47 protein-coding genes, 2 tRNA genes and 1 pseudogene (1 of these 50 running past the window's edge) are annotated in these 57,671 nt (G+C 62.7%); 29 read left to right on the top strand and 21 right to left on the bottom strand.

Going from position 1 to position 57,671, the window contains the following annotated elements; translation table 11 throughout:
* The 4 genes from clpX to VNT00_RS06005 form a co-directional block, all read right to left on the bottom strand.
* Window positions 1–1,028, bottom strand: partial view of an ATP-dependent Clp protease ATP-binding subunit ClpX gene (clpX, locus tag VNT00_RS06020; protein ID WP_325585495.1) — the 5' portion only. The gene continues 286 nt to the left of window position 1, outside the view; 1,028 of the gene's 1,314 nt are visible here — the first part of the coding sequence; the start codon lies at window positions 1,026–1,028; the stop codon falls past the left edge of the window.
* Between the two features lie 110 nt (window positions 1,029–1,138).
* On the bottom strand, window positions 1,139–1,801 hold the full coding sequence (clpP, locus tag VNT00_RS06015) for an ATP-dependent Clp endopeptidase proteolytic subunit ClpP (protein ID WP_325585493.1): 663 nt from the start codon (window positions 1,799–1,801) through the stop codon (window positions 1,139–1,141).
* Window positions 1,802–3,112, bottom strand: a complete 1,311-nt coding sequence (gene tig, locus VNT00_RS06010; RefSeq protein WP_325585491.1) for a trigger factor — start codon at window positions 3,110–3,112, stop codon at window positions 1,802–1,804.
* A 450-nt stretch (window positions 3,113–3,562) separates the two neighbouring features.
* Window positions 3,563–3,647: transfer RNA gene (locus tag VNT00_RS06005), tRNA-Leu, on the bottom strand.
* A 107-nt stretch (window positions 3,648–3,754) separates the two neighbouring features.
* On the opposite strand from VNT00_RS06005, the gene dapC reads away from it, so the two are divergent.
* From dapC to VNT00_RS05980, 5 genes are all read left to right on the top strand, one after another.
* Window positions 3,755–4,948 (top strand): succinyldiaminopimelate transaminase, encoded by a 1,194-nt coding sequence (gene dapC / locus VNT00_RS06000; protein WP_325585489.1) that lies wholly within the window; start codon window positions 3,755–3,757, stop codon window positions 4,946–4,948.
* Window positions 4,949–5,019: 71 nt separating this feature from the next.
* On the top strand, window positions 5,020–5,844 hold the full coding sequence (dapD, locus tag VNT00_RS05995) for a 2,3,4,5-tetrahydropyridine-2,6-dicarboxylate N-succinyltransferase (RefSeq protein ID WP_325585487.1): 825 nt from the start codon (window positions 5,020–5,022) through the stop codon (window positions 5,842–5,844).
* Window positions 5,844–6,986: a succinyl-diaminopimelate desuccinylase gene (gene dapE / locus VNT00_RS05990; RefSeq protein WP_325585485.1), complete on the top strand. Its 1,143-nt coding sequence runs from the start codon at window positions 5,844–5,846 to the stop codon at window positions 6,984–6,986. Before dapD ends, dapE begins: the two co-directional genes overlap by 1 nt.
* Before the next feature lies 1 nt (window position 6,987).
* Entirely contained in the window at window positions 6,988–7,884 is an 897-nt protein-coding gene (prmB, locus tag VNT00_RS05985) for a 50S ribosomal protein L3 N(5)-glutamine methyltransferase (protein ID WP_325585483.1), read from the top strand.
* Window positions 7,881–9,815, top strand: coding sequence for an ABC-F family ATP-binding cassette domain-containing protein (locus VNT00_RS05980; protein ID WP_325585481.1), 1,935 nt, complete (start codon window positions 7,881–7,883; stop codon window positions 9,813–9,815). The genes prmB and VNT00_RS05980 overlap by 4 nt, the downstream gene beginning before the upstream one ends.
* Window positions 9,816–9,839: 24 nt before the next feature.
* Here the strand turns inward: VNT00_RS05980 and VNT00_RS05975 are convergent, their stop codons facing one another.
* The 4 genes from VNT00_RS05975 to purN all read right to left on the bottom strand — a co-directional run bounded on the left by VNT00_RS05975 (window position 9,840) and on the right by purN (window position 15,668).
* Window positions 9,840–12,146 carry a UvrD-helicase domain-containing protein gene (locus VNT00_RS05975; RefSeq protein ID WP_325585479.1) on the bottom strand — a complete coding sequence of 769 codons (2,307 nt, stop codon included), beginning with the start codon at window positions 12,144–12,146 and terminating at the stop codon, window positions 9,840–9,842.
* Window positions 12,143–13,354, bottom strand: a complete 1,212-nt coding sequence (locus VNT00_RS05970) for a DesA family fatty acid desaturase (protein WP_325585477.1) — start codon at window positions 13,352–13,354, stop codon at window positions 12,143–12,145. Before VNT00_RS05970 ends, VNT00_RS05975 begins: the two co-directional genes overlap by 4 nt.
* Before the next feature lie 168 nt (window positions 13,355–13,522).
* A complete protein-coding gene (locus tag VNT00_RS05965) occupies window positions 13,523–14,797 on the bottom strand; it encodes an RsmB/NOP family class I SAM-dependent RNA methyltransferase (protein WP_325585523.1) in 1,275 nt (424 codons plus the stop codon).
* Window positions 14,798–14,984: 187 nt separating this feature from the next.
* On the bottom strand, window positions 14,985–15,668 hold the full coding sequence (gene purN, locus VNT00_RS05960) for a phosphoribosylglycinamide formyltransferase (RefSeq protein WP_325585475.1): 684 nt from the start codon (window positions 15,666–15,668) through the stop codon (window positions 14,985–14,987).
* A 47-nt stretch (window positions 15,669–15,715) separates the two neighbouring features.
* Here purN and VNT00_RS05955 point away from each other — a divergent pair, with 47 nt between their 5' ends.
* The 6 genes from VNT00_RS05955 (at window position 15,716) to VNT00_RS05930 (ending at window position 23,627) form a co-directional block, all read left to right on the top strand.
* Window positions 15,716–16,681, top strand: coding sequence for a bifunctional riboflavin kinase/FAD synthetase (locus VNT00_RS05955; RefSeq protein WP_325585473.1), 966 nt, complete (start codon window positions 15,716–15,718; stop codon window positions 16,679–16,681).
* The gene (gene ileS / locus VNT00_RS05950) at window positions 16,671–19,508 is read left to right on the top strand and encodes an isoleucine--tRNA ligase (RefSeq protein ID WP_325585471.1); all 2,838 of its coding nucleotides are present in this window, start codon (window positions 16,671–16,673) and stop codon (window positions 19,506–19,508) included. The genes VNT00_RS05955 and ileS overlap by 11 nt, the downstream gene beginning before the upstream one ends.
* Window positions 19,501–20,043, top strand: a complete 543-nt coding sequence (gene lspA, locus VNT00_RS05945; protein WP_325585470.1) for a signal peptidase II — start codon at window positions 19,501–19,503, stop codon at window positions 20,041–20,043. The genes ileS and lspA overlap by 8 nt, the downstream gene beginning before the upstream one ends.
* A gap of 45 nt (window positions 20,044–20,088) precedes the next feature.
* On the top strand, window positions 20,089–21,294 hold the full coding sequence (gene coaBC, locus VNT00_RS05940) for a bifunctional phosphopantothenoylcysteine decarboxylase/phosphopantothenate--cysteine ligase CoaBC (protein WP_325585469.1): 1,206 nt from the start codon (window positions 20,089–20,091) through the stop codon (window positions 21,292–21,294).
* Window positions 21,295–21,373: 79 nt separating this feature from the next.
* On the top strand, window positions 21,374–21,823 hold the full coding sequence (dut, locus tag VNT00_RS05935) for a dUTP diphosphatase (protein WP_325585467.1): 450 nt from the start codon (window positions 21,374–21,376) through the stop codon (window positions 21,821–21,823).
* 421 nt (window positions 21,824–22,244) lie between these two features.
* On the top strand, window positions 22,245–23,627 hold the full coding sequence (locus VNT00_RS05930; RefSeq protein WP_325585465.1) for an FAD-binding oxidoreductase: 1,383 nt from the start codon (window positions 22,245–22,247) through the stop codon (window positions 23,625–23,627).
* Between the two features lie 33 nt (window positions 23,628–23,660).
* Here the strand turns inward: VNT00_RS05930 and putA are convergent.
* The 6 genes and pseudogenes from putA to clpS all read right to left on the bottom strand — a co-directional run.
* Window positions 23,661–27,230: pseudogene (gene putA / locus VNT00_RS05925) on the bottom strand (bifunctional proline dehydrogenase/L-glutamate gamma-semialdehyde dehydrogenase PutA); the annotation flags it as partial.
* Between the two features lie 2 nt (window positions 27,231–27,232).
* Complete coding sequence (locus VNT00_RS05920) at window positions 27,233–27,862, bottom strand: PqiC family protein (RefSeq protein ID WP_325585463.1); 630 nt, start codon at window positions 27,860–27,862, stop codon at window positions 27,233–27,235.
* Window positions 27,859–29,553 (bottom strand): PqiB family protein, encoded by a 1,695-nt coding sequence (locus VNT00_RS05915; RefSeq protein ID WP_325585461.1) that lies wholly within the window; start codon window positions 29,551–29,553, stop codon window positions 27,859–27,861. Before VNT00_RS05915 ends, VNT00_RS05920 begins: the two co-directional genes overlap by 4 nt.
* Complete coding sequence (locus VNT00_RS05910; protein ID WP_325585459.1) at window positions 29,550–30,773, bottom strand: paraquat-inducible protein A; 1,224 nt, start codon at window positions 30,771–30,773, stop codon at window positions 29,550–29,552. Before VNT00_RS05910 ends, VNT00_RS05915 begins: the two co-directional genes overlap by 4 nt.
* 111 nt (window positions 30,774–30,884) lie before the next feature.
* Entirely contained in the window at window positions 30,885–33,206 is a 2,322-nt protein-coding gene (gene clpA, locus VNT00_RS05905) for an ATP-dependent Clp protease ATP-binding subunit ClpA (protein WP_325585457.1), read from the bottom strand.
* Window positions 33,207–33,411: 205 nt separating this feature from the next.
* Window positions 33,412–33,735 carry an ATP-dependent Clp protease adapter ClpS gene (gene clpS, locus VNT00_RS05900; protein WP_325585455.1) on the bottom strand — a complete coding sequence of 108 codons (324 nt, stop codon included), beginning with the start codon at window positions 33,733–33,735 and terminating at the stop codon, window positions 33,412–33,414.
* A 189-nt stretch (window positions 33,736–33,924) separates the two neighbouring features.
* Between clpS and VNT00_RS05895 the strand changes: the two genes are divergently transcribed.
* Window positions 33,925–34,170, top strand: a complete 246-nt coding sequence (locus VNT00_RS05895) for a cold-shock protein (RefSeq protein WP_325585453.1) — start codon at window positions 33,925–33,927, stop codon at window positions 34,168–34,170.
* A 178-nt stretch (window positions 34,171–34,348) separates the two neighbouring features.
* Window positions 34,349–34,714: a DUF192 domain-containing protein gene (locus VNT00_RS05890; RefSeq protein ID WP_325585449.1), complete on the top strand. Its 366-nt coding sequence runs from the start codon at window positions 34,349–34,351 to the stop codon at window positions 34,712–34,714.
* A gap of 136 nt (window positions 34,715–34,850) precedes the next feature.
* Here the strand turns inward: VNT00_RS05890 and pcaF are convergent, their stop codons facing one another.
* From pcaF to xseA, 3 genes are all read right to left on the bottom strand, one after another.
* Window positions 34,851–36,056 carry a 3-oxoadipyl-CoA thiolase gene (gene pcaF / locus VNT00_RS05885; RefSeq protein ID WP_325585447.1) on the bottom strand — a complete coding sequence of 402 codons (1,206 nt, stop codon included), beginning with the start codon at window positions 36,054–36,056 and terminating at the stop codon, window positions 34,851–34,853.
* Window positions 36,057–36,237: 181 nt separating this feature from the next.
* On the bottom strand, window positions 36,238–36,816 hold the full coding sequence (sodB, locus tag VNT00_RS05880; RefSeq protein WP_325585445.1) for a superoxide dismutase [Fe]: 579 nt from the start codon (window positions 36,814–36,816) through the stop codon (window positions 36,238–36,240).
* Between the two features lie 84 nt (window positions 36,817–36,900).
* Window positions 36,901–38,232: an exodeoxyribonuclease VII large subunit gene (gene xseA / locus VNT00_RS05875; RefSeq protein ID WP_325585443.1), complete on the bottom strand. Its 1,332-nt coding sequence runs from the start codon at window positions 38,230–38,232 to the stop codon at window positions 36,901–36,903.
* Window positions 38,233–38,905: 673 nt separating this feature from the next.
* On the opposite strand from xseA, the gene VNT00_RS05870 reads away from it, so the two are divergent.
* From VNT00_RS05870 to VNT00_RS05825, 10 genes are all read left to right on the top strand, one after another.
* Window positions 38,906–39,523: a MotA/TolQ/ExbB proton channel family protein gene (locus VNT00_RS05870; RefSeq protein WP_325585442.1), complete on the top strand. Its 618-nt coding sequence runs from the start codon at window positions 38,906–38,908 to the stop codon at window positions 39,521–39,523.
* Between the two features lie 42 nt (window positions 39,524–39,565).
* The gene (locus VNT00_RS05865; protein ID WP_325585440.1) at window positions 39,566–39,982 is read left to right on the top strand and encodes an ExbD/TolR family protein; all 417 of its coding nucleotides are present in this window, start codon (window positions 39,566–39,568) and stop codon (window positions 39,980–39,982) included.
* Entirely contained in the window at window positions 39,979–41,058 is a 1,080-nt protein-coding gene (gene lpxK / locus VNT00_RS05860) for a tetraacyldisaccharide 4'-kinase (protein ID WP_325585438.1), read from the top strand. Before VNT00_RS05865 ends, lpxK begins: the two co-directional genes overlap by 4 nt.
* Before the next feature lie 23 nt (window positions 41,059–41,081).
* Complete coding sequence (locus tag VNT00_RS05855; RefSeq protein ID WP_325585436.1) at window positions 41,082–41,270, top strand: Trm112 family protein; 189 nt, start codon at window positions 41,082–41,084, stop codon at window positions 41,268–41,270.
* Complete coding sequence (kdsB, locus tag VNT00_RS05850) at window positions 41,267–42,031, top strand: 3-deoxy-manno-octulosonate cytidylyltransferase (protein WP_325585434.1); 765 nt, start codon at window positions 41,267–41,269, stop codon at window positions 42,029–42,031. The genes VNT00_RS05855 and kdsB overlap by 4 nt, the downstream gene beginning before the upstream one ends.
* 197 nt (window positions 42,032–42,228) lie before the next feature.
* The gene (gene adk / locus VNT00_RS05845; protein ID WP_325585432.1) at window positions 42,229–42,885 is read left to right on the top strand and encodes an adenylate kinase; all 657 of its coding nucleotides are present in this window, start codon (window positions 42,229–42,231) and stop codon (window positions 42,883–42,885) included.
* Between the two features lie 148 nt (window positions 42,886–43,033).
* Window positions 43,034–43,792: a 3-hydroxyacyl-CoA dehydrogenase gene (locus VNT00_RS05840; protein WP_325585431.1), complete on the top strand. Its 759-nt coding sequence runs from the start codon at window positions 43,034–43,036 to the stop codon at window positions 43,790–43,792.
* Between the two features lie 24 nt (window positions 43,793–43,816).
* Window positions 43,817–45,373 (top strand): murein biosynthesis integral membrane protein MurJ, encoded by a 1,557-nt coding sequence (gene murJ, locus VNT00_RS05835; RefSeq protein WP_325585429.1) that lies wholly within the window; start codon window positions 43,817–43,819, stop codon window positions 45,371–45,373.
* An 86-nt stretch (window positions 45,374–45,459) separates the two neighbouring features.
* Window positions 45,460–45,723, top strand: coding sequence for a 30S ribosomal protein S20 (gene rpsT, locus VNT00_RS05830; protein ID WP_325585427.1), 264 nt, complete (start codon window positions 45,460–45,462; stop codon window positions 45,721–45,723).
* Between the two features lie 189 nt (window positions 45,724–45,912).
* A complete protein-coding gene (locus VNT00_RS05825) occupies window positions 45,913–46,878 on the top strand; it encodes a 2-hydroxyacid dehydrogenase (RefSeq protein ID WP_325585425.1) in 966 nt (321 codons plus the stop codon).
* A 130-nt stretch (window positions 46,879–47,008) separates the two neighbouring features.
* Here the strand turns inward: VNT00_RS05825 and VNT00_RS05820 are convergent, their stop codons facing one another.
* Window positions 47,009–47,320 carry a DUF3579 domain-containing protein gene (locus VNT00_RS05820; RefSeq protein WP_325585423.1) on the bottom strand — a complete coding sequence of 104 codons (312 nt, stop codon included), beginning with the start codon at window positions 47,318–47,320 and terminating at the stop codon, window positions 47,009–47,011.
* Window positions 47,321–47,475: 155 nt separating this feature from the next.
* On the opposite strand from VNT00_RS05820, the gene argF reads away from it, so the two are divergent.
* Window positions 47,476–48,420, top strand: coding sequence for an ornithine carbamoyltransferase (gene argF / locus VNT00_RS05815; RefSeq protein WP_325585421.1), 945 nt, complete (start codon window positions 47,476–47,478; stop codon window positions 48,418–48,420).
* 190 nt (window positions 48,421–48,610) lie between these two features.
* Here argF and argG read toward each other — a convergent pair whose 3' ends face one another.
* Window positions 48,611–49,963 (bottom strand): argininosuccinate synthase, encoded by a 1,353-nt coding sequence (argG, locus tag VNT00_RS05810; RefSeq protein WP_325585419.1) that lies wholly within the window; start codon window positions 49,961–49,963, stop codon window positions 48,611–48,613.
* 108 nt (window positions 49,964–50,071) lie between these two features.
* Window positions 50,072–50,671 (bottom strand): nucleotidyltransferase family protein, encoded by a 600-nt coding sequence (locus VNT00_RS05805; RefSeq protein WP_325585417.1) that lies wholly within the window; start codon window positions 50,669–50,671, stop codon window positions 50,072–50,074.
* Window positions 50,672–50,908: 237 nt separating this feature from the next.
* Between VNT00_RS05805 and VNT00_RS05800 the strand changes: the two genes are divergently transcribed.
* Genes VNT00_RS05800 through VNT00_RS05785 form a run of 4 tightly spaced genes read left to right on the top strand, consistent with a single transcriptional unit; the run spans window position 50,909 to window position 55,164 of the window.
* Complete coding sequence (locus VNT00_RS05800; protein WP_325585415.1) at window positions 50,909–52,294, top strand: ABC transporter substrate-binding protein; 1,386 nt, start codon at window positions 50,909–50,911, stop codon at window positions 52,292–52,294.
* A gap of 50 nt (window positions 52,295–52,344) precedes the next feature.
* A complete protein-coding gene (locus VNT00_RS05795) occupies window positions 52,345–53,379 on the top strand; it encodes an ABC transporter ATP-binding protein (protein ID WP_325585413.1) in 1,035 nt (344 codons plus the stop codon).
* On the top strand, window positions 53,376–54,308 hold the full coding sequence (locus VNT00_RS05790) for a carbohydrate ABC transporter permease (protein WP_325585411.1): 933 nt from the start codon (window positions 53,376–53,378) through the stop codon (window positions 54,306–54,308). Before VNT00_RS05795 ends, VNT00_RS05790 begins: the two co-directional genes overlap by 4 nt.
* Window position 54,309: 1 nt before the next feature.
* The gene (locus VNT00_RS05785) at window positions 54,310–55,164 is read left to right on the top strand and encodes a carbohydrate ABC transporter permease (protein ID WP_325585409.1); all 855 of its coding nucleotides are present in this window, start codon (window positions 54,310–54,312) and stop codon (window positions 55,162–55,164) included.
* Here the strand turns inward: VNT00_RS05785 and VNT00_RS05780 are convergent.
* Window positions 55,157–57,124: a methyl-accepting chemotaxis protein gene (locus VNT00_RS05780; RefSeq protein WP_325585407.1), complete on the bottom strand. Its 1,968-nt coding sequence runs from the start codon at window positions 57,122–57,124 to the stop codon at window positions 55,157–55,159. The genes VNT00_RS05785 and VNT00_RS05780 overlap by 8 nt on opposite strands.
* 257 nt (window positions 57,125–57,381) lie before the next feature.
* Between VNT00_RS05780 and VNT00_RS05775 the strand changes: the two genes are divergently transcribed.
* Window positions 57,382–57,457, top strand: a tRNA-Ala gene (locus VNT00_RS05775).
* Window positions 57,458–57,671 lie beyond the last annotated feature (214 nt).

Raw genomic sequence — 57,671 nt, 5'->3', positions numbered from 1 at the left:
TCCATTTCGAACAGCTTCTGGAACTGCTTGATCAGGGAGTTCTTGGGTTCGGTAAGGATGCGAACCAGGGTTTCTTCCTGCAGTTCTTCCAGAGTGGCAACCACCGGCAAACGCCCGACCAGTTCGGGGATGAGACCAAACTTGATGAGGTCTTCGGGTTCGACTTCGGCGAACAGCTCGCCCACGCCCCGTTCGGACTTGGCATTGACCGAGGCCGAGAAACCGATGCCGGATTTTTCGGTGCGGTCGCGGATGACCTTGTCCAGTCCGTCGAAGGCGCCGCCGACGATGAAGAGGATATTGGTGGTGTCGACCTGCACGAAGTCCTGGTTGGGGTGCTTGCGCCCGCCCTGCGGAGGCACCGAGGCCACCGTGCCTTCGATGAGCTTGAGCAGCGCCTGCTGAACGCCCTCGCCCGAAACGTCGCGGGTGATGGAGGGGTTGTCGGACTTGCGCGAGATTTTATCGATTTCGTCGATGTAGACGATGGCCCGCTGCGCTTTCTCGATGTCGTAGTTGCAGTTCTGCAGCAGCTTCTGGATGATGTTCTCGACGTCTTCCCCGACGTAGCCCGCTTCGGTCAGCGTAGTGGCGTCGGCCATGACGAAGGGAACGTCCAGCATGCGGGCCAGCGTCTGGGCGAGCAGCGTCTTGCCCGAACCGGTGGGCCCGATGAGCAGGATGTTGCTTTTGGAAAGCTCGACTTCGTCGCCCTTGACTTCGCCATAGCGGATCCGCTTGTAGTGGTTGTAGACCGCCACAGCCAGATTGCGCTTGGGAGTGTCCTGGCCTATGACGTAGCCGTCCAGGAAAGCCTTGATTTCCTGCGGCGTGGGCAGTTCGTTGCGAATTGCATCGCGAGCCGCCTCTTGTGTTTCCTCGAGAATGATATTGGTGCATAGATCAATACATTCGTCGCAGATGAACACATCGGGCCCAGCAATCAATTTACGAACTTCGTGCTGGCTTTTATTGCAAAACGAGCAGCGCAACACCTTTTCGTCTGCTGATCCTTTTTTTTCAGGCATAAAACTCTTCGATGATTCCGTAAAACAGGACGGCCCATGGGAGCCGGCCCGCCAAGTAATAAAGGAAAGGCGCACGCTAGAGGCAGGCGCTGCGCCAACCTGCCGGCGTCTTACGCCGGTGTTTCAGCGGCGCGGGAAACCAGAACCTTGTCTACCAAACCATACGATACCGCATCTTGCGCCGACATGAAATTGTCGCGCTCGGTGTCGAGAGCGATGCGCTCGATGGGTTGGCCGGTGTTGCTGGCCAGGATGCCGTTGAGGCGCTCGCGCAGGTCGAGGATTTCGCGGGCCTGGATCTGGATGTCGGAAGCCTGGCCCTGCGCACCGCCGGACGGCTGATGGATCATGATGCGCGAATTGGGCAGTGTATAGCGCTTGCCTTTGGCGCCCGCCGACAACAAGAACGCGCCCATGCTGGCGGCAATGCCCGTGCACAGCGTGGATACGTCGGGCTTGACGAATTGCATGGTGTCGTAGATGGCCAGGCCCGCATAGACCGAGCCGCCCGGCGAGTTGATGTACAGCGAAATGTCTTTGTCCGGATTTTCCGATTCGAGGAACAGCAATTGCGCCACGACCAGATTGGCCGACTGGTCGTTGACCGGTCCGACAAAGAAAATGACCCGTTCGCGCAACAGGCGCGAGTAGATGTCGTAAGAACGTTCACCGCGACCCGACTGCTCGACCACGATGGGCACATAGCCCAGGCTGGTTGGCGTTACCGAGTCGCCGCCATACATCGAAGCATAAAAATCCGTGAATCGCTGCATTTATGCAGTCCCCATAAGTTCTTCAAACGCTACTTTTTCGTCGTTGACCTTGGCCTTGGACAGAACGTGATTGACGACGTTTTCTTCCAGGACGATGGCTTCGATTTCGGAGCGGCGTTGACGATCGGAAAGATAATAGGCCACAACCTGGGCCGGCTGCTCGTAGTTTTGCGCCAGATCTTCGATGCGCGCGCGCACCTGTTCGGGCTTGGCCTTGAGGTCGGCGCTGTTGACCAGTTCGGACACCAGCAGGCCCAGGCGCACACGGCGCTCGGATTCGGCGCTGAAGGCTTCGGGCGGAATGGGCATGGTGTCGGCATTGGGCATGCCACGCTGCTTGAGCTCTTCGCGGGCGGCGGCAACGCGGTTTTGCGTGTCGCTTTCGACCAGGGCCTTGGGCACGTCGAACGTGCAGGCGGCCGCCAGAGCGTCCATGACGCTGGTCTTGGTGCGGGCCAGGGCGCGGGCCTTGGCTTCGCGCTCGATATTGGAACGGACGTCTTCGAGCAGCTTCTCGACATTGCCTTCGGCCTGGCCGAGTTCCTTGGCAAACGCTTCGTCGACCTCGGGCAGGATGGGCTCGGACACTTCCTTGACGGTGATGGCGAATTCGGCCTTCTTGCCGGCCACTTCCTTGCCGCCGTAGTTTTCGGGGAACTCAAGCGGGAAAGTCTTGCTTTCGCCGGCCTTCAGGCCGCGCACGGCGGTTTCGAACTCGGGGAGCATGCGGCCCTGGCCCAGGACGAAGGCGAAGCCTTCAGCCTTGCCGCCATCGAATTCCACGCCATCGATGGTGCCGACGAAATCGAGCGTGACACGGTCGTCGTCCTGGGCCGCACGGCCTTCGCGGGCTTCGTAGGTGGCGCGCTGCTTGCGCAGGATGTCGATGGTCTTCTGGACTTCGGCCTCGCCGACTTCGGTGTCGACCCGCTTGACTTCCAGGGCGGACAAGTCGGGAACCTGGACCTCGGGATACACCTCGAACGTGGCGGAAAAGGCCATTGCGCCTTCGTCGACGCCTTCGGTCTTGGGTTCGAGGCTGGGAGCGCCGGCAATGCGCAGTTTGTTTTCTTCGATGATCTGGTCGAGCGCACGGCCTACTTCGGAATTGATCACGTCGTAGCGGATGCCGGGGCCTTGCGTGCGTTCAATCAACGCCAGCGGAGCTTTCCCTGGGCGAAAGCCTTGGATTTTTGCCGTACGTGCGACGCGCTTGAGTTGCGACTGGACTTCCTTTTCGATGTCGGCCACCGAAACGACCAGATCAACACGGCGCTCCAGGCCGGACAGAGTTTCAACCACGGGCTGCATTAGGGACCTATATAAAAAAAGAGTAATAAAAATGACGAACAGAATATTTTACCGGAAACTGCGCCCGGAGACCGAGCCAGCGCGGCAAGATGGCCTTATTGTACGCATACGCGCGTCAGGCATGTTTTGCGTGGCGGTTCCATGGCCGCACAGACCGCAGGAATGGCCGACGCGCCGGACAACCGAAGACCATGCCGGGGTTGGCCGGCCCGACAATCGAGAGACGAAGCGGACGGACTCCCGACGGCATTTCCCTTCGCAGCCGGCCGAATACCGGCCATGTGTAAATCCCTGTGTAAAAAGTGTGCAGATGGTTGCTTATTATTGGAGTCTTACCTCTCAACAGCTTCATCACCGGGTCTATGGCTTCTTGGCTTGCAAGGGCTGTGGTTATCGAACCTTGCCCTTGCCTCGCGGCTTTTGCCTTTATAGCTTTTGCCTTGCCTTACATGGTGCGAACGGAGAGACTCGAACTCTCACACCTCTCGGCGCCAGAACCTAAATCTGGTGCGTCTACCAATTCCGCCACGTTCGCATGTTTCAAGGAAAGCCGGTTAGTTTAGCAATATTTTTTTTATCCGACAATACAGACCAACGCCATAAGCTTGTTAAAATTGGCGGTTAACTTTCAGGCTGGCCCGCATGAACCCAAGACTTGGCGCTCTACACCCCTATCCCTTCGAAAAACTCAGGCAACTGCTGTCGCAGGCCGATGCGCCGCCGGCAAATCTGGCCCCCATCAATCTTTCGATAGGCGAGCCCAAGCACGCCACGTCTCCGCTCATAGTCCGCGCCATGCAGGATGCCATGGCCGGCCTGTCGGTCTATCCGCCCACGCGCGGCGACGCCCCCCTGCGCAATACTATTGCCGACTGGCTGGCGCGCCGCTACGGCATCGCCCGGCCGGACCCCGAAACGCAGATACTCCCGGCATTGGGCTCGCGCGAGGCATTGTTCGCCTTCGCCCAGACCGTCATCAACCCCGACGCCGGATCCCTGGTGGTCAGCCCCAACCCCTTCTACCAGATCTACGAAGGCGCCGCGCTGCTTGCCGGGGCCCAGCCCTGGTTCATCAATTCGCAGCCGGAACTGAATTTCGGCTACGACTGGGCCTCCGTACCCGGCGAAGTCTGGAACAAGACCCGCCTGGTCTTCGTCTGCTCGCCGGGCAACCCGGCCGGCAATGTGATGTCCCTGGACGAATGGCGCACCTTGTTCGAGCTTTCCGACCAATACGGTTTCGTCATTGCCTCGGACGAATGCTATTCGGAAATCTACTTCGACGAATTCAACAAACCCCTGGGAGGCATGCAGGCGGCCGCCCTGCTTGGCCGCACCACCTACAGCAACCTGATGTGCTTCTCCAGCCTGTCCAAGCGCTCGAACGTGCCGGGCATGCGCTCGGGTTTCGTGGCGGGCGACGCCAGCCTGATCAAGCAGTTCCTGCTGTATCGCACCTACCAGGGCGGCGCCATCAGCCCGGTGGTCTCGCAAGCCAGCATCGCCGCCTGGAACGACGAAGCCCACGTGGTGGAGAATCGCCGTATATACCGCGAAAAATTCGAGGCGGTCGTGCCGCTGCTGAGCCCGGTCCTTGATGTGCGCTGGCCGGATGCCAGCTTCTACCTGTGGGCCGGCACCCCGTATTCGGACGTCGATTTCGCGCGTGGCCTATACTCGAAGGCCGCCGTCACCGTGCTGCCGGGAAGTTTCCTGGCGCGGCCCGCCCATGGCGTGAATCCGGGCGCCAACCGCATCCGCATCGCGCTGGTGGCCCCCAAAGAGCAATGCATCGAGGCGGCGCAGCGCATCGTAAACTTTGTATCGCAGCACTGACAACCGCCGGCGAACGATGCCGCAGCCGCCATCCATTTCCATTTTTTCAATCCTGAACACTTATAACAGCCATGACACTCAATCATCTTCAAGCCACTATTGAACAAGCCTGGGAAAACCGTGCCAACCTGGCGCCCGGCAACGCCGACGCCGCCGTGCGCGAAGCCGTCCAGGAAACCCTGGCCGCGCTCGACGCCGGCACCCTGCGCGTCGCGCAAAAAACCGACGGAAACTGGGTCGTGCATCAGTGGGTGAAAAAGGCGGTGCTGCTGTCGTTCCGGCTCGAGAACAACCAGGTCATGGGCCAGGCGCCCATGCAGTTCTACGACAAGGTGCCGCTCAAGTTCAGCGACTACTCGGCCCAGGACTTCGCCGGCGCGGGCTTTCGCGTGGTACCGCCCGCCGTGGCGCGCAAAGGCTCGTTCATCGGCAAAAACGTGGTGCTCATGCCTTCGTACGTCAACGTCGGCGCCTATGTCGATGAAGGCACCATGGTCGACACCTGGGCCACGGTGGGGTCGTGCGCCCAAATCGGCAAGAACGTCCACCTTTCGGGCGGCGTAGGCATCGGCGGCGTGCTCGAACCCCTGCAGGCCAATCCCACCATCATCGAGGACAACTGCTTCATCGGCGCGCGCTCGGAAGTCGTCGAAGGCGTCATCGTCGAAGAAAACTCGGTGCTGGCCATGGGCGTGTTCATTTCGCAAAGTACCAAGATCTACGACCGCAGCACCGGCGAAATCACCTACGGCCGCGTACCCTCCGGCTCGGTGGTGGTGCCCGGCTCGCTGCCTTCCAGCGACGGCTCCCACAGCCTGGCATGCGCGGTCATCGTCAAGCGCGTCGACGCGCAAACCCGCGCAAAAACCAGCGTCAACGATCTGCTGAGGACCTGATGCCCGATTCCGCCGCCCTGCTGCTGACGCAGGATCTCATCGCCCGCCCTTCGGTCACCCCCGCCGACGCCGGCTGCCAGCAGGTCCTGGCCGCGCGCCTGGGCCCGGCCGGATTCGCGTGCGAAACCATGGTCTTCGACGATGTCACCAATTTCTGGGCGCGCCGCGGCCAGGCGGCGCCCTTGCTGGTCTTTGCCGGCCACACCGACGTCGTGCCGACCGGCCCGCTGGAAAAATGGGCCAGCGACCCGTTCCAGCCGGTCGTGCGCGACGGCCTTCTGTACGGACGCGGGGCGGCGGACATGAAAAGCTCGATCGCCGCCTTCGTCGTCGCCGTGGAAGAGTTCGTGGCCGCCCACCCGGATCACAAGGGTTCCATCGGCATGCTCATCACCTCCGACGAAGAAGGCCCTTCCATCAACGGCACGGTCAAGGTCTGCAACGCGCTCGAGGCGCGCGGCGACAAACTGGACTACTGCATCGTGGGCGAGCCGACTTCAGTCGAGCAATTGGGCGACACGGTAAAGAACGGCCGCCGCGGCTCGCTGTCGGGCAAGCTCACGATCAAAGGCAAGCAAGGCCACGTGGCCTACCCACACCTGGCGCGCAATCCCATCCATCTTCTGGCGCCCGCGCTGGCCGAACTGGCCGGCACGGTATGGGACAACGGCAACGAATACTTTCCCGCCACAACCTTCCAGGTGTCCAATCTGCATGCCGGCACCGGGGCCACCAACGTGGTGCCCGGCGAGGCCGTGCTCGATTTCAACTTCCGCTTCTCCACCGAAAGCACCCCCGATGGCCTGAGGAAACGCGTCACGGACATTCTGCACAGCCATGGGCTGGAGTTCGATATAGACTGGGTCCTGGGCGGCGAGCCCTTCCTGACGCCCAAGGGCGAACTGAGCGCCGCGATCAGCAGCGCCATCCGGGAGGAAACCGGTGTCGCCGCCGAACTCTCCACCACGGGCGGTACGTCCGACGGGCGCTTCATCGCCAAGATATGCCCTCAGGTCGTCGAGTTTGGCCCTATCAACGCCAGCATCCACCAGATCGACGAACATATCCGGGTCGACTCGATCGAGCCCTTGAAGAACATCTACCGCCGCACGCTGGAAAACCTGCTGCTGGACCGGAGCTGACATGAACCCCGCTGCCTTCAACGAACTCTTCACCGTGCGCGACCTGCTGCGCTACGCCGTCAGCCAGTTCAACGCCGCCAAGCTGGCGTTCGGGCATGGCAGCGACAACGCCTGGGACGAAGCCGTTTACCTGCTGCTGCATACCCTGCACCTGCCCCTGGACACCCTGGATCCCTTCCTGGACGCACGCGTGCTGGCCGACGAGCGCGAGCGCTTTCTCACCCTGGTCGAAAGGCGCCTGACCGAACGCGTCCCGGCCGCCTACCTTACGGGCGAGGCCTGGCTGCAAGGCCACCGCTTCTCAGTGGACTCGCGGGTCATCGTGCCCCGCTCGCCCATCGCCGAGCTTCTGGCCGACGACCTGGCGCCGTGGATCAGCGACCCGGACAGCATCGAGTTCGTTCTCGACCTGTGCACGGGCTCGGGATGCCTGGCCGTGCTGGCCGCTCTGGCCTATCCCAATGCCCAGGTCGATGCCGTCGATATTTCGGACAACGCCCTGGAAGTCGCCGACGAGAACATCGAACAATTCGGGCTGGACGGACGCGTCACCACGCATCGCAGCGACCTGTTCGAACAGATGCCAAGCTGCGAGTACGATCTCATCGTATGCAACCCGCCGTACGTCAACAGCCACTCCATGGAATCCCTTCCCGCGGAATACCGCCACGAGCCCACCCTGGCCCTGGCCGGCGGCGAGGACGGCATGGACCTCGTGCGGCGCATTCTGGACAGCGCGCCCGACTTCATGGCGCCCGACGGCATCCTGGTACTGGAAATCGGCAACGAATACGAAAACTTTCTTGCGGCCTTTCCCGACCTTGAACCAGTCTGGCTCAGCACCGAAAACAGCGACGACCAGATCCTCCTGCTGACGAGGGAGCAGCTGGCATCGTGATTCGCGCCACAGGTCTGACGCTGCGCCGGGGCGTCAAGGTATTGCTCGACGAAGCCGATTTCGTCGTCAACCCGGGCGAGCGTGTAGGGATAGTAGGCAAGAACGGAGCCGGCAAGTCCACCCTCTTTGCGCTGTTGCAGGGCCGGCTCGACGCCGACGCCGGCACGCTGGATATCCCTGCCTCGTGGCGCATCGCCAGCGTGGAACAGGAAATCAGCGACAACACGCTGGCCGCTCGCGAATTCGTCATCGACGGCGACACGCATCTGCGCGCGCTGCAAGCGCAACGCACCGCCACGCCTGGCCACGATGGACACCGAATAGCGGAACTCGAAGCAGCCCTGGTGGAAGCCGATGCCTGGAGCGCGCCGTCGCGCGCCGAGCAATTGCTGGCCGGCCTGGGCTTCGCCCCCGACCAATGGATGAATCCGGTCAGCAGCTTCTCGGGCGGCTGGCAGATGCGTCTGGCGCTGGCGCGGGCCCTCATGGCCCCCTCCGAGCTCTTGCTGCTGGACGAGCCCACCAACCACCTGGACCTTGACGCCATGCTCTGGCTCGAGCGATGGCTGGGCGCCTACGAGGGAACCGTGCTGCTCATTTCGCACGACACCGAGTTCCTCGACGCCGTCGCCAGGGTCATCCTGCACTTCGACCAGGGCAAGCTGATACGCTACCGCGGCGGCCACCAGGACTTTCTGATGCAGCGCGCCGAGCGCCTGCGCCAGACCAGGCTGGCCTGGGAGAAGCAGACCCGCGAAACGGCCCGCCTGCAAAGCTTCATCGACCGTTTCAAGGCCAAGGCCACCAAGGCCAAGCAGGCGCAAAGCCGGGTCAAGGCCCTGGCCCGCATGGAAGCGCTGGCGCCCCTGCAGGTCGAAGCCGGCATCGACATTCGCATCCCCGAACCGCAAAGCATGCCCGACCCACTGCTGGTGCTGGACACGGTAAGCACCGGATACACGCTGGCCGACGGCACGGCCCGCCCTATTCTCAAGGACGTTACGCTCATGGTCCGGGGCGGCGCGCGCATCGGCGTGCTGGGTGTCAATGGCGCGGGAAAAAGCACGCTGATCAAGACCCTCGCGAACGAACTGGCCCCGCTGGACGGAGAACGCCGGGCCTCCAAAGGCCTGGAAATCGGCTACTTCGCCCAGCAACAGCTGGACATGCTGGATCCGGAGTCGACGCCGCTGCAGCATCTTGCCCGCCTGGCCCCGCAATCGCGCGAACAGGAGCTGCGCAACTACCTGGGCGGATTCGGCTTCAGCGGAGACACGGTCAACGGCCCGGTCGCCCCGATGTCGGGCGGCGAAAAGGCCCGCCTGGCCCTGTCGCTGATCGTCTGGCAAAAACCCAATCTGCTGCTGCTGGACGAGCCCAGCAACCATCTGGACGTGGACACCCGCGAAGCCCTGGCCACGGCATTGGCCGAGTTCCCGGGCAGCGTCCTGCTGGTCTCGCACGACCGCCATCTGCTGCGCACCACGGTGGACGATTTCTGGATCGTGGCCGACGGCCATGTCATGGAATTCGATGGAGACCTGGAAGACTATCGCGACTGGCTGGCGGCACGCGGCGCCAATGCCAGGGCCCAGGCCCGCGGCGAAGCGTCCCTTGATGCGGCGGAAAACCCGGTGGACCGCAGAACCCAGCGCCGCCAGGAAGCCGAGGAGCGCCAGCGCCTGGCGGGTCTGCGCAAACCGCTGGAAAGCAAGCTCAAGAAGGTCGAGTCCGATATGGACAAGGCCCAGGCGCGCCTGAAGGAACTGGATGCGCTGATCGCCGACCCCGGCTTCTACGCCGACGAACGCCGCCAGGAGCGGCTGCAGGCACTGGCCGAGCACGGCGACCTGAGCAAGCAGGCCGGCCTGCTCGAAGAGCAATGGCTGGAACTCCAGGAGCAACTGGAAGAGCTGGTCAGGACCGAGTGATCCGGGTTCGTATCGGGCGCCGGCTCAGCCGACGGTGATTTCCAGCTTGGCGATGCCCAGCGCCAGGGTCTTGGTGCCCGCGTCGCGGAACTGGATCTGCGCCTGGGCGTCCGTACCCGCGCCGCTAAGGCCGATTATCGTGCCCTCGCCGAACTTGGCGTGCCGAACCCCCTGCCCGATGCGGAAATGCTTGTCGCCCACGGAGACCCCGCTGGTCACACTGCGCGCCTGCCTGGGCGCTGCAATGCCCGTGGAAGGACGACCGTAGGCATCGCCGCGGCGATAGGCGCCCGCCGCCGGCCAAGCGCCGCTGGCCGCGAGCCGGTTGCCTTCCTTGGGGGTCAGCCACTTGAGATGCTCTTCGGGAATCTCGTCCAGAAAGCGCGAACGCATGGCGTAGCGGGTTTGCCCATGCAGCATCCTGCTTTGGGCCAGGGTCAGGTACAGGCGGCTGCGCGCGCGGGTAATGGCCACATACATCAACCGCCGTTCTTCTTCCAGCCCCGCCGCTTCGATCAGGCTGTTCTCGTGCGGGAACAGGCCCTCTTCGACGCCGGTGATGAACACTGTATCGAATTCCAGCCCCTTGGCCGCATGCACGGTCATCAATTGCACCGCATCCTGCCCCGCCTGGGCCTGGTTGTCGCCGGCCTCCAGCGACGCATGGGAAAGAAAGGCACCCAGCGGCGACATCTGGGGCAGTGAGTCGAACACGCCGCCGGAAGCATCGTCCGCAAGCGCATCGCCGGGCTGCTCGGCGGCATCGGACATCACGACGCGCCCAGCAGGCAGACCCTCGAAGTTCTCCTCCGCCTCGAACACCGCGGCGGCATTGACCAGTTCCTGCAGGTTTTCGAGCCGGTCGGCGCCCTCTTTTTCGCCCTGATAAAAGGTACGAAGGCCGCTGTGATGAACGACGTGCTCGACGAGTTCCGGCAAGGACAGGACCTGGGCCTCGTGCGCCATTTGCTGGATAAGCTCGGCGAACTTGAGCAGATTGGCGCCTCCCTTGCCCGACATCAACGGCACGGCCTTGTACAGGCTGGTATTGCCCTGGCGCGCCAGGTCGGACAACTGCTCCAGCGTGCGCGCGCCTATGCCGCGCGCCGGAAAATTGACGACGCGCAGCCACGAAGTATCGTCCTGCACATTGTCGATGAGCCGCAAATACGCCAGCGCATGCTTGATTTCCTGGCGCTCGAAAAAGCGCAGCCCGCCATAGACCTTGTAGGGAATGCGGGACGAAAACAGCGTGTGCTCGATGACCCGCGACTGGGCGTTGCTACGGTACAGCACCGCGATCTCGCTGCGCAGGCTGCCTTCGCCCACAAGCGCCTTGATCTCGTCGACAATCCATTGCGCCTCGAGCAAATCGGACGGCTGTTCGGTAACGCGCACGGGCTCGCCTTCGCCCTGCTCGGTCCACAGATTCTTCCCCAGGCGGGCGCTGTTGTGGGCAATGAGCGCATTGGCCGAATCCAGGATATGGCCGTACGAACGGTAGTTCTGCTCAAGCCGGATGACGTTGCCATGCGCATAGTCGCGCTCGAACTCGGCCATATTGCCGACATTGGCGCCGCGAAATGCATAGATGGACTGGTCGTCGTCGCCCACGGCGAACATGCAGGCGCCGCCGCCCGCAAGCAGCTTGAGCCAGCGGTACTGCAAGGTATTGGTGTCCTGGAACTCGTCGACCAGAATATGCCGGAAGCGCCGCTGGTAATGCTCGCGCACGGGCGCATTGCGCTGCAACAGCTCGTAGGCCCGCAGCAGCAACTCGGCGAAATCCACGACGCCTTCGCGCTCGCACTGGTCCTGGTACATCTGGTAGATTTCGACCAGGCGGCGCCTGTGGGCGTCCCACACCTCCACATCGCCGGGACGCTGGCCTTCTTCCTTGGCCCCGTTGATGAAGCGCTGCACATCGCGCGGCGGGTATTTGTCGTCGTCGATGCCCGCGCCCTTGATCAGCCTTTTTATGGCGGCCAGTTGATCGGCCGAGTCGAGGATCTGAAAGGTCTGCAGCAGGCCGGCATCGCGATGGTGCGCGCGCAGCATGCGGTTGCACAAGCCGTGGAACGTGCCCACCCACATGCCGCGCGTATTGATGGGCAGCAAGGCGGACAGGCGCGTCAGCATTTCGCGCGCCGACTTATTGGTGAAAGTGACAGCCAGCAGGCTGAAGGGACTGGCCTGGCTCGTCTGGATGAGCCAGGCCATGCGGGTGGTCAGTACCCGGGTTTTGCCACTACCTGCCCCGGCGAGCACCAGGGCATGCTGGGGTGGAAGTGTGACGGCGGCTTGCTGTTCCGGATTTAACTGCTCGATCATGCTGCGTAGCGACGCAGCCGATAGGAGAACTGTTCGAGCCCCTCGATGCCGCTTTGCTGGGCGCGCTGGCACCAGGCCTGCAGGTCATTGAGCAACTGCTCGCTGGTGGCCGTGGAGCTTTCCCACAGACGAGTCAGCTCGCGGCGCATCTGCACCAGGGTGGACAAGGACTGGCTGCCGGCCAGCGCCGTGTCGAGCTCGGCGCGCTGCGAGGGCTCGAGCTGGGCATCGTCGGTGCTGCTGATGAGGTTCTTGGCGCGGCTGAGCGACTGCCAGCGGGAATCCGCCCCGCCCTTGCTGCGCAAGGGCTTGAGCTTGGCGAGCTCTTCGGCGGCGGCCTTTTTGATGAGGTCGGTATAGCGGGCCAGGATTTCGTAGCGGTGCAGGATGACGCCTTCCAGGGTTTGCAGGCTGACCGGCGCCGTGGCCGGCTCGAGCTTGACCTTGGGCGCCACGCGCCGCACGGTGGCCAGGCGCAGGGCGCTGAGTATCCTGATATAGCCCCAGCCGATGTCGAATTCCCACCACTTGGTGGAGAACTTGGCCGACGTGCCGTAGGCGTGATGGTTGTTGTGCAGCTCTTCGCCGCCGATGATCAGGCCCCAGGGAAACACATTAGTGCTGGTGTCGGGGCTGGCGTAATTGCGGTAGCCCCACCAGTGGCCGATGCCGTTGACGACGCCGGCGGCCCAAAAGGGAATCCAGGCCATTTGCACGGCCCATACGGTAAGGCCCAGGACGCCGAACAGGGCAAGGTCGATGACCAGCATGATCATGACGCCCAGGACGCTATGGCGCGCGTACAGATGCCGCTCGAGCCAGTCGTCGGGCGTGCCGTGGCCGAAGCGCTTGAGGGTTTCGGCGTTGGCGGCTTCCTGGCGGTATAGTTCGGCGCCGCGGAAGAACACCTTGCCGATGCCGAAGATGACGGGCGAGTGCGGATCGCCTTCGCGTTCGCACTTGGCGTGATGCTTGCGGTGAATGGCCACCCATTCCTTGGTGACCATGCCCGTGGTGAGCCACAGCCAGAAACGGAAGAAATGCATGACCGAGGGGTGAAGGTCGAGGCCCCGGTGCGTTTGGCTGCGATGCAGGAAAATCGTGACGCCTAAAATGGTGATATGGGTAAGCACCAACGTAACAATAACGACTTGCCACCAGGAATACTGAAGTAAACCGCCGGCAAGAAAAGTAAGAAAATTGTCCATAAACCCTATTTTAGGCCTCGCATTGAATGACTAAAGGAGTTTAGCCCAGTTGCTCTTTCTATGACAGCGGTATTGCAAAATAGTTTTTGAGCAAAATCAAGCAGCTGTACGGGAATCGGGCCACGAAACGCCCAAGGCGGCAGGCCTTGTCCGCATGCCTGGCCAGCGTCAATCGCCCTCCGGCCCATCTTCGGCCTCCAGAGCCGGTTTGGCATCCGCCGGCTTGGCGCGCTCCATGACCGCGGCAAAGAATCCGTCCGTGCCGTGGCGGTCAGGCCGCATCGCCAGCCAGGGGCCTTGAAGTGTCAGATTTTTGCAACGATCTTGCACGATCTTGCCGGCATCCAGCAGCGTAAATTCGGGATTCTCGGCCAAAAACGCTTCTACCTGCTTCTCGTTCTCTTCCGGCAGGACGCTGCAGGTGGCATACACCAGCCGCCCTCCGGGCGCCACGCAACGCGACGCCTGGCGCAAAATACGCGCCTGGACCGCCATCAGTTCCTGCAAGGACTCGGGGTGCTGGCGCCATTTGAGATCGGGATTGCGCCGCAGCGTCCCCAAACCGCTGCATGGCGCGTCGATGAGCACCCGCTGCGCCTTGCCGCGCAGGCGCTTGACGCGCTGGTCGTTGTCGTCGGCAATGACCACGGGGACGATGTTGGACAGGCCGCTGCGCGCAAAACGGGGCTTGGCCCGCGCCAGCCGCGCCGCGGACACATCGAAAGCGTACAGGCGGCCGGTGGATCGCATCAACGCGCCCAGCAACAGGGTTTTGCCGCCCGCGCCCGCGCAATAGTCGATGACCATCTCGCCGCGCTTGACCCCCACCAGGGCCGCCAGAATCTGGCTGCCCTCGTCCTGCACCTCGATTTCGCCGTTTTCGAACATGGGCCAGCGGTTGACCGGCGGCCGGCCCTGCAGGCGTATGCCCCAGGGCGAGTATGGCGTAGGAGCGGGATCGAAGCGCGCCGCGGGCCCCGAGCGCAGGCTCGCCAGCATGGCATCGCGCTCCACCTTGAGCGGATTGACGCGGATATCCAGCGGCGCCGTGGCGTTCAGGGCGTCGATCAGCGCATCGGCATCTTCCAGCCGGGACAGGCGTTCGTCCAGCCAATCCGGCAGGCTGGCGCGCACTGCCCGCGACAAGCCCGCCACGTCGATGCGCCGCACATGCTCCAGCCAATCCCGCTCGACGTCGTCCAGTCCGGTGTTCAGGACGTCTTTGCTGAATACCGTGGACAGGCCCAGGATGGCCAGGCGCCGGGCCGAGGGGCCGACGCCGCTTTCGGCAAATTGCCGGTAGCGGCGCAAATTGCGCAGCACATCGAAGACCGCGTCCGCCACCTCGCCGCGATCGCGCGAACCCAGCTTGGGATGGGCGCGAAACCAGTGCGACAACACGGCGTCGGCGGGATATTCCCACTGCAAGACCTCGCCCAGCACGCTGCGCACCTGCTCGATGCGCGCCGCCGCCATGACGTAGGGCCGGCTCGGCCCTTGCTCCTGGGCGCCGCTACGCCGCGGCTCGGAGCCGCGCGAAGCCGAATTGCGGGCAGCGCTGCTTCGGGGCTCGGTGCGCCTGGAAGGCCCGCGCCGGGGTTTTTCTGCTGTTGCCATAGTCTGCCTTTATTTATTCAGCCTGCGCGCCTTGCGGCGCAATCATATTCATATAGGAACGGGTCGGAACGCCTTGTACCTGAACGCGCTGCCGGGCATCCAGCGTTACCCGCCCTTCGGCCAGCCAGCACGCCACTTGCGCATACACCTGGTGCTCCACTTCCAGCAGGCGCTCGGCCAACGACGCAGGCGTATCGTCGGCCAGCACCGGAACGATGCCCTGGGCGATGATGGGGCCGTGGTCGAGCGTCGGCGTGACGAAATGCACCGTGCAGCCGTGCCATTGCACACCGGCCTCGAGTGCCTGGCGATGCGTATGCAGGCCGGGAAAAGAAGGCAGCAGCGAAGGGTGGACGTTGATCAGCCGGCCACTGAAGTGCTCGACGAATTCGTCGGTCAAAATACGCATAAAGCCCGCCAACAGCACGTAGTCGGGCCGATGGGCGTCAATGGCGCCGGCCAGGGCCTGGTCGAACTGGTTGCGCGTGGCGTAGTCGCCGTGCGGCACAAGTGTAGCCGTTATTCCTTGCTCGCTGGCCCAGGCCAGGCCCTGCGCGCCCGCTGTGTTGGCAATGACGGCGCAGACCTGCGCCGAAGGCACCCTTTCCCGTAGCGCCTGGACGATGGCCTGCAGGTTGGATCCACGCCCGGAAATCAATACGACGAAACGGCAAGAGGGAGAATTTACGGCAAACAAAATATAATTTCCTGAGCTGGACAACGTAAAATTGTAAACTCTCAGACGTGAAACCTGCCCCAATAATTTATCGCACCCTTCCCCGTCACGATAGCGACCGCCCCAGCGCGGTAACCATCGGCAATTTCGACGGCGTCCACCGCGGCCACCAGGCCATCCTGACACAAGTCGGCCAATTGGCCCGCGAACGCGGCCTGGCTTCCACCGTCATGACCTTCCAGCCGCATCCGCGCGCCTATTTCGCCATGCGCGGCCAGCGGCCCGAACTCATCCCCACACAAATCAGCAGCCTGCGCGACAAGGTCTGGGCCATCGCCCGCCTGAACATCGACCAGATACTTCTCGAGCACTTCAACCAGGCGCTGTCCGACATGAGCGCCGAAGATTTCATCAAGTCTCTGCTCGTCCAGGGTCTGAACACCCGCTGGCTGCTGGTGGGCGAGGACTTCCGCTTCGGCCACAAGCGCATGGGCGACGTCGACCTGCTGCGCCGCACCGGCAAGCAATACGGCTTCGAGGTTGAAACCATTACCGACGTGCTCGACGAGCACGGCTACCGGATATCCAGTTCGGAAGTGCGCACCGCCCTGGCCGTGGGCAACCTGGAGCGCGCCGAGCACCTGCTGGGCCACGCCTACCGCATAAGCGGCCACATCATCCATGGCCAGAAGCTCGGGCGAACCCTGGGCTACCCCACTCTCAACCTGCGCGTGCCCCAGCTGTGCGCGGCGCGCTCGGGCGTATACGTGGTGCGCGCCCACGGACTGGCCGGCCACCCCATCAATGGCGTTGCCAGCCTGGGCGTGCGCCCCACCGTATCCAACGCCGGCCGCATCCTGCTCGAGGTGCATCTGCTGGATTGCCACGTCGATGCATACGGTAAACTGGCACGCATCGAATTCCTCGAATACCTTCGGGACGAAGAAAAATTTCCCGACCTGCCCACCATGATTTCCGCCATCGATAAAGATGCGCAAAACGCCCGCGAATATTTTGCCCTCCATGGACTATAGAAACACTCTGAACTTGCCCGAATCCCCCTTTCCCATGCGCGGCAACCTGGCCAAGCGCGAGCCGGGATGGATTGCCGAATGGGAAGAAAAAAAGGTGTATGCGGCCATCCGCGCCGCCAGCAAGGGACGCCCCAAGTTCGTGCTGCACGACGGCCCGCCGTATGCCAACGGCGACATCCACATCGGCCATGCCGTCAACAAGATCCTGAAGGACATCATCGTCAAAAGCCGCTCCATGGCGGGCTACGACGCGCACTATGTGCCGGGCTGGGATTGCCACGGCATGCCCATCGAAATCCAGATCGAAAAAAAATACGGCAAGCACCTGCCGGTGGCTGAAGTCCAGTCCAAGGCGCGCGCCTACGCCCATGAGCAAATCGACCGCCAGCGCCGGGACTTCAAGCGCCTGGGCGTCCTGGCCGACTGGGACCGCCCGTATCTCACCATGAATCACAGCAACGAAGCCGATGAGCTTCGCGTGCTGGCCCGCATCATGGACAAAGGCTATGTGTTCCGGGGCCTGAAGCCGGTGAACTGGTGCTTCGACTGCGGCTCGGCCCTGGCCGAGGCCGAGGTCGAATATGCCGACCGCAAGGATCCGGCGGTGCATGTCGCCTTCAAGTTCGGCGACAAGGAAAAACTGGCCCGCGCCTTCGGGCTGGAGCAGATCGACGACGGCGCGGTCGTCATCTGGACCACCACGCCCTGGACGCTGCCGGCCAACCAGGCCCTCAACGTACACCCCGAAATCGAGTACTCCCTGGTCAGGCTCGACCAGCCCCGCGCTACCGGCCCCCTGCTGCTGCTGGCCAAGGACCTCGTCGCCCCCTGCCTGGAACAATGGCAATTGAGCGGCACGGTCATCGCCACGACGACGGGCTCGGCCCTGGCCAACCTGGAGTTCAAGCACCCGCTTTACGACGCCGACCCCGGCTATCAGCGCATGTCGCCCATTTATCTGGCCGATTATGTGTCCCTGGACGCCGGTACCGGCGTCGTGCATTCGGCGCCGGCCTATGGCGTGGACGACTTTATTTCGTGCAAGGCCCACGGCCTGCCCGACGACCAGATAATCGGCCCCGTCATGGGCAACGGCCATTATGTGGACAGCCTGCCGTTGTTTGGCGGACTCATGATCTGGAAAGCCAACCCCGAAATCGTCAAGGCGCTGGACAACGCCGGCGCACTGCTCAAGCACGAAATGCAAAGCCACAGCTATATGCACTGCTGGCGGCACAAGACGCCCATCATCTATCGCGCGACCAGCCAGTGGTTCGCCGGCATGGACCGGCAGCCCAAGGAAGGCAAGACGCTGCGCGAATCGGCCCTGGCCGGCATAGACCAGACCGAGTTCTACCCCGCCTGGGGACGCGCGCGCCTGCATGCCATGATCGCCAACCGCCCCGACTGGACACTCTCACGCCAGCGCCAGTGGGGCGTGCCCATGGCTTTCTTCGTGCACAAGGAAACCGGCGAGCTGCACCCGCGCACGGTGGAACTGCTCGAAGAAGTCGCCCTGCGCGTCGAGAAGAACGGCATCGAAGCCTGGCAATCGCTGGATCCGCGCGAGTTGCTGGGCGACGACGCCGAGCACTACGAAAAGAATCGCGATACGCTGGATGTCTGGTTCGACTCGGGCACCACGCACGCCACCGTTCTGGGCGGAAAAGACCATGCGTTCAAAGGCTCGCACGCCGACGAGCTCAAATGGCCGGCCGACCTTTACCTGGAAGGCTCCGACCAGCATCGCGGCTGGTTCCACTCGTCCCTGCTGACCAGTTGCATGCTGTACGGCGCGCCGCCCTACAAGGCCCTGCTGACCCACGGCTTCGTGGTGGACGGCCAGGGCCGCAAGATGAGCAAGTCCGTCGGCAACGTCATCGCCCCGCAAAAAGTCTCCGACTCGCTGGGCGCCGAAATCCTGCGCCTCTGGACAGCCTCCACCGACTACTCGGGCGAACTGTCGATTTCCGACGAAATCCTCAAGCGCGTGGTCGAAGGCTATCGCCGCATCCGTAACACGCTCAAGTTCCTGCTGGGCAATGTCGTCGATTTCGACGTTCACGCCAATGCCGTGCCGCTGGACCAGATGTTCGAGATCGACCGTTACGCGCTGGCCATGACCGAACAGATGCAAAAGGAAACCCTGGCCAACTACAAGCGCTACGAGTTCCACCCTGCGGTATCGCGCCTGCAGATTTTCTGTTCTGAAGACCTTGGGGCCTTTTACCTGGATGTCCTCAAGGACAGGCTGTACACCGCCGGCCAGAACAGCCTGGCCCGCCGCTCGGCGCAGACCGCGCTGTACCATATTACGCACGCGCTGCTCAAGCTGATGGCGCCCGTTTTGTCGTTCACCGCCGAAGAGGCCTGGAAGGACCTGCATGGGCAAGGCGACACGCCCAGCATCTTCACCGAACTGTTCCACGCCCTGCCCGACCAGGTGGACGCGGCTGAACTCACCGCGAAATGGCAGCGCCTGCGGGAAATCCGCGCCGAAGCCATGCGCAAGATCGAAGACGTGCGCGCCACCGGCGAAATCGGCTCATCCCTGGCGGCCGAACTGGACATCTATGCCGGCGGCGACGACTACGACATGCTGCTTTCCCTCGAAGACGACTTGCGCTTCGTCCTGATCGTATCGCGCGCAACCGTGCATCCCACCGCCCAGGAACTACGCGTGCAGGTTGCACCCAGCGGCGCGCCGAAATGCGAACGATGCTGGCACCATCGCGCCGACGTCGGCCGCAATCCGGATCACCCGACGCTCTGCGGACGCTGCGACGACAACCTGTTCGGTTCGGGCGAACCGCGCCGCCATGCATAGCGACAAGCCCGCACGCACAGCGGCCAAGGTGCGCAAGACGCGGCGGTTCTGGGCCTGGATGCTGGGCGCCCTGATCATCGTCGTGCTGGACCAACTGACGAAAGGCTACGTGGATTCGCACCTTGCCTATGGCGAGCGCTGGCATCTGCTGCCGTTCTTCAACATCACCCTGCTGTACAACCCCGGTGCCGCCTTCAGTTTCCTGGCCGACGGACACGGATGGCAGCGATGGCTGTTCACGGCCATCGCCCTGGGCGCGGCCGGCCTGATCGTCAATCTGCTGCGCCGCTCCCCCGGCCAGTTGCTGTTCTGCAGCTCGCTGATGGCCATTCTGGGCGGCGCCGTCGGCAATCTGGTGGATCGCATGCAGCACGGGCACGTGATTGATTTTTTGCTGTTTTATTGGAATAGTTGGTATTTTCCGGCGTTCAATGTCGCGGATGTCGCCATTACGTGCGGCGCAGCGCTGCTGCTGCTGGACGAAGTGCTGCGCATACGGCGGGAACGCCGCAGCAAGGCCCGCAAGGCAGCCTGAACGCCCTTCCACTCCGGCCTTCCGGCCATACCCGAAAAGCCCACCATGCCCGATCTCGACCACAAACGATATGTCATAGGCCTTACCGGCGGCATCGCCTGCTACAAGATCGCCGAACTGGTGCGGCGCATGCTCGAGCAAGGCGCCGTGATCGACGTGGTCATGACCGAGGCGGCCACGCACTTCATCACCCCCACCACCATGCAGGCCCTGTCGGGCCGGCCGGTGTATCTGGACACCTGGGATGCCCGCATTCCAAACTCCATGGCGCACATCAACCTCACCCGCGGCGCCGATGCCATCCTCATCGCTCCAGCCAGCACCGATTTCATCGCCAAGCTGGCCCATGGACTGGCGGACGATCTGCTTTCCACGCTATGCGTAGCCAAGGGTTCCTGCCCCCTGCTGGTCGTGCCGGCCATGAACCGCGAGATGTGGCAGCATCCGGCCACCCAGCGCAATATCGCCCAACTGAAGGCCGATGGCGCATCGGTGCTGGGGCCCGCCAGCGGCGACCAGGCCTGCGGCGAAATCGGCGACGGCCGCATGCTCGAGCCACAGGAAATCCTGGCGGAGCTGATCGCCTTCGAGCAGCCCAAAGTGCTGGCGGGAAAGCGCGTCGTCGTCACCGCCGGCCCGACCTGCGAACCCATCGATCCGGTGCGCGCCATTACCAACCGGTCCTCCGGCAAGACAGGCTATGCCATTGCCCAGGCGCTGCGCGAGGCGGGCGCCGACGTAACCCTGATCTCGGGCCCCACCGCCCTGGCCGCTCCTTACGGAGTCGCGCGCATCGATGTGGAAAGCGCCCGCGACATGCATGGCGCCGTCATGCAGCAGGCCTTCACCGCGGATATCTTCATTTCGGTTGCCGCCGTCGCCGACTGGCATGTCAGCAACGCCAGCGAAAACAAGCTCAAGAAATCCGCCGACGGCCAGGCGCCGACGCTGCAATTCGCCCTGAATCCCGACATCCTCGCCGAAGTCGCCGCCCTGCAGAACGGACCGTGGTGCGTGGGCTTTGCCGCCGAAACCGAGAACCTGAACGAGCACGCCGAAGCCAAGCGCCGGCGCAAAGGCATTCCGCTGCTGGTGGGCAACCTGGCCCAGCAGGCCATGAATGCCGACGACACCACTTTCGTCCTGTTCGACGATACCGGCGCGCATACCCTGCCCTTGCTGCCGAAGCTGCAGGCGGCCAGGCAGCTCGTCCAGGCCATTGCCAAGCGCCTGCCTGACCGCAAGGCATAACGCCAACAAGGCTTTTCCACGCCGCCCTCCGCCGGGCGGCAACCGCTTTCCCCTTCCACCTCACAACTTGAATCGCACCGTGAAAAAAATTGCGCTGAAAATCCTCGACTCCCGCATGAACGATTGCCTTCCCGCCTATGCCACGCAAGGCTCGGCGGGGTTGGATCTGCGCGCCTGCCTGGATGAGTCCGTAACGCTGGCGCCCGGCGCCACGACCCTGGTGCCGACGGGCCTGTCCATCCATATCGCCGATCCCGGCTACGCCGCCATGATTCTTCCGCGCTCCGGGCTGGGCCACAAGCACGGCATCGTTCTGGGCAATCTGGTGGGACTCATCGATTCCGACTACCAGGGGCCGCTGATGGTATCCGTCTGGAACCGCGGACAAAACGAATTCGTGCTCGAACCCATGGAGCGCCTGGCGCAACTGATCATCGTCCCCGTCCAGCAAGTGCAGTTCGAGGTCGTCGACGACTTCGAGGGCAGCGAACGCGGCGCCGGAGGATTCGGCAGCACAGGGCGAGCCTAGCGAACCCGGCCAAATGGTCTAGTCCTGAAGGTCTAATCCCAATGCCTGGGCTCGCCCCCTGCGCCGCATGTCCAGGCGGCCGGACGCACGCAGCCCGCCTCGACCAAGGCTTCCGTTAACATAAAAATCGTGGTTGCGCCGCCTGCCCGGAACTACAATGGCGGCAGGCAGACTCCGATGCCGCGGCGCAGGGCCCAGTCTTTGCATGCACCCCTCATCGAACCGGCAGCCTCCACTGGCCATCAAACAGACTCCCGCACGGCCGCCCCTTCCGGACGACACTCGCTTCAAATTGCGGGAGCCCGGACGCTCAGACGAATGCGTAGCGTATCCAGTCGCCAACGACTCGACTGGACGCCATGCGGGTTTTGCGTTTGCGACATCAAGCGCAATTGGCAACAACGCACTGTGGGAGAAGACCATGAATGTGCAAGCCACGGATTTCACAAAACTGAAAGGCAATCTCCAGGGAGAAATCCTTGTCCCCGGCGATACCGCCTATGACACGGCGCGCGTCATCTGGAATGCCATGATCGACAAGCGGCCGGCGGCAATCGTCCGCTGCGCCGCGACGGCCGACGTCATCGAAGCCGTAAACTTCGCACGGAATCATAAGCTCGTGCTCGCCGTCCGGGGCGGCGGCCACAATATAGCCGGCAGCGCCCTGTGCGACGACGGCATCGTCATCGATCTTTCTTCCATGAAAGCCGCCGCCATACAACCCGACAAGCAGCGCGCCACGGTAGAGGGTGGAGCCACTCTTGCCGACTTCGATGCCGCAGCCCAGGCTCATGGCCTGGCCACGCCGCTGGGCATCAATTCCACCACCGGAGTCGCCGGCCTTACGCTGGGCGGAGGCTTCGGCTGGCTGAGCCGCAAGTACGGCATGACCGTCGACAACCTCGAGTCCACCGAAGTGGTAACCGCCAGCGGCGAAGTCCTGCAGGCCGACACCGCCCAGCATCCCGACCTTTTCTGGGCGCTGCGCGGCGGTGGCGGGAATTTCGGCGTCGTGACCCGATTCGAGTTTCGTCTGCACCCCGTGGGCCCCGACGTGCTGAGCGGACTCATGGTGTACCCGATTGCCGAAGCCCGGCGCATACTTCAGCAATACCGGCAGTTTGCGGATGCCGCACCGGAAGAGCTTTCGGTCTGGGCGTTGCTGCGCAATGCCCCGCCCCTGCCGTTCCTGCCCGAAAACGTCCATGGCAAGCCCATACTTGGTCTGGCGCTTTTCTACGCCGGCAACGCCAAGGCCGGCGAGCCGCTCATCGAGCCCATGCGCAAATTCGGGACACTGCTGGGCGAGCACGTGGGCATCCAGCCTTACGTTGCCTGGCAACGGGCCTTCGACCCCCTGCTCGCGCCGGGAGCGCGCAACTACTGGAAGTCGCACAACCTGTCCAAGCTCGAGGACGGCTTGTTCGACGTCGCGATTCAATACGCCCAGACGCTTCCATCGCCCCAATGCGAAATTTTTTTCGGCGCCATCGGCGGCGCGACCATGCGACCCGCGCCGGACTCCGCCGCCTACGCCCACCGCGACGCGCGGTTCATCATGAATGTCCACGCCCGCTGGGAAAGCCGGGCCGACGATGCCCGCTGCATAAACTGGGCGCGCGATTTCTTCAAGGCCTCGTCCCCTTTTGCCACCGGCGGCGTCTATGTCAACTTCCTGACCGCCGACGAAGGCGAACGCATACATTCGGCTTACGGCCCGAACTACGAACGTCTGGCGCAGGTCAAGCGCCGGTACGATCCGGACAATCTCTTTCACATGAACCAGAACGTCGCGCCGGCCTGAAAAAGGAAACGGTACCCCCACGCTGCGCCGAGATCAATCCATCGCCAGCAGACTGGCATTGCCTCCGGCGGCGGCGGTGTTGATGCTGACGCTGCACTCCCGCACGAGACATTCCTGGGCGTATCGGGCGCCCTGCGCCAGGGCCGTGGTACTTAGGCCCTGGACCGCGACAATTGGCCCTTCGAGCGCCGCCACGCTTCGGTTGAAGCGCATCAATTCATCGGCTCCGCCTTCGAACAAAGCCGCCTGGCAAGCCCAGGACGGCCCGAATGGATCGCCGGAAATCAGTTCCAGATGTTCCCGCTGCTCGAACGAGCAGGCGGCGGCCAGAGCGAGACTGGCTTCGTTCTGCACGAACACCGCCCGATTGCCCGTTGCCAGGCAAGCCTCCAACTGCGCGCGGGCGCCCGATTCGGTCGCGGCGCGGCACAACACCGATCCGCGTGGCGTCAAGCGGTAGGTATTGGCCTCGCCCGCCGGCGCAGGCAAAGCCGTTTCGCAAAGGCCGTCGCCCACGTCCGCATATTCCGGCGGCAAAGCCGGCAACCCCCCTTCGATCAGGCGCCACAGATACAAGGGGCCGCCCGCCTTCGGCCCGGTGCCCGACAGCCCTTCGCCACCGAAAGGCTGCATGCCCACCGCGGCGCCGATCATATTGCGGTTGACGTAGATATTGCCCGCGCGCAAGCGTTCGGCGATATGTGTCACCAGGCCGTCAAGGCGCGTATGCACGCCGAAAGTCAGGCCATAGCCCTTGGCATTGATGGCGTCGATCAGTCCATCCAGTTCTTCGCTCCGATAGCGAACAATGTGCAGCACCGGTCCGAACACTTCCCGCTCCAGATCACCCACGGCATCCAGCATGATCAACGTGGGCGGCACGAATGTCCCGTGCCGGCATTCCGCACCCCGATCCAGTTGCTCGACGTCGAACCCCGCCGCGCGCATCGCGCGGATGTGCGCCTCGATGGCGGCTTGCGACGCCGCGTCGATAAGCGGCCCCACGTCGGTCTCGAGGCGTCCGGGAAGCCCCATGCGCAGTTGCGCCATCGCCCCACGAAGCATCTCCAGAAGATTGTCCGCGCAGTCTTCCTGCACACACAGCAGACGCAAGGCCGAACAGCGCTGGCCGGCGGAGTCGAAAGCCGAAACCAGGATGTCCGCCACCGCCTGCTCGGCCAGCGCCGAGGAGTCCACTATCATGGCATTGACCCCTCCGGTTTCGGCAATGAGGGGAATGACCCGGCCGGCATCGTCCAGGCGCTGCGCCAAAGTACCAGCAATGGATTTGGCGACATCGAACGATCCCGTGAACATGACTCCAGCCAATTGCGGATTTTCCACCAGCGCCGCTCCGGCGCTCTCTCCGGTTCCGGGCAGCAGCTGCAAGGCGGCGGCGGGAATCCCCGATTCATGCAGCGCCGCAACGGCCTGCGCCGCTACAAGGCTGGTCTGCTCCGCTGGCTTGGCCAGAACGGTATTGCCGGCGGCCAGCGCCGCCGCAACCTGGCCGGTAAAAATCGCCAGCGGAAAATTCCACGGACTGATGCAGGCAACGGGCCCCAAAGGCCGGGCGGCAGGCGGCAACACCTCTGCCCGTTCCGCGTAATAGCGCAGAAAGTCGACGGCCTCCCGCACTTCGGCCAAAGCGCTTGGCAGGGACTTCCCCGCCTCGCGTACGATCAGCCCTATCAGGCCCGCCCTGCCTTCCTCCAGGATATGCGCGGCGCGCCGCAAGCATGCCGCGCGCTGTGCAGGCGGAACAGCCGCCCAGTCACCAGCCGCCTGCACGGCCTGGCTCACGGCCAGATCGACCTCGTCGCGGCCGGCCTCGATGACCATGCCCACGACATCGCGATGATCCGCCGGATTGAGCACAGGCCTCGCGCGCGAAGCGTTCCAGGACGATGGCTGCGCAGCGACAAGGGGGAGGGCCCGCCAGTTCGTTGCCGCGCTCTGCGCAAGCCCGTCTGCCAGCGCCTGCAAAGCCGAGTCGTCGGCCAGATCCAGCCCCGCTGAATTCACGCGCTGTTCCATCGGCCTCAGCAGGCTTTCGGGCAGCGGGATTTTTTCGTGGGGCCGACCAACCGGCCGGAGGGCCAGCGCCTGCTCCACGGGGTCGAGCACTAGCCGATCCAGTTGCACGGCGCTGTCGCCCAACTGATGCAGGAACGAAGTATTGGCGCCGTTTTCAAGCAAGCGGCGCACCAGGTATGCCAGCAACCGGTCATAAGTGCCCACGGGCGCGTAAATGCGGCACGGACGCCCCAGTCCCCCCTGCTCGGGCGCACCGACCACCTGGTCGTACAGCGCTTCGCCCATACCGTGCAGGCATTGGAACTCGTAACTGCGAGGATCGCTGCCCGGCCCGCCTGCCATCTCATACACCGTGGCCAGCGTCAATGCATTGTGCGTGGCGAATTGCGGGTAGATGAACGGACCTGCCTCCAGCATCCGCCTGGCGCAGGCAAGATACGAAACGTCGGTATGGATTTTGCGTGTATACACAGGATAATCGGCCATGCCTCCAAGCTGCGCTCTTTTTATCTCGCCGTCCCAATACGCGCCCTTGACCAGCCGTAGCATCAAGGGCTGGTTCCTCCGGCGCGACAAGTCGATCAAATAATCGACGACCGCCAGGGCTCGCTTCTGGTAGGCCTGCACGACAAAGCCCATGCCGTCCCAATCGGCAAGCCGGCCATCCGCGCAAAGGGCCTCGAGCAAGTCCAGCGACAAATCCAAGCGTTCGCTTTCCTCAGCGTCGATATTCATGCCCAGGCCGTAATGGCGCGCCAGTTCGGCCAATGATACAAGCCGCGGCAAAAGCTCGGCCATGACGCTTGCGCGTTGCGCCCGCGAGTAGCGCGGATGCAAGGCCGAAAGCTTGATGGAAATACCGGGTTCTTCGCGCGCGCCGCGCCCCTGCGACAAGCCGCCGATGGCATGAATGGCGGATTCATAGGCGCCGTAGTACCGCCGCGCGTCCGACTCGGTCATGGCCGCCTCGCCCAGCATGTCGTAGGAATGGCGATAGCCGCGCCAGCTCGGGCCGCGGCTGTTGCCAAGCGCCTGCCGTATGGTGCGTCCCGCCACGAACTGCCGTCCCAGCATGCTTACCGCCATGCTCGCCGCGCGGCGGATCAGGGGCTCTCCGCCCCTGGCGGCAAGCTGGGCAAGCAGATCCGGCAACGATGTACCCGGATGATTCTCCAGCAATCTGCCGCTCAGCATCAGTCCCCAGGATGCAGTTCGTACAAGAAGCGAAGCCCGTTCTTCCCGATGCGCGCTCCAGGCGTTGCCCGCCAGCTTGTCCCGGATGAGCGCATCGCGGGTCGCCTGGTCCGGGATGCGCAGCAACGCCTCGGCCAGGCACATGAGGGCAACGCCTTCGTGGCTGGACAAGGAAAACGCCTGGATGAAGCCCTGGACGCCGTTGCCGCGGGATTTGTCGCGCTGCGCCTGCGCAAGGCGCAAGGCCAGGTCGATGACCTCGGGGCCATACGCGCCCCCCGCATGCCGAATAAGATCGGGCACGCATTCTGTTTCAGGCCTGCGGTGCGCGGCGGCTATCCTCGCGCGCAAGCCCGCCGGGGGGTGGATATCGCCTAGGTGCACCCCTTCATTATGACGCTCCCGGCGGGAACATCAAGCGGCGTTTTGGACAATTGCGAAGCAATGGCCGCCGCCAGATAACCCACCGCCTTCTGATGCCCCCGCACCATGGACGCCACGCCAGGCTCCACCGGCACGTTTATCACGGCGCGGCATATTCTGGCCGAGGCTTTTCCGCGCGCCGGGCCATCCAGCCGCCATGTTGCGTCGATCAGGGCATGGCTGCCGTACACCGAGTCGAAACGCTGTACGGTGACGCCGATTCGCCACAGCGGCAACGACTCGGGCGTCGGCCCGCCGGGAATGTCCATGACGCCCAACCGGGCGGAAAGGTCGCTGGACAAGGCACTGCGGATTTCATCGGCCAGCGGCGATGCCCACAACGATCCGTTGAGCATCGTCATTTCGCTGCTGCCCCGCGTGCTCAGCATGATTTGCGGGCGATCCACCTGCTCAGGCACAGAAACCGGCAGCACCCTGATGGCAAAACGCGCCGGCGCCGCTGCATGAACGGCTGTCTGGGCTTGCGGCACCAAGGTGTAGTACTGCTGGCTGGCCGGGGCGGCGCACCCAGCCAGCGTGGCCGCGACGGCAATGCAAAAAAACGGCTTCACGACCCTCATGGCAAATTCCTGTTGACAGTTGGCAGGACGTCGGCGCCGCGCCCGCGCAGCAACGCCGACGGATCGGTCTGCAGATAATCGGCCAGAGCCCTTAAGGATTTGGCCGCCGCGGTCAGTTCGCGCAGGGTGCTGTCCAGGCTCCCGCCCGGTCCCGACTCCCTGCCCAGCATGCCATCGACCTTGTCCAGGGCGTTTTGCGCGGATTTCAGGGTTGCCGAGGCTTGCGGACCGAGCTTGCTGTTCAGCCCCTTGAGCAACTGATTCAGGGACTTCAGGCTGCTTTGGAGATCTTTGCCGATGCCATCGAAGGGAACGGCGTCGATCTTGGCCACGATACTGCTGATCTGCTGCTGCAGCCGGTCGAAATTGCCCGCGATGGTGGGCAGCTCGATAGGCACCTTGCTGCTGTCGAACTTGACGGGCGGCGCATTGGGGAAGAAATCCAGGGCGATCAGTTGCTGGCCGGTCAAGAGATTGGACGGCTGTATCTGCGCCCGCATCCCCTGCTTGACCAGCGGGTCGAGCAGGAACTGCCCCGAATAGGCGGCATCCTTCTCGAACTCGCGCATCTGCTCGTAGGCATCGCCGAAGCGCATCGGATACAGCACCGCCTTGACCAAGACATAGAAAGAAATGGTCTTGGGGTCGAACTCGAGGTCGATATCCGACACCCGGCCCAGGTCCATGCCACGGAACTCCACCGGAGAACCCAGCTTCAGGCCACGGATCGACTGATGGAAGATCATGTTGACATGAATGGGCGGGCCGTCGGGATCGGCCATGGCCTGCGCCTCGGAGGAGTTCAGCGTAAACGCGGAGTCCGCCGGCGCGGGCTTTTCGTTAGTCTCGTCGACCGAGCGGAATGCAATGCCGCCGGCAATGACCGATGCCAGCGATCCCATGCGAAGGTCGACCCCCGAAGGGCTCAAAGAAAGGTCTATGCCGCTGGCATTCCAGAAACGGGTATCCGCCGTGACGAATTTATCGTTCGGCGCATCGATGAAAATCTGCACGTTGACCGTGCGGCCCGAAGCGTCGAGGTGGTAGTCGATGACCCGGCCGACGGGGATGCGGCGGTAATACACCGGAGAACCGATTTCAATCGACCCCAGATCGGCCGCATGCAGCAAGAAGCGCGTGCCCGATCGGTCGTTGGCGACCTCGGGCGGTTTTTCCAGGCCCTTGAATTCATAAACGGCCGGCCCGCTTTCCGCCGAGCGCACGGTATCCACGCTGATGTAGGCGCCCGACAGCAAGGTATTCAGGCCCGACACGCCGCTGACGCCAAGGCGCGGCCGCACCACCCAGAAACGCGTGCCCTTGCGTGTAATGTAGTGCGAGCCCTCCCGGTTGATTTGCGCCTTGACCAGAACCTTGGCGCGGTCGCGCGACACGCGGATGCCGGTGACGACGCCGACCACGACATCCTTGTAGCGGATTTTGGTCTGGCCGACCTCCAGCCCTTCGGCCGATTCGAAGCTGATGGTGACGACGGGCCCGGTGTTCAGCCATGACCGAACCAGCAGCGATGCGCCAACCAGCGCCGCCACCAGGGGCACCAGCCATATCCAGGAAAACCGCATCGAGCGCCGGGGCGTAATGCGCGGCTTCGCCACGCCGTCCGGGGCCGACTCCACGCCGGGGCCCCCTCGGTCAGCGTGCGGCTGCGACGGCGTGTTTGGATCTGTCATGCATTTTCCTTGTGATCTTCATGTGCATTTTCTTTTTGTCTTGGCGTGCCGTCTGGTGCGCCATCTTCGCGGCGGCGATGATCCCAGCCCATCCTGGGATCGAAGCTGTGAGCGGCAAACATGGTCAAGACCACGACCATGCCGAAGCTTGCCGCTCCGGCTCCGGCGGTGATCTGCGAAACACCCGGGAAATCGGCCATCGCGGACAGCAGGATCACGACAAAGACGTCGAGCATGGACCATTGGCCGACAAACTCCACCAGTTCGTACAAACGCGTGCGCTGGCGCTGGACCGCCACCCCCTTCCACTGGCGTTTTACCATAAGGACGGCCAGTGCGAACAGCTTGGTCATGGGCACGACGACGCTGGCGACGAAAACGATTACGGCCAGATCCCAGGAACCCAGCCGCCATAGCTCGACCACGCCTCCCAGAATGGTATGCGAGCTTACGCCGGTCGGGAGCCGCACATTCATGACCGGCAGAATGTTGGCGGGAATGTACAGGATCGCGGCGGCAATGACCAGGGCCCACACCCGTGCCAGCGGTTCGGGCTTGCGCCAATGCAGCGCGGCGCCGCAGCGGCCGCAGGATTGCTTTTCGTGGTGATGCCACGGCTGGACGTAGCCGCACTCGAGGCAGTCTGCCGCCGTATCGGCGGGACCCAGCAGTTCGCCCGAGACAGGCGCCAGCCCCTGGTCTTCGGCATAGCGCCACAAGCGATGCGCCGACACCCGGCTCAGCATCGTCATCATGGCGCTGAGCACGGCAAACGCCCACAGCCCCGGCTCGACGCTGACTGTTGCCATGCCCGCCAGCTTGACGATGGCCACCAGCACGCCCAACAACAAAACGGGAATCATGCTCCAGACGGAAATGGCGCGCAGCACGCGCAGCCCGTAATGAAAGTCGTCCGGCAAGCGGCCCGCCCTCAGTGCCATCAGCGCCCACAGCAAGAACAGTATCTGCCCCAATGGAAACACCAGGCCAAACAAGCCCGTCATGATCGCGACGAACTCGTGCCCCTGCTGCCAGGTTAGCAACAAGGCATCGGCCAGGGTGACCCGCGCGACAAGGCCCTGGGCGCTTAGCGAAGCAATGGGAAACCAGTTGGCGATGGCGAACACCACCAGGGTGCCCAGAACCAGTGCAATCCAACCCTGCAGCGGAACCGCGCTTTGACGATAGAGAGCGTAGCCGCACTGCGTGCACGATGCCATTGCGCCCGCCTGTATGGGCAAACGCTCATGCAGGCGGGCGCAATGGGGACACGCTATAAGCGGCGGCCGATGCATCGGGATGGGCCAATGCTCGATACGCGCCGGCGGGACCTAGTCGACAAGCTCGATTTCCGAATCGACGGGGGGATGAGGCTTGGCCTTGGCATCTTTGCCCTGGGTGGGGGAAATATCGAGCGTGATTTTCTCGTCGTCGTCGATATCGACCGTGACGTGGCCGCCATCGACCAGGCGGCCGAACAGCAACTCGTCGGCCAGGGCGCGGCGTATGGTGTCCTGGATGAGCCGCTGCATGGGCCTGGCGCCCATGAGGGGATCGAAGCCCTTCTTGGCCAGGTAGTCGCGCAAGGCCTGTGAAAACACGACGTCGACGCGTTTTTCGTGAAGCTGGTCTTCGAGCTGCATGAGGAACTTGTCGACCACCCGCAAGATGATGTCGCGCGACAGCGGCGTAAAGCCGATGATGGCATCGAGCCGGTTGCGGAACTCGGGCGTGAACATGCGCTTGATGTCGACCATTTCGTCGCCGACCGTGGCGGGCGCGGCAAAGCCTATGGTGGTGCGATTCAGGGTTTCGGCCCCCGCGTTGGTGGTCATGACGATGATGACGTTGCGGAAATCGGCCTTGCGCCCGTTGTTGTCGGTAAGCGTGCCGTGGTCCATGACCTGCAGCAGGATGTTGTAGACGTCGGGGTGGGCTTTTTCGATTTCGTCGAGCAGCAGCACGCAATGCGGCTGCTTGCTGATGGCCTCGGTGAGCAGGCCGCCCTGGTCGAAGCCCACATAGCCCGGAGGCGCCCCGATAAGACGCGACACCGCGTGGCGCTCCATGTATTCGGACATGTCGAAGCGGATGAGCTCGATGCCCAAGGTAAAGGCCAACTGGCGGGCGACCTCGGTCTTGCCAACCCCCGTAGGCCCGGAGAACAGAAAGGAGCCGATGGGCTTGTCGGGCTTGCCAAGACCGGAGCGGGCCATCTTGATGGCGCTGGCCAGCGCCTCGATGGCGGCGTCCTGACCGAACACCACGGTTTTAAGGTCGCGCTCGAGCGTGGCAAGCTTGTTGCGGTCGTCGCTGGACACGCTTTGCGGCGGAATACGCGCGATCTTGGCGACCGTGGCCTCGATTTCGGCCTTGCCGATGAGCTTCTTTTGGCGCGAACGCGGCAGCAGCCGCTGCGCGGCGCCCGCCTCGTCGATGACATCGATGGCCTTGTCGGGCAGGAAACGGTCGTTGATGTGGCGCGCGGCAAGCTCGGCGGCGGCGGTAATGGCCGCCGACGAATAGCGCACGCCGTGATGTGCCTCGAAGTGGCCTTTCAGGCCGCGCAGGATTTGTATGGTCTGCGCCACGGTGGGTTCGGCCACATCGATTTTCTGGAACCGGCGCGACAGCGCGTGGTCTTTTTCGAAGATGCCGCGATACTCGTTGTAGGTGGTGGCGCCCAGGCACTTGAGCTGGCCGGACGACAGGGCCGGCTTGAGCAGGTTGGACGCGTCCAGCGTACCGCCCGACGCCGAGCCGGCGCCGATGAGGGTATGGATTTCGTCGATGAAGAGAATGGCGTTGGTGTTGTCCTTGAGCGACTTGAGCACGGCCTTGAGGCGCTGCTCGAAGTCGCCCCGATACTTGGTGCCGGCCAGCAACGCGCCCATGTCGAGCGCAAAGACCTGCGCGCTGGCCAGGATTTCGGGCACGTCGCCCTGCGTGATGCGCCACGCCAGCCCTTCGGCGATGGCGGTCTTGCCTACGCCGGCCTCTCCCACCAGCAGAGGATTGTTCTTGCGGCGGCGGCACAGCACCTGGATGACGCGCTCGACCTCGAGCTCGCGGCCGATGAGCGGATCGATGCGGCCCTGGCGGGCCTCGGCGTTGAGATCCAGCGCGTAGAGTTCGAGAGGCGACTTTTGCTGGTCGGATTTGTGCTCGGCCTCGGGATTGGCCTGCTTGGCCGGCTCGACGCTGGGCTCCTCGGCCGACTTGGTAATGCCGTGCGACAGGAAATTGACCACGTCCAGGCGGGTGACGCCCTGCTGCAGCATGTAGTACACGGCGTGCGAATCTTTTTCGCCGTACATGGCGACCAGCACGTTGGCGCCGGTAACCGTGTTTTTATTGGAGTTGCCGGACGAGACATGCATGATGGCTCGCTGGATGACGCGCTGGAAGCCCAGGGTGGGCTGGGTGTCGACCTCTTCCTCGCCGGGGAACACGGGGGTGTTCTCGGCGATGAATTTGCGCAGGTCCTGGCGCAGCGCCTCGATGTTGGCCGAGCAGGCGCGCAAGACCTCGACCGCCGCGGCATTGTCCAGCAAGGAAAGCAGCAGGTGCTCTACGGTAATAAATTCATGCCTGGCCGTGCGGGCCTCGACAAAAGCCATGTGCAGGCTGACTTCAAGTTCTTCAGAGATCACGCTTCCTCCATTGCATTACGAAGCGGACAAACATCGTTAAGTTCTATTCTATGACTAAATCATGCCATCGTATTAACCGTTGAGCCTGGAACCGCGTGAGTGTTACCAGATAACCTCAAAAGCAAAACCGACATCCATAAAAGAGCCATAACGACACGCTTAGCATTAACTATACCTGCATGCGCGCCACTTGTGGAATTGGACACTAGGCATCGGGCGCAGGTTCCATGATGCATTGCAAAGGATGCTGCCTGGCCTGGGCAAGCTGCCGCACCATTTCGACCCGCGTTGCGGCGATATCGCGCGGATACACGCCACAGACCCCCCGCCCCTCGTGATGGACCTTGAGCATGATGCGGGCGGCTTCGTCTTCGTCCTTGCCGAAAACGCGCCGCAACACATTGACGACGAACTCCATCGGTGTGTAGTCGTCGTTCAGCAGCACCACCTGATACATGGGCGGAGGGGCAAGGCGGGTAGCCTGACGATCGAGCACCGTGTCGCGTTGAGTGTCGGTATTTATAGCCATAAATAAATATTAAATATAAGTAGTTACCATAGTTGACTATTTCGGGGTAAGTTACGCATTATCGTAATGTTCTGAGTGTTACTAAGTATTTAGTAAGCATATTTGGTAGCCACCCCCAGAAATTTCAAGGCTAGAAGCAACCCTTGTAGTCAAGTTTCAACCTTACACTAAAGTCGAGAGGCAGTACGTATGTCTGATTCAAGCACCACCTCCACTCCTGAAAACACCCAAAAATTGACGGGCACCGTCAAATGGTTCAATGACGCCAAGGGCTTCGGCTTCATTACGCCCGACAACGGCGGCGAAGACCTGTTCGCCCATTTTTCGTCCATTCAAATGAACGGCTTCAAAACCCTTAAAGAGGGCCAAAAGGTTGCCTTTGAAATCGCCCAGGGCCCCAAGGGAAAGCAAGCTCTCAACATCACGGCTGCCTGATCGCGCATCTCATAACAAAAAACAAACAATGTTTTTACGCTTCCATACGACGGGATTTTTCAATCCCGTTTTTTTCTGCGCCCGAAGCCGATACAACCCCGTAAAAAACCGCCTTATCCGCCTTGCCGCGATCCTGTCTGCCAGTTTAATTCCGCAGCTCGCCGCGGCACAAGCTGCGTTGCTGCCGACCACCGAACTGCAGGTCGGCACGTCCGCCGTCAACGCCGAAATCGCCTCTACCGAAGCCACCCGGGCCTACGGCCTGATGCACCGCAAATCGCTGCCCGAGAATCACGGCATGCTGTTCGTCTTCGACACGACCGACGTCTATTGCTTCTGGATGAAAAACACCCCCTTGCCGCTTTCGATCGCCTTCATCGACGCCAAGGGAGAAGTCGTGAACACGACCGAGATGCAGCCTTTGAGCGAACAGCCCCACTGCCCTGCCAAGCCCATCAGGTACGCGCTTGAAATGAACAAAAGCTGGTTTGCCAGCCACGGTGTTGCAGCCGGAACGCGGGTTTCAGGCCTGCCCCGGCCCTAGCGTGCCTCCAAAACCAAGGGGGCTTTTCTTCAGATCCACGCACCTGAAAAAAAGCCCCCTTTCATCGTCCCGCCAGCGGCGGGATCCAGGCGATCCGGCCGGCATCCGGCCGGCCGCAGTTGCCGGTTGACGGCGCTTAAACGCGCTCGAGGATGACCGCGATGCCCTGGCCGACGCCGATGCACATGGTGCACAGCGCGTAGCGGCCGCCGCTGCGATGCAACTGATTGACTGCCGTGATGGCCAGGCGGGCGCCGCTGGCGCCCAAGGGATGGCCCAGCGCAATCGCGCCGCCATTGGGGTTGACGCGGGGATCGTCATCGGCCACGCCCAGCATCCGCAATACCGCCAGGCCTTGCGACGCAAAGGCCTCGTTGAGTTCGATGACGTCCATTTGGTCGATGGAAAGGCCGGCCAGGGCCAAGGCCTTTTGCGAGGCCGGAGCTGGCCCGATGCCCATGATGCGCGGCTCGACACCCGCCGTGGCCATGGCCACCACGCGGGCGCGCGGCACCAGCCCTTGTTCCTTGGCCGCCGCTTCGGACGCCAGGATCAGGGCGCACGCGCCGTCGTTGACACCAGACGCATTGCCGGCCGTAATGGTGCCGTCGGGACGGACGATGGGCTTGAGGCGCGCCAGCGCTTCCATGGTCGTTGCACGGGGATGCTCGTCGGTATCCACGACGATGGGATCGCCTTTTTTCTGGGGAATGGATACCGCGGTGATTTCTTCACCGAGGATGCCGGCTTTTTGGGCCGCCGCCGCCTTGGTCTGGCTGGCCAGGGCGAAGATGTCCTGGTCTTCGCGTGAAACCTTGAACTGATCGGCTACGTTTTCGGCCGTTTCGGGCATGGAGTCCACACCGTACTGGGACTTCATGAGCTTGTTGACGAAGCGCCAGCCTATGGTGGTGTCGTAGATGGCGGCGCTGCGGGAAAACGCGGTTTCAGCCTTGCCCGTCACGAACGGCGCGCGGCTCATGCTTTCGACCCCCCCGGCCAGCAGGAAGCTGGAATCGCCCGAACGGATGGCGCGGGCCGCCGTGCCGATGGCGTCGAGCCCCGAACCGCACAAGCGGTTGATGGTGGCGCCCGGCACACTTACCGGCAAGCCGGCCAGCAGCGTGGACATGCGGGCCACGTTGCGGTTGTCCTCGCCCGCCTGATTGGCGCAGCCGAACAGGACGTCGTCCAGGCGGGACCAATCGACGTTGGCATTGCGCTGCATCAGCGACTTGAGGGGGGCAGCCCCCAGGTCATCGGCGCGAACCGCCGCCAACGACCCGCCGTAGCGGCCAAAAGGAGTACGGATTGCATCGCAAATAAAAGCTTGAGTTGTCATAGTTGGGATCCTGAGCAGTCGAAGATCGAAAAAAACAATAACGCTATCTTAGCTCAATAAACAAAGAACCCCCGCAGGCGGGGGTTCCGGCATCCGGGCCAGTTGGACCGGGGGACGGGGCCAGGCGGCCCCAGGCGCCATCCAGACCGGGCCAAAGGCCCGGGCCAGGATTGGGAAGGAATCAGCCCAGGTTCTTGGCCGCGAAATCCCAATTGACGAGGTTCCAGTAGCTTTCCAGGTACTTCGGACGCGCATTGCGGTAGTCGATGTAGTAGGCGTGCTCCCAGACGTCACAGGTGAGCAGGGCCACGTCGGAGGTGGTCAGGGGCGTGGCGGCATTGCTGGTATTGACGATATCGAGCGAGCCGTCGGCCTTCTTGACCAGCCAGGTCCAGCCCGAACCGAAGTTGCCGGCCGCCGATTTGTTGAAGGCTTCCTTGAACGCGGCAACGCTGCCCCATTTGGCATTGATGGCAGTGAGCAGCTTGCCGGTGGGTTCGCCGCCGCCGTTGGGAGACAGGCTGTTCCAGTAGAAGGTGTGGTTCCAGACTTGCGCCGCATTGTTGAAAATGCCGCCCGACGCCTTCTTGACGATATCTTCGAGCGAAGCGGATTCGAATTCGGTTCCCGGAACAAGGTTGTTCAGGTTGGTGACGTAGGCCTGGTGATGTTTGCCGTAGTGGAACTCAAGCGTTTCTTTGGAAATGGTGGGAGCCAGGGCATCAAGTGCGTACGGAAGGGGTGGAAGCGTAAAAGCCATGTTCAATATCCTTCAAAAAAAAATCGGTGTTGACTGATTTAAAATTCAGGCGACCCGCCTATTGTAGGGTGCCGAAGCGCCCGCCTACAACAAGCCGGATGTGCGTTGTACCTGGACATCGGCACTGCCTTGCGCCAGTTCCAGATTCAGACGGTCTCCCTTGCTCAAGTCTAACGCATTTTTCACCACGCCTCCGTGCTCGTCCCTCACGATGGCATAGCCGCGTTCAAGAATTTTTCGCGGACTCAGTGCCTGCAGCGTCAGCGCCGCGGCCGACAGGCGCGCGCGCTGTTGCGCCAATTGACGCGGCGCGGCGCCCGACAAACGCTGCAGCACCAGCTCGAGATCCCGGCGCAAGCGCCCCACCTGAGGGTCGATGCGCGCCAACCGGCCACGCACCATGGCCAGGCTCTCCCTGCGGCGCTCTTGCGGCACCCCGGCCGCGCGGGCCAGGCGGGCCTTCAGGGCCTGCAGACGCTCGCCCTGCTGCGCCAGGCGCTGTTGCGGTGAAATCAGCATGGCGATGGCCCGATCCAGCCTTAGCGACGCTCGCTCGATGAGCCGCAACTGCTGCGCCGCCAGGGTTCCAGCGGCTGCCGCCACTCTGTCGAGGCATGCCTGTCGAGGCAGACAGCATAGTTCCGCGGCGGCCGTCGGGGTGGGCGCGCGCAGATCCGCCACGAAATCGGCAATGGTGAAATCTGTTTCGTGCCCCACACCGCAAATAACGGGAATGGGGCTTGCCGCAATCGCCCTGGCCAGGCCTTCGTCGTTGAAGCTCCATAAGTCTTCGAGGCTGCCGCCGCCACGCACCAGCAAAATGGTGTCGACTTCGTTGCGCAGCACAGCATTGTCCAGGGCCTGGATCAGTTGCGCGGCGGCCTCGGCGCCCTGCACGGGAGCCGGATAAATAATGACCGGCACTTGCGGAGCGCGCCGCTGCAACGCCGACAGCACGTCCCGCAATGCGGCGGCGGCCAGCGAGGTAACAACCCCCACCGCCTTGGGCAGGCTGGGGATGGGTCTTTTGCGTTCGGGATCGAAAAGCCCCTCGGACGCCAGCTTTTCCTTCAGCAGCAGAAAGGCTTCGTGCAGATCGCCCAGCCCCGCGCGCCGCAATGTCTCGACCTGCAACTGGTAGTCGCCGCGCGCTTCGTACAGCGTGACACTGGCCCGGAACTCGAAACGCTCGCCGGCCTTGGGCACGAACCCCACCGCCTGCGCCCGCCCCCGGAACATGACGGCCCGCACCGAGGCGCGCTCGTCCTTGATGGTGAAATACCAGTGCCCCGACGCCGCCTGGGTAAAGTTGGAAACCTCGCCCTTGACCCAGACTTGCGAAAAATGCCCCTCCAGCAATTGCCCCACCTGGCGGTTGAGCTGGGCCACCGACAAGACGATCTCGTTCTTAAGCACGCGAAAATCCCAAAAAGAATAAAACCCATCCGGAAAACGCCGGATATCCGGCGGGCCGGAAACTCCGAAATAGTACCCCAAGCCGTGTTCTTGCGGGCTTGCCCCGCCTTGCCGCGAAAACGCCGGATACCCGTGAAAATCCGCCGTTGAAAGGCACCGAATTTGACGCCGGGCGGAAACTCTGTCCACAGGAAACCAAGACCCGTCAACTTTTTGAAATATCAGGCCGATTTCGGCCAAATTTAAAAAAAATCTTATATAAGCCGAATAAGCTTATGATTAATATGATTTTTCCAAAAAAAACCTCAGTGGACTTAAATTAACCATCGAACCTCCAGACCAGCTAAAGCAAGCCTATCGGCGCAGTTGTGCACACAATTATCCACAGTTTCTGTGGATAGACGCCCGAGAGCATTGCCACATGCGGTTTTATCTTCATTCTTGAAGCAATACGGGACTTTTCAGCCATACTTTTTCTGTAAGCCCGTATCTAGGCCATTTTGATTAATCCCCGGCGGCCATCGCCGCAAACCACGAGGCCATGCAAGCTCTCAAAACAATTCACCCGCATCAGCCAAACCTTTGCGGCCGGCCCGAAGACTCCTTAATTTAAAATACTTCATTACCCTATACTCCCAGCTATGAACAACGCGTCCCCCGGCGGAGAAATACATTGCTTGAAATCATCCATAGCGCAGGCTGGCCCATCTGGCTGCTGCTGCTCACCTCGGTTTTCGGGCTGGCCCTCATTATCGAGCGCCTGTTCTCGCTAAGGGCCAGGCAGATCCTGCCGCCCAATCTGCTGGCCCAGGTAAGCGAGATGGTGCGCCAGCGCCAGGACACTCCGGAAGCGCTGAGCCTGCTGGCTACGAGCTCTCCCCTGGGCCGGGTGCTGGCCGAAGTCGTCGCCGCGAACAGCGAACCCCCGCACCTGCGCCAGGCCGCCATCGAGGATGTCGGCACGGACGTATCCCACAGGCTGAGCCGGTATCTGCCGGCGCTAGGCACCATCGCTGTCGTCGCGCCCCTGCTGGGGCTGTTCGGCACGGTGGTGGGCATGATAGAAATCTTCGCCGCCTACTCACCCGCCGGAGGCGATCCGGCGCAACTGGCTCACGGCATTTCCATCGCGCTGTACAACACAGGGTTTGGCATACTCATCGCCATTCCGGCCCTGATTTTCCATCGCTACTTCCGCTCCCGCGTCGACGACTTCCTGCACCAGATGGAAAGGCAGGCCAGCGCGCTGAACCGCTACCTCGGCAAAGAGCGTCCCCATGAGCCGCGCTGACGACAACAGCGCCCGGCAAATCGCCCACAAGGGAGTGCAGCCATGAATTTTCGCCGCCGCAAAACCGGCGGCGATGAGCTGGAAATCAATCTCATCCCGCTCATCGACGTCCTGCTGGTCATCGTCATATTCCTGACCGCCACCACTACGTTCACCCGAATCAGGCAGCTCAAGATCGATCTTCCCCAGGCCCAGGCCGACAGCACGCCGAATGCCGAGGCTATCGACATTGCCGTCAGCCAGGACGGCCTTTACGCGCTGGACGGCAATCTGATCGCCGGACGGGATATCGCCGATATCGCCGCGGCGCTGCGGGATGCCGTCGCGGCGGGCAAAGAGCCCACCCTGGTCATCAATGCCGATGCACTGAGCTCCCACGAGTCTGTCGTACGGGTCATGGAAGCGGCGCGCCAGGCAGACATCCACCGCATCAACTTCGCCACCCAAAGCCCGCATTGAAAGCCCCTTCCGCCCACCTCGAACGCTTGCATCGCATGTGGCAAGGCAAAGGCCTGGGCAGCACGCTTTTGCTGCCGCTGTCCTGGCTGGTCCGCCTGGCCGTGCTCGGCAAGCGCAAGCGTTTCCTGGACAGGCCCGATTCGGCGCCGCAAGAAACCCGACCGGTCATCGTCGTCGGCAACATCCTGGTGGGGGGCACGGGCAAAACCCCGGTCGTCATCGCCGTAGCCAACGCCTTGCGGGCCAAAGGCTGGCATCCGGGCGTCATCAGCCGGGGCTATGGCGTGAAGCTCAAGGGGGCTCCCCGCACAGGGCAAGGCCGCCTGGACGCGGCGGGGTTCGGCGACGAACCAGCGCTCATAGCACGCGCCACCGGCACGCCGCTGGCGGTACACCCGCAGCGCAATCTGGCGCTGCAAGCCCTGGTCCGCGCCTACCCCGACGTGGATGTCGTCATCTCGGACGACGGGCTGCAGCACCTGGCCCTGCGGCGCGACATCGAAATCGTCGTGCAGGACGCGCGGGGCGTGGGCAATGGCCGGCTGCTGCCGGCCGGCCCGCTGCGCGAGCCCGCGGACAAGCTGAACCAGGTGGACTATGTGATCACCAACCTGGCAGCCGGCCAATCGGCGCCGCCCCGCCTGGACATAGCCGCGCGGCAACTGACCATGAGCCTGTGCCCGGAACGGCTCGTCCACCTGGTTTCGGGCCGCAGCGCAAGCTGGCCCGAATGGCTGGCCCGCGAAGCCGACGGCAGCATCGCCGCCGTGGCGGCCATCGGCCAGCCCGAACGCTTCTTCTCCATGTTGCGCGCCCAGGGCCTGACACTGTCGGCCGCCATCGCCCTGCCCGACCACGACGACTACAGCCGCTCTCCGTTCAGCGCCCTGACCGCAAAGCATATTCTCATCACCGCCAAGGATGCGGTAAAGTGCGCGCGCTTCGACGACCCGCGCCTGTGGGTGGTCATGGTGGCCCCGCAGTTTTCCGATCCGGGCTGGCTGGACGGCCTGGACGCAAAACTGCACGCCATCGCCGAGAAAAAAAACGCCGAGAGCATTACACTCTTTGCTTGACACTAAACCGCCTGGAGCCGCCTGTGGAATCTCACTTGCTTGAAATCCTGGTCTGCCCGCTGTGCAAAGGCCCGTTGCGCCACGACCGCGAGCACCACGAACTGATTTGCGCCGCCGACCGGCTCGCCTTCCCGATTCGCGACGGCATCCCCGTCATGCTCGAAAACGAGGCACGCTCCCTGCAGGCCCCCGCATCGCCGGACGCCGCGTGAGCTTCATCGCCGTCATCCCCGCCCGGGCCGCCTCCACCCGGCTGCCCGGCAAGCCTTTGCTGGACATCTGCGGCAAACCCATGGTGGTGCGCACAGCCGAACAAGCGGCCCGCTCCGGCGCGTCGCGCGTCATCGTCGCCACCGACGACTCCGCCATCCAGGCCGCCGTCGCCAGCCAGGGCTTCGAAGCCATATTGACCCGCAGCGACCACGCCACGGGAACCGACCGCCTGGCTGAAGTCGCCCAAAAAATGGGATGGGCGGACGACACCATCGTCGTCAACGTCCAGGGCGACGAACCGCTCATCGACCCGGCGCAGATCGACGCGGTCGCCGCCCTGCTGGCGCAAGCCGCCGATGCCGCCATCGCCACCTGCGCCAGCCCCATCCAGAGCGCCGAGGCGCTTTTCAACCCGAACGCCGTCAAGGTGGTCTGCAACGCCCGGCAGCGCGCCCTGTATTTTTCCAGGGCCCCCATACCCTGGGCGCGCGACGCGCTGGCCGACGGGCAAAAACGCCTCGCGCCGAACCTGCCCGCGCTGCATCACATCGGCCTGTATGCCTACCGGACGGGGTTTCTCAAGGTTTTCCCCACCCTGCCCACGGGCGCGCTGGAAAGCGTCGAATCGCTGGAACAACTCAGGGCGCTGGAAAACGGCTATTCCATTGCAGTGCTTGCCACCGCCGAGCAGCCCGCCCTGGGCATCGACACCGCAGACGATCTGGCCCGGGTGCGCAGCATCTTTGCAAATCGGTTATAAATCGTCTGCAAATTTTCAAGGCCGGCCTGAACCGATTTGCCAATGCCGCACGGGGCTCGCCCAGACCGCCCGAGCCTGGCTCAGACGTGTTCAGTTCGAAGTACCCTTGAACCTGTTCGGCCATTCCCGGCGTGCAGAGATTGCTGCGTTGCGGCATAATCGACAGGTTAACGATAAGCATTCTTCAGGAGGAATTCATGCGACTGATTCTGCTCGGTCCACCCGGTGCCGGCAAAGGCACCCAGGCTGCGTTCATCACCCAGAAATTCGGGATCCCCCAGATTTCCACGGGCGATATGCTGCGCGCCGCGGTCAAAGCCCAAACTCCGTTGGGGATTGAAGCCAAGAAAATCATGGACGCCGGCGGCCTCGTCTCCGACGACATCATCATCGGCCTGGTGCACGACCGCCTCAAGCAGCCCGACTGCGAGCAAGGCTATCTGTTCGACGGGTTTCCACGCACCATTCCCCAGGCCGATGCGCTCAAGGCGGCCGACATCGCCCTGGACTATGTCGTTGAAATCGTCGTGCCCGAAGACAACATCATCGAACGCATGAGCGGGCGGCGCGTGCACCCGGCCAGCGGGCGCAGCTACCACGTCAAGTTCAACCCGCCCAAAGCCCCCGACACCGACGACGTTACCGGCGAGCCCCTGGTGCAGCGCGACGACGACCGTGAAGAAACCGTGCGCCATCGTCTGGCCGTCTACCAGGAGCAAACGCGCCCGCTGGTCGACTACTACATGAGCTGGGCCGCCTCCAAAGACAGCAAAGCCCCCGCCTTCCGCCAAGTGGCCGGCGTCGGCTCCGTGGACGAAATCCAGGAACGCATTGCCCAGGCGCTACGCGGCTGACGCCGCGGCAATACGTCGAGGCCTTGAGGCAAGCCGTCAGGCGAATGCCGGCTCCCCGTCCAGGACGCGGGGCTGGCGCCGCTCCGTACGGAGTCCCGGCTGCCTTTCGAACTTATTCAAAAAACCAAAGGAATCAAAGAGGCGCAATATGGAAATCAAAAACAAAGTCTTCATCGTCACGGGCGCCGCATCGGGCCTGGGCGCCGGCACAGCCCGCATGCTGACGGCCGAAGGCGCGAAAGTCGTGCTGGCCGATCTGCAGGACGAAGCCGGCCAGAAGCTCGCCGCCGAGCTCGGCCAGACCTACATCCACTGCGACGTGACCAAGGAAGAGGACGGCCAAGCCGTCGTGGCCGCCGCCCTGAAGCAAGGCGCGCTGTTCGGCATCGTCAACTGCGCCGGCGTGGCTCCCGCTACGCGCATCGTCGGCAAAAACGGCGCCCACCCCCTGGATATGTTCCAGAAAGTCGTCATGATCAACCTGGTCGGCACTTTCAATATGTGCCGCCTGGCCGCCGAAGCCATGGCCGCCAACACCCCCGAGCCCACCGGCGAACGCGGGGTGCTCATCAACACCGCGTCGGTCGCCGCCTACGACGGGCAGATCGGCCAGGCAGCCTACGCCGCCTCCAAGGCCGGCGTCGTCGGCATGACCCTGCCGGTCGCGCGCGACCTGTCCAAGCTGGGCATACGCTGCGTTACCATCGCCCCGGGCATCTTCGGCACCCCCATGGTCTACGGCATGCCCCAGGAAGTGCAGGACGCACTGGCCGCCAGCATCCCCTTCCCCTCGCGGCTGGGCCGCCCCGAAGACTATGCCAAGCTGGTCAACAGCATCATCGGCAACGAAATGCTCAACGGCGAAACCATCCGGCTGGACGGCGCCATCCGCATGGCGCCAAAGTAACGCCAGGGCAGCCACAACCACGCCATGAGCCTGCTACGCTCGGTCGCCACCATCAGCGGCCTGACCATGGTGTCCCGGATCACGGGATTGATCCGGGACGTCCTGATCGCCAGTTCATTCGGAGCCGGGCCGCTTACCGACGCCTTCTGGGTGGCGTTCCGGATACCGAACCTGCTGCGCCGCCTCTTTGCCGAGGGCGCATTCTCGCAGGCGTTCGTGCCTATCCTGGGGCAGGTCCGCGCAAACGGCAGCCAGGAAAACGTACGGAGGCTGCTGGACAAAGTCGCGCTGCTGCTTACCGCCACCCTGATGCTCGTCACGCTGCTGGGCATCATCGCCGCGCCATGGGTGGTAAGCGCCATGGCCAGCGGCATGCGGGCTGCCTCGAAACACCAGGAGTTCCTGGCGGCCGTCGACATGACCCGCCTGATGTTTCCATACATCATCTGCATGTCGCTGGTGGCATTCGCCTCCGGCGTGCTGAACACCTGGAGCCGCTTTGCCGTACCGGCATTTACCCCGGTGCTGCTCAACCTGTCCATGATAGGCGCCTGCCTGTTCCTTGCCAGCCGCTTCCCGGTGCCCATCTACGCGCTGGCCGCCGGCGTCATGATAGGCGGCGTCATTCAACTGCTCGTGCAGTGGGCGGCGCTAGCGCGCCTGGGGCTGCTGCCGCGCTATTCGTTCAAGCTGCGCCAGGCCTGGGCTGACCCCACGGTCAAGCGCATCATGCGGCAGATGCTGCCGGCCATCCTGGGCGTCTCGGTCGCCCAGATCTCGCTGCTGATCAACACGAATATTGCCACCTGGCTGGCCAGCGGCAGCGTGACCTGGCTGTCCTTCGCCGACCGGCTCATGGAATTCCCCACCGCCCTGCTGGGCACCGCCCTGGGAACCGTGCTGCTGCCCAGTCTTTCAGCCTCGCACGCTCGCGACGACAAGGAGGGCTACAACGCCTTACTGAACTGGGGGCTGAGACTGGTGATCCTGCTAGGGCTGCCCGCCGCCCTGGGCATGGCCCTGCTGGCCGACGGGCTGGTCGCCACCTTGTTCAACTACGGCGCCTTCAACGCCTACGACGTTTCTCAGACGAAGCTGGCCGTCATGGCCTATTCGGTGGGTCTGCTGGGGCTGTTGGCCGTCAAGATCCTGGCGCCGGGCTTTTACGCCAAGCAGGATATCCGCACCCCGGTCAAGATCGCCGTCGGCGTGCTGGTTCTGACCCAGATGTTCAACGCCGTCTTCGTGCCTCTGTTCGCCCATGCGGGCCTGGCGCTATCGATAGGACTGGGCGCCAGCGTCAATGCATTGTGCCTGCTGTTCATGCTGCACCGGCGCGGTGTTTACAGCCCTGGCCCGGGCTGGGGGAAATTCGCCCTGCGGATGCTGCCGCCCATCGCGGCCCTTGGGGCCGTCCTGCTGGCATCCCGCCATTGGCTGAACTGGATCGAGCTGGCGAGCCACCCTGCCTTGCGCGCCGGCTGGCTGGCCGGGGTCTTGCTGGCGGCGGGCGCCGCCTATTTCGCGGCGCTGTTCCTGTGCGGCTTTCGCCCTCGAGACTTTACAAGACGCGCCCGGTAATATATACTTTCCGTCTTTGCCGATTAAAAAAAACAGCTAGCCCATTACTCTTGGCCTAGCTGCCAACCTGAAAGTTACAGACAGATATGGCCAATACAGCCCAAGCTCGCAAACGCGCCCGCCAATCGGTTGAGCGCAACAAGCACAATTCCAGCCTGCGCTCGATGCTGCGCACGTCCATCAAGCGCGTTCGCCAGGCCATCGAAGCCGGCGACAAGGCCGCTGCCACCGAAGTCTTCCAAAAGGCTTCCAGCGTCATCGACCGCATCGCCGACAAGAACATCATCCACAAGAACAAGGCCGCCCGTCATAAAAGCCGCCTTGCCGCCGCCGTCAAGGCGCTGGCCTAATACGCCACTCGGGTCAATCGGCAAAACCGCGGGGCTGTTCCCGCAATAAAAAAGGACGCTATGCGTCCTTTTTTGCGTCTGCTCCGCCGCACTCCAGGCCCACTCCAGGCCATGGAGTATAGTGCTTTTGTTCTTCTGCGCCACGGCACAGCTCCGAAGGGCGCGCTGCAAAAAAACAAAAGGCAAGCCATGACACACCCCAAACCGACCCTGCTGCAATTGCTTCCCCTTCCATCGGAAGACGCGCCGGATCGCCTGAATCGCTACTTCGACGTCATCCGGCTATGGGAGGCCGCCGACCCCAACGCCGCCATGCAGGCACACCAGGAAGCCATCCGGGTGCTGATCACCAGCGCCCTCACCTCCACCCCCGCCGAACTCATCGACTCGATGCCCAACCTTCGGGCCATCTGCAGCGTCGGCGTCGGCTACGACTCCATCGACGTACGGCACGCACAAAGCAAAGGCATACAGGTCAGCAACACGCCCGACGTGTTGAACGATTGCGTCGCCGACCTGGCCTGGGCCCTGATTCTCGGCGCCGCGCGCGACATCGGCCGAGCGGAGCGCTACGTCAGGGCTGGCAAATGGGGCGGCGCCAATCCTCTGCCGATGGGCACCAAGGTTACCGGAAAGCGGCTGGGCATCGTCGGGCTGGGAAGGGTCGGCCTGGCCGTTGCCGAACGCGCGGCCGGCTTCAAAATGGATGTGCGCTACCACAACCGGCATGAGCGCAGCGATGTCGCCTGGCCTTATGTCCAGTCCCTGCGCGAGCTGGCCGAATGGGCGGACTTCCTGGTGGTGGCGACGGTGGGGGGAGACTCCACCCGGCATCTCGTCGACCGCGGCGTCATCGATGCGCTGGGGCCCGAAGGCATACTGATCAATATCGCACGCGGCTCGGTCGTGGACGAAGACGCCCTGGTCCAGGCCCTGCAGGACGGTCGATTGGGAGCCGCAGGGCTCGATGTCTTCGACCGGGAACCCCACGTGCCGGATGCGCTGAAAAACCTCGAGAACGTCATTCTGCTGCCTCACATCGCCAGCGCCACCAGGGAAACACGGCGCGACATGGTCGACCTGATGGTCGACAACGCCGTGGCCTTCGCCGAAACAGGCCGGGTCATTACCCCCGTTCCGCCGATATCGGAATAAGGGCGCTTTTTGCCTTGGGGCGGCCCGGCGGCAAAAAGAGAGCCCCCACGCTGCGCCGCTGACGCGGCTGGCTGCCCCCCAAGGGGGAGCTTTTTGCCTTGGGGCGGCCCGGCGGCAAAAAAAGACCCGGCTAAGCCGGGTCGGTTTTATCGATGATGTGCTTTTCGCTGGTTTTCAGATGGTTGTCCCGGGCGAACTCGTACACGAAGTTCCACGCCAGCGGTTCGATGTCGCGCAAACGGTGATCGACGACCACGCAACGCACGCCGTCGATGAGCGTGGGCAGCACATACGGCGAATAAGTAAGATGCCCCCCAACGGAACCTGCCGGGCGGAACTGGGACATGACGCCCGCCAGGCGCTCAGCCCAGTCGCTGGGGCGAAAACGCTGACCTTCGGTCGTGACGCCGTAAATAATGAACTGCTGCTCTGAAGCTGACATAGAACCCTACAAAACCAGGCGCCCATTGTACCCTGTCGGGGTACCGTTCAAGGGAAAAGCATTTGTTCCCAACCGCCGCAATTGTATATGATAGTCAATTCGGAAAAAAACAATGGCTGCGCATTGCCTGCCACGCCACGGAATCAAGGTTCAACATGTCTCACGCTACTCCGCAAACCGGCCCACTACGGCATTTCCTGCAATTTCGCGATCTGACGACGGACGAAATCAACTACATCTTCGCGCGAGCAAAGCTCATCAAAGACAAATTCAAGCGCTACGAAAAACACCACACCCTGCATGACCGCAACCTGGCGATGGTATTCGAGAAGGCCAGCACCCGCACCCGCGTCTCGTTCGAAGCCGGCATGTACCAGTTGGGAGGCTCCGTCATCCACCTGACCACCGGCGATTCGCAGCTGGGCCGCTCCGAACCCATCGAGGACACCGCGCGCGTCATCTCACGCATGGTCGACCTGGTCATGATCCGCACCTTCGAGCAGACCCGCCTGGAACGCTTCGCGGCGCATTCGCGCGTTCCCGTCATCAACGGGCTGACCAACGAGTTCCACCCCTGCCAGATCCTGGCCGACATCTTCACCTTCATCGAGCACCTCGGCCCCATCCAGGACAAGACGGTCGCCTGGATAGGCGACGCCAACAATATGTCCTACACCTGGCTGCAAGCCGCCGAAATGCTGGGTTTCCAGCTGCATGTTTCCGCCCCCAAAGGCTACGAGCTCGATTCCCAGCGCATCGACAACCCGCCGGCCAGCGTCCTCAAGCAATTCCCGGACCCTCTCGAAGCATGCCGCGGCGCGCATCTGGTCACCACCGACGTCTGGACCAGCATGGGCTATGAAACCGAAAACGACCAGCGCCGCCGGGCCTTTGCCGACTGGTGCGTCGACGGCGAAATGATGGCCGTCGCCGATCCGTCCGCCATCTTCATGCACTGCCTGCCGGCGCATCGCGGCGAAGAAGTCACGGGAGAAGTCATCGATGGCCCGCAAAGCGTGGTCTGGGACGAAGCCGAGAACCGCCTGCACGTGCAAAAAGCGCTCATGGAATTCCTGCTGCTGGGCCAGATCGAAGGCTAGCTTTCGCCGCCCTTCAAGGCCGCTGCTCAAGCTGCCGTTCGACATCGCCGCCCAAGGCCTCTCCGAAGCGGCGCCGGCAAGGCCCACCGCCCAGCTTGCTCCCTGCACTTTGGGCCGCACGCGGGACAATGAAATACGGGCCGGATTCTTTTTGGAATCCGGCCCGTTTCTGTTCGATACGGCGAGGCGCTTACTGCTTGCCCTGCCCCGAATCCTTGGCTTCCTTCAGTTGAGGCAAGGCAGTGCCGGTCGAGGGGGCCAGCAGGCCGGCCTTGACATAGGTGAACAGCTTGTCCCGGGTATCGATGATATCCAGGTTGCGCATGGTGAGCTGGCCGATGCGGTCGCGCGGCGAGAACGTGGACTCGCCCTTTTCCATGGTGAGGCGCTCGGGCTGGTAGGTAAGGTTGGGCGACACCGTATTCAGAATGGAATAATCGTTGCCGCGGCGCAGTTCGAGCGTAACCTCGCCGGTAATGGCCCTGGCCACCCAGCGCTGCGCGGATTCGCGCAGCATGATGGCCTGGGGATCGAACCAGCGGCCCTGGTACAGCAAGCGGCCCAGCTTCAGCCCGTTGATGCGGTACTGTTCAATGGTGTCTTCGTTATGGATGCCGGTAACCAGGCGCTCGTAGGCGATGTGCAGCAAGGCCAGGCCCGGAGCTTCGTAGATGCCACGGCTCTTGGCTTCGATGATGCGGTTTTCGATTTGGTCGCTCATGCCCAGGCCGTGCCGGCCGCCGATACGGTTGGCTTCCAGGACCAGCTCGACGCTGTCGGCGTACTCGACGCCATTGAGCGCCACCGGATGGCCCTCTTCGAAACGCACGGTGACTTCTTCGGATTTGACCTGGACGTCGTCGCGCCAGAATGCCACGCCCATGATGGGCTTCACGATGCGAATGCCCGAGTTCAGATGCTCCAAGTCCTTGGCTTCGTGCGTGGCGCCCAGCATGTTCGAATCGGTGGAATACGCCTTCTCGGCCGACATCTTGTAGCTGAAGCCCGCCGCCTGCATGTATTCGGACATTTCGGCCCGGCCGCCAAGCTCGTCGATGAAGGCCTGGTCGAGCCAGGGCTTGTAGATCTTGAGCTCGGGGTTGGTAAGCAGGCCATAACGGTAGAAGCGCTCGATGTCGTTGCCCTTGTAGGTGCTGCCGTCGCCCCAGATATTGACGTCGTCTTCCTTCATGGCCGCCACCAGCATGGTGCCGGTGACCGCGCGCCCGATGGGCGTGGTGTTGAAGTAGGTGACGCCCGCCGTGGAGATGTGGAAGGCGCCGCACTGCAGGGCGGCAAGGCCTTCGGCCACGAGCTGCGCGCGGCAATCGATGAGACGCGCCTTGGTGGCGCCATATTCCAGCGCCCGGCGCGGAATGGCCTCGTAGTCGGACTCGTCGGGCTGGCCCAGGTTGGCGGTGTAGGCATAGGGGACGGCCCCCTTGTGCTTCATCCACAACAAGGCGGCGCTGGTATCCAGGCCGCCGGAAAAGGCAATGCCGACCTTCTGGCCGACGGGAACGTTCTCAAGTATGGTTGTCATTGCGCAAAGGCCGAAAACTTTAAAGCTGAAATTCTACTACGTATGCGCCGGGCAAGTCCGCCGGCTGCACGAGCCCACAGGCCACACGCCTGCGATGCGAAGACTGGCTCAGGAATCTTCCAGGCTGCGCAGATCGTCGGGGGTATCGATGTCCCGCAGCACGGCCGGCGACGGCGCATCCACCAGGGCCAACGCCCCTCCCAACCGCAGCAGCAAGGCCCGGGCGCCCTCGTCCCCGCCCAGCCGGCGCAAATCGGGCAGGCAATCGGCCCCCCATAAAACAGGGTTGCCGCGCCGGCCATCGTACAAGGGCTGGCAGGCCTTGACTCCCGCGCCGGTCTCATAGGCATGGATCAGGGCGTCGATGACCGGGGCATCTACGAGCGGCATATCGCCCAGGCAGATGACGGCGGCGCTGCCGTCCCGCACGGCCAGCGCGCCAGCGCGCACCGAGCTGCCCAGGCCCTCTTCGAAGCCCTCGTTGACGACGAACTCCACGGGCAGGTCCTCTAGCGCCTGGCGCACGCGCGCGGCCTCGAACCCCAGCACCACCAGCACCCGCCCGCAACGCGAAGCCAGCGCCTGCTCGACGACCCGCCGCACCATGGCCTCTCCGTGCACCGGCAGCAACAGCTTGTTCGGCCCCAGCATGCGCCGGCCCAGCCCCGCCGCAAGCACTACAGCCGTTACCGCATCCGCTTTGAGCACTGGCTTTCCAGCTCGATGATCGATTTCCCGCATGGCTTCTCCAACTCTGGATTCCAGGCGCGCGGCGCTTGCCAACCTTTGCCGGCGAATCCGTTACAAATCATCACCCGAAAATTGTAAACGGGTATTTGTCTTTTATTTACTTTGCCTTTGATACAGATTTAATATCAATGACATACGGGCGCTCGCCGCTCAGTTCAGGACGAATGCCTGCTTCTCTCAGACAAGGAGACAACCATGGCAGACGACTCAAGAAAAACCGACTGCGCACCACGCAGTATCCAGCCGGCTTTCCTCCCTGACACCCAAAGGCGACGCGTCCTCAAGTCGGTCGGCGCCGCCGGCCTGGCCACCATCATCGGCCCCTGTTTCATCCGCAACGCCCACGCCGCCAAGAACACCCTGAAGATCCTGCAATGGAATCATTTTGTGCCGGCCTACGATCAATGGTTCGACAATACCTATGTCAAGGAATGGGGCCAGAAGAACGATACGGACGTCGTCGTGGATCATGTGGGCATCCCTGCGCTGGCCACGCGCGCCGCCGCCGAGGTATCGGCTCAGCAAGGCCACGATCTGTTCATGTTCCTGTCGCCGCCGCCTGTCTATGAAAGCCAGGTCATCGATCACCGCGAGATATACGAAGAATGCGAGCACAGGCATGGCAAGCCCGTCGAGTTGGCGCTGCGCAGCTCCTACAACCCCAAGACCAAAAAATATTACGCGTTCTCCGACAGCTTCGTTCCCGACCCCGTCAATTACCGCAAGGATCTATGGGACAGCGTGGGGATGGCCGCGCCCGATACCTGGGACGATGTGCTGAAAGCGGGCACAAAGATCAAGAAGCAGCACAACATCCCCATCGGCATCGGACTTTCGGCCGAACTGGACACTGCAATGGCCATGCGCACGATTCTGTTCGCTTTCGGCGGCTCGATACAGGACGAACACGGCGCCGTGGTGCTCGACTCCAAGCACACTCTGGAAGCCGTCAAATTCGTCAAAGCCCTGTACGAAAACACCATGACGGCCCAAGTGCTGGCCTGGGACGCTTCGTCGAACAACCGCGCCATGCTGGCGGGCAAGATCGCCCTTTGCCTGAACGCCATCTCGGTAACCCGCGAAGGCGAGAACAAGCACATTCCCATTACACCCAATATCCAACTCACCCAAGCGTTGAAAGGCCCCGTGCGGCGGATCGGCATGGAACATGTGATGGATTGCTATGTTATCTGGAAGTTCGCCAAGAACATCGATGGCGCCAAGAAATTCCTGGTGGATTACATCGACAATTTCCGCAACGGCTTCCTGAACGGCCAGTTCTACAACTTCCCCTGCTTTCCAAGCACTGTGCCGGATCTGGAGAAACTCATCTCAAACGACCCCAAGGCGCAGCCCAGCGACAAATACAAAGTCCTCGGCCAGCTCATGACCCAGGCGACCAATGTCGGCTATCCCGGATACGCCAACGCCGCCACCGACGAACTTTTCAATACTTGGGTGCTCAACACCATGTTCGCCAAGGCGGCCACCGGCAACGCAACGCCCGAAAACGCCATCAAGGATGCGCACGCCACATGTAAGCGTGTCTTCGAAAAATGGCATCAGAAAGGCATGGTCTGATCTGGAGAAAACCAAGCCCCTCGTCCACAAGCGTTTAAGGATCAAGAAAAATGGCAATAGTCGAAACCCGGGCGCTGACAAAACGGTTCGACGGCAGTAACGCCGTCGACGGCATCGACCTTACCGTGGGCGAGGCGGAGTTCCTGGTTTTGCTGGGGCCATCGGGCTCCGGCAAAACCACCCTGCTGCGCATGATCGCCGGGCTGGAAATCCCCACATCGGGCGATATCCTGGTCGATGGAAGAAATGTGACGAACCTGTCGCCAGGCGCCCGCAACATGGCCATGGTGTTCCAGAGCTACGCGCTCTACCCGCACCTGAGCGTCTTTCGCAATATCGCGTTTCCATTGCAGGCCCAGCATATGCGGAAAGACGAAATCGCCCAAAAAGTGAATTGGGCCGCCAATATGTTCGGCATCGGCCAACTGCTGCAACGCAAGCCGCGCCAGCTATCCGGCGGAGAGCGCCAGCGCGTGGCTCTGGCCAGGGCGGTCGTGCGCGAACCCGCCGTATTCTTGCTGGACGAACCCTTGTCCAACCTGGATGCCAAGCTGAGAATCGCCGCGCGCGACGAACTCCAGCAATTCCAGCGGCGCCTGGCCACCACCACGATTTACGTTACCCATGACCAGATCGAAGCGCTGGGTCTGGGCGACCGGATCGCCATTCTCGACCACGGCGCCATTCATCAATTGGGAACTCCCAGGCAGGTATACGAGGAGCCTGCCGATACCTTCGTGGCCACGTTCATTGGCGCGCCTCCGATGAATCTGGTCGAACGGGAGGGCCAGCCCATAATGGGATTCCGCCCGGAGCATTTTCTGCCGCCGCAGGCCTATGCCTCGGCCAGCGAGCCCTTGCAAACCTTGCCCTTCCACATAACACGCATCGAAAACCTGGGCTCCGACCGCCTGCTTTACGGCACACTGGCCTCCCCCATGCCTGCGGTCAAGGTGATTTCACGCATTCCCGGAACTGTCGACGCGACTCTGTCTGCCGATGAAGACCACTCTTTTGTCGTCCGGCAGCGCGACCTGCACTACTTCGATCCCAAAACCGGCCTGCGCATCGGAAGACAGCCATGAACAGTCCACGCAGCGCCGCAGCGGCGCCCATCGCGCGGGAACCAACGCTGACCGAGCGCGACACGGCGCTGGGCCGCTGGATGCTGGCGCCCGCGCTGGTCTATATAGCCCTGCTGGTCGGCTTTCCGTTCTTGCTGTCCATGTACTACAGCCTGTCGAACGCTACAGTCGGCAACACCCACCTGCAGTTCGCGGGCCTGGATAACTTCCGCCAGATCGTGCAGGACGGCACATTCTGGCGCTCCATGCGCAACACCCTGGTCTTTACCATCGTCTCGCAAGTGCTGGTGGTAATTCTGGGCAAGATACTCGCCATGGCGTTGTACAACGATTTTCGCGGCAAATGGCTGGTGCGACTGCTGATCCTGCTGCCCTGGGTTGCGCCGATTTCTCTGGGTACCATAGGCTGGCTGTGGATTTTCGACCCGGTGTACAGCATCATCAACTGGACGCTGCGCGCCCTGGGCCTGATCGGGCCGGACACCTGGCCGATCTGGCTGGGCCAGCCGGACCTGGCCATGATATCCATCGTGCTGGTGGATGTCTGGCGCCTGCTGCCGTTGGCCACGGTCATCATTCTTGCGGGGCTGTCGGGCATTCCCCAGGACATCCACGACGCCGCTCACATGGATGGCGCGGGCTTCTGGCGCCACCTGCTGCGCATCAACATTCCGCTGGTCATGCCCATCATGCTGGTCGCCCTGCTGTTCGGCATCGTATTCACCTTCACCGACATGATCATCGTCTATGTACTGACCCGCGGCGGCCCGTTCGACTCGACGCAGGTCCTGGCCAGTCTGGCGTTCTTCACCGGCGTCCCGGGCGGCGACCTGGCCCAGGGAGCCGCCATTTCCCTCTTTCTTTTTCCACTGCTGGTGGCCGTGGTCATCCTGCTGCTGACCATCGCCCGTCGCGCGGAGGTAACCTGACATGCGCTACGCGGCAACTCCTGGAAAACGCTGGGCCTCCGGATTCGGGCACTTTCTTGTTCTGGCCGCCTTTGTCGTGTTCACCGCCTTCCCGTTCTACTGGATGCTGATCACCACCTTCAAGAGCACGCTGGACCTGGTCAATACCAGCAGCAACCCCTTCCTGTTCAACCTGCCGCCCACCTTGGACAATCTGCGGGTCCTGTTCTTCGATACGCAATACATCAGATGGGTGCTGAACACACTGCTGGTGGGGTTCATCGTCGTGGTTATCACATTGCTCCTGGCGGTGCCCGCTGGCTATAGTCTGGCGCGCCTTTCGGGGCACTGGGGCAAGCAATTGGCAATAGGCATTTTTCTTACCTACCTGATCCCCCCCACCATCCTGTTCATCCCGTTCTCGCGCATCGTAGGCTGGCTGGGCCTGCAGGATTCCCTCTGGTCGCTGATCCTGGTGTACCCCAGCTTTACCGTGCCCTTTTGCACATGGCTGATGATGGGCTTTTTCAAGGCTGTGCCCAAGGACATCGAAGAGGCCGCCATGATGGACGGCCTGAGCCGCTTCGGCGCATTCTGGAAAGTGGTGGTGCCCCTTTCCTCGGCCGGCATATTGACCATCGTCATTTTCACCCTGACCCTGGTCATGCAGGAGTTCATCTACGCGTTGACGTTCATTACCAGTTCGTCGCAGTACACGGTCAGCGTGGGAGTGCCCACCTTCCTCGTAAGGGGCGACGTGTACTTCTGGGGTTCTCTGATGGGCGCTTGCCTGATCGTCAGCCTGCCCATCGCGGTCCTGTACAACTTCTTCGTCGACCGCTTCGTGGCTGGCTTTACCGTAGGCGCCGTCAAGTAAGCGCCAGGACTTCCTGCGGCGCCTCGATGATTTCCGTGCTTTTGAGCCGGAACACCGAAACTGCCTGGGCCAGATTCTGCACCTGCTCCTGCAGCGAACCCGCGGCGGCGGCCGCTTCCTCGACCAGGGCGGCGTTCTGCTGGGTTACCTGATCCATTTGCACGACGGCGGTATTGACCTGGTCTATGCCCGTGGACTGCTCGTCCGAGGCTGCCGAAATTTCCGCCATGATGCCGGTCACCTGGCGCACCGACGCCAGGATTTCCCGCATGGTCGCGCCGGCCCTTTCCACGTGCTGCGCGCCTTCCGTGACCTTGCCCACCGACTCGTCGATGAGCTGCTTGATTTCCTTGGCCGCCTCGGCGCTGCGCAGGGCCAGGCTGCGCACTTCGCCGGCCACCACGGCAAACCCCTTGCCTTCGTCTCCGGCCCGCGCCGCCTCGACCGCCGCGTTCAGAGCCAGGATATTGGTCTGGAAGGCAATGCCTTCGATGACATTGACGATGTCGGCGATCTTGTGGGAGCTCTGGGAAATATCGCTCATGGTCGCCACCACTTGATCCACGGCCGCGCCTCCGCGTCCGGCGATTTCCGATGCATTGCCGGCCAGCTTGTTGGCTTGCTGGGAGCTTTCGGCATTCTGGCGCACCGTTGCCGCCAATTGCTCCATGCTGGCGGCGGTCTCCTGCAGCGAGGCCGCCTGTTCTTCAGTCCGGCTGCTCAGGTCTGTGTTGCCCGCCGCAATCTCGCGCGAGCCGATGCTGATTTCCTCGACTCCGTGGCGCACCGCGATAACCGTATTGCTGAGATTGGCCTGCATATGCCGCAGACTGTCGAACAAGATATGCACCTCGTTGCGCGATCCCGTCGGCACGGCGGGCAGGTCGGCGGTCAGGTCGCCTTCGCCCACCTTGATCATGGCGGCGATCATTTCGCGCACGGGGCGCAAGGTGGCCGACGCCAGCCATCCTACCAGGCCGGCAATCAGCACAATGCCCACCAGCATCATGCCCAGCTGAATCCACATATCGCGACGGCTGGCCGCCATGAACTCGTCGCGCTGGCCGGTACCCACCAGCAGCCAGTTCCAGTTTTCGACACCATGCCAGGCGACAAACGCCTCGCCGTCCTTCATGGCCGCTTCGGCGAAGCCATCGGCCGACTTGAACATCGCGGCCAGCCTGGCGCTGTCGGCCTCGTTATAGCGCGAAGACAGCGGAGCGCCCATCATGGCGCCGCCGCCGGCGACAAACTCCCAGCCGCCGCCATCGGCTCCCTGCCGCAAAATGGCCAGTGAGCCGTAATCGCCAACCTTGAGCGTACTGACCCAGTTGAGCAGCCGCTGCACGTCGCCGTCTACGTCCACGCGGATCGACAAGCCGCCAATGACCTTGCCTTCCTTGTCGTGCAGCATCTGCACGCTCATGGCGTACCATTTGCCTTTGCGCTGGACCAGGCCCGAAAAGTCTTGACCGCTGTCCAGGGTTTTGGCCAGGAAGTCGTTGGGAGCGACCTTGCTCCCGATGCGCTTCTGCCCCTTGTCGTCTTCCAGCAAAGTCGCCGCGCGCACCCAGCCGTCCTTGGCGCGAACGATGATGGCGGGGTCCGCCCCCGTGTAGTCATGCAGACGCTTCAGCGCGCTGGTGTCCCCATTGACCACAAAACCGTTCACCAGCAAACTGGGCACATTGCCGGCCTCTCCGGTAGGCGTCATGGAACCATCCGTCGTGGGCTCGCCGCCCAGCGAACTGATGAACGCCGGCATCAATTCGCGGCCGCGCTGGCTGGCCGAATTGAACACCAGCTGCAGCGACTGGTCGACCGCCGCCAGCGCCGCCCGCATTTCCCGACGCACGGTCTCTTGCGCCTTGGCCTGGCTCTGCTCGGCCAGGACCACGGCAATAGCCCCCATGACCAGTACCGTTACCAGCAGCGAAGTCAAAACCACGCGCAAGGACATACTTTGCCTTGCCAGCCACCCATATTTGCGAGAGTTCGCTTTCGCCATTTGCACACCGTCCTTGGTCATTATTCGTACGTCCGTACTTGTGTCATTTACCTGTAACAAGATAACGGCACGGACAAGGCAAAAATTAGATGCCCGGCTTCGGCAGTTACAACTCACGCCGGCGAATCCATGGCCGAGGCAAAGATTTCCGAAAGCGGGAATATGCCTGCTGCAAACACGGCCGCAATTTGCTAGAATTATGAGCTTTTGGGGACGTAGCTCAGCTGGGAGAGCGTCGCGTTCGCAATGCGAAGGTCGGGAGTTCGATCCTCCTCGTCTCCACCAAATGCCTAAAAGCCCTTGATTCATCAAGGGCTTTTTGGCTCTTCCCCATTATCGGGGGATCAGGGCATTCTTCGGCTCTACCCCATTATCGGGGGATCAGGGCATTCATCACACTCGGTTAATCACACCATTCCACCCGCATTGAGCCAAGACTCGCAGGCGGTAATTCTCAAAATTCCTGAATCCATACGCTCGGCGCGAGAGCATTTCCATC

The sequence above is a fragment of the Eoetvoesiella sp. genome, assembly GCF_035555955.1.
In the GTDB taxonomy this organism is placed as follows: domain Bacteria; phylum Pseudomonadota; class Gammaproteobacteria; order Burkholderiales; family Burkholderiaceae_B; genus Eoetvoesia.
Note: the sequence above shows the minus strand (reverse complement) of the source record. Positions and strands in the feature narration are given on the sequence as shown.

Coding starts and splice junctions, on each gene's coding strand:
- clpP (WP_325585493.1), bottom strand. CDS start 1,801: ATGCAGCGATTCACGGATTTTTATGCTTCGATGTATGGCGGCGACTCG.
- tig (WP_325585491.1), bottom strand. CDS start 3,112: ATGCAGCCCGTGGTTGAAACTCTGTCCGGCCTGGAGCGCCGTGTTGAT.
- dapC (WP_325585489.1), top strand. CDS start 3,755: ATGAACCCAAGACTTGGCGCTCTACACCCCTATCCCTTCGAAAAACTC.
- dapD (WP_325585487.1), top strand. CDS start 5,020: ATGACACTCAATCATCTTCAAGCCACTATTGAACAAGCCTGGGAAAAC.
- dapE (WP_325585485.1), top strand. CDS start 5,844: ATGCCCGATTCCGCCGCCCTGCTGCTGACGCAGGATCTCATCGCCCGC.
- prmB (WP_325585483.1), top strand. CDS start 6,988: ATGAACCCCGCTGCCTTCAACGAACTCTTCACCGTGCGCGACCTGCTG.
- VNT00_RS05975 (WP_325585479.1), bottom strand. CDS start 12,146: ATGATCGAGCAGTTAAATCCGGAACAGCAAGCCGCCGTCACACTTCCA.
- VNT00_RS05970 (WP_325585477.1), bottom strand. CDS start 13,354: ATGGACAATTTTCTTACTTTTCTTGCCGGCGGTTTACTTCAGTATTCC.
- ileS (WP_325585471.1), top strand. CDS start 16,671: ATGGACTATAGAAACACTCTGAACTTGCCCGAATCCCCCTTTCCCATG.
- lspA (WP_325585470.1), top strand. CDS start 19,501: ATGCATAGCGACAAGCCCGCACGCACAGCGGCCAAGGTGCGCAAGACG.
- coaBC (WP_325585469.1), top strand. CDS start 20,089: ATGCCCGATCTCGACCACAAACGATATGTCATAGGCCTTACCGGCGGC.
- VNT00_RS05930 (WP_325585465.1), top strand. CDS start 22,245: ATGAATGTGCAAGCCACGGATTTCACAAAACTGAAAGGCAATCTCCAG.
- VNT00_RS05920 (WP_325585463.1), bottom strand. CDS start 27,862: ATGAGGGTCGTGAAGCCGTTTTTTTGCATTGCCGTCGCGGCCACGCTG.
- VNT00_RS05915 (WP_325585461.1), bottom strand. CDS start 29,553: ATGACAGATCCAAACACGCCGTCGCAGCCGCACGCTGACCGAGGGGGC.
- VNT00_RS05910 (WP_325585459.1), bottom strand. CDS start 30,773: ATGGCATCGTGCACGCAGTGCGGCTACGCTCTCTATCGTCAAAGCGCG.
- clpS (WP_325585455.1), bottom strand. CDS start 33,735: ATGGCTATAAATACCGACACTCAACGCGACACGGTGCTCGATCGTCAG.
- VNT00_RS05895 (WP_325585453.1), top strand. CDS start 33,925: ATGTCTGATTCAAGCACCACCTCCACTCCTGAAAACACCCAAAAATTG.
- pcaF (WP_325585447.1), bottom strand. CDS start 36,056: ATGACAACTCAAGCTTTTATTTGCGATGCAATCCGTACTCCTTTTGGC.
- sodB (WP_325585445.1), bottom strand. CDS start 36,816: ATGGCTTTTACGCTTCCACCCCTTCCGTACGCACTTGATGCCCTGGCT.
- VNT00_RS05865 (WP_325585440.1), top strand. CDS start 39,566: ATGAATTTTCGCCGCCGCAAAACCGGCGGCGATGAGCTGGAAATCAAT.
- adk (WP_325585432.1), top strand. CDS start 42,229: ATGCGACTGATTCTGCTCGGTCCACCCGGTGCCGGCAAAGGCACCCAG.
- VNT00_RS05840 (WP_325585431.1), top strand. CDS start 43,034: ATGGAAATCAAAAACAAAGTCTTCATCGTCACGGGCGCCGCATCGGGC.
- murJ (WP_325585429.1), top strand. CDS start 43,817: ATGAGCCTGCTACGCTCGGTCGCCACCATCAGCGGCCTGACCATGGTG.
- rpsT (WP_325585427.1), top strand. CDS start 45,460: ATGGCCAATACAGCCCAAGCTCGCAAACGCGCCCGCCAATCGGTTGAG.
- VNT00_RS05825 (WP_325585425.1), top strand. CDS start 45,913: ATGACACACCCCAAACCGACCCTGCTGCAATTGCTTCCCCTTCCATCG.
- VNT00_RS05820 (WP_325585423.1), bottom strand. CDS start 47,320: ATGTCAGCTTCAGAGCAGCAGTTCATTATTTACGGCGTCACGACCGAA.
- argF (WP_325585421.1), top strand. CDS start 47,476: ATGTCTCACGCTACTCCGCAAACCGGCCCACTACGGCATTTCCTGCAA.
- argG (WP_325585419.1), bottom strand. CDS start 49,963: ATGACAACCATACTTGAGAACGTTCCCGTCGGCCAGAAGGTCGGCATT.
- VNT00_RS05800 (WP_325585415.1), top strand. CDS start 50,909: ATGGCAGACGACTCAAGAAAAACCGACTGCGCACCACGCAGTATCCAG.
- VNT00_RS05795 (WP_325585413.1), top strand. CDS start 52,345: ATGGCAATAGTCGAAACCCGGGCGCTGACAAAACGGTTCGACGGCAGT.
- VNT00_RS05790 (WP_325585411.1), top strand. CDS start 53,376: ATGAACAGTCCACGCAGCGCCGCAGCGGCGCCCATCGCGCGGGAACCA.
- VNT00_RS05785 (WP_325585409.1), top strand. CDS start 54,310: ATGCGCTACGCGGCAACTCCTGGAAAACGCTGGGCCTCCGGATTCGGG.
- VNT00_RS05780 (WP_325585407.1), bottom strand. CDS start 57,124: ATGTCCTTGCGCGTGGTTTTGACTTCGCTGCTGGTAACGGTACTGGTC.